Raw genomic sequence first — 57,031 nt, 5'->3', positions numbered from 1 at the left:
TGATGTCGTCGGTGTAACGCCCCTCGCCCTTGATGAAAGCCTGGTCCTCGCGCCGCAACACGGACGCGCCCATGCCGAATTTCGGTGTGACGACGGTCATGAATGCCTCGCGATGATTGGGAAACGAGTGCCTGAAATAGGCACTGGTGCAGTTTTGTCGAGTGACCGTTTCGTGTAAAGAGCGCGGACTTCGAATTTTTTGGACCAGCGGACACACTTTCCGCCACGAAAATCGACGGGAAACCCAAGGGAATGCGCACCGATACCGGCCATGTCTTCAGGCTCGAAGACTATCGCCCCAGCGACTATCTCATTTTGGAAACCAGCCTTGTTTTCCGCCTTTCCCCGGAGGCGACCCGCGTCACCGCAACCTTGACGATCGAACGCCGTGACGGCGTCGCGGCATCTGCACCGCTGGTTCTGGATGGTGACGGACTGACGCTCATCCGTGTCGCCATCGACGGCCGCGAGCTTCAGTCCACGGATTTCCTGGCGACGCCGGATCAACTGACAATTTCCCGGCCGCCGGCGGCGCCCCGCTTCCAGTTGCTGATCGAGACCGAAGTCGCGCCGGCGGGCAACGAAACTCTCATGGGCCTCTATCGCTCCAACTCTGTCTACTGCACGCAATGCGAGGCCGAGGGCTTTCGCCGCATCACCTATTTCCTCGACCGTCCCGACATCTTGTCGGTCTACACGGTGCGCATCGAGGCTAAGCTGGACGAGGCGCCGCTGCTTCTGTCCAACGGCAACCCGGCCGGCAGCGGCAACCTTGCCGACGGCTGGCACTACGCGGTCTGGCACGATCCCTTCCCCAAGCCATCCTATCTGTTCGCGCTGGTGGCCGGCGCGCTCGGCAAGGTGGCCGACAGCTTCATCACCATGTCCGGCCGCGAAGTCGAGCTCGGCATCTTTGTCGAACCCGGCAAGGAGCGGCTCGCCAGCTACGCGATGGATGCGCTGAAGCGGTCGATGACGTGGGATGAAGAAGCCTTCGGGCGCGAATACGATCTCGACGTCTTCAACATCGTCGCCGTGTCCGACTTCAACATGGGGGCGATGGAGAACAAGGGCCTCAACGTCTTCAACGACAAATATGTGCTGGCCGACGAGGAGACCGCGACCGATGCCGATTTCGCCAATATCGAGGCGATCATCGCGCATGAGTATTTCCACAATTGGACCGGCAACAGAATCACTTGCCGCGACTGGTTCCAGCTTTGCCTGAAGGAAGGGCTGACGGTCTTTCGCGACCACGAATTCTCCGCCGACCAGCGCTCGCGGGCGGTGAAGCGCATCGCCGAGGTGCGTACGCTGCGCGCGCATCAATTCCCCGAGGACCAGGGGCCGCTGGCACATCCGGTGCGGCCGCGCCGCTACCGCGAGATCAACAATTTCTACACGGCGACGGTCTACGAAAAGGGTTCGGAAGTGGTGCGCATGATCCGCACCATCCTCGGCGCTGACGCGTTCCGTGCCGGCATGGACCTCTATTTCGAACGCCATGACGGCGAGGCGGCGACGATCGAGGATTTCCTGAAAGTGTTCGAGGATGTTTCCGGGCGCGACCTGTCGCAGTTTGCGCTCTGGTACCATCAGGCCGGCACGCCGAACCTGACGGTGAGCTCGCGGCACAATCCGGCGGCGCGGGAATTCACGCTGGAGATCGAGCAGTCGGTGCCGCCGACGCCGTCGGAAAGCCGCAAGCGGCTGATGCACATTCCGTTGGCCTTCGGCCTGGTCGGCGCCGATGGCAGTCCCGTCGCCTATGAAGGCGTCGAGGGCGCCACCGTCGAGGACGGCGTCATCCACATCCGCAAGCGCCGGCAGGTCGTGCGCTTCTCGGGCGTGGCCGAGCGCCCGGCTGTGTCGCTCAACCGCGGCTTCTCAGCGCCGATCACGCTGTCGGTCGAGCAGAAGGCCGACGACCAGTTCTTCCTGGCCGGCCATGACAGCGACAGCTTCTCGCGCTGGCAAGCGTTCAACACGCTGTTGACCGACGCACTGATTGCGGCCTTCCGCCAGATCCTCGGCGGCAATGAGCCGGTCTACACGGCGCGGCTGACCGAACTCGCCGGCAAGATCGCCGGCGACGAGACGCTGGAGCCGGCCTACCGCGCGCTGGCGCTGGCGCTTCCCGGCGAGGCCGACATCGCCCGCGACATCGGCAAGGGCATCGACCCGGACGCGATCTTCACCGCCCGCGAGGCGCTGGCGATGGCGATCGCCAACGCGAACCGCGAGACCTTCACCAGTCTCTACGATCGCCTTGCCGACAAAGGGCCGTTCAGCCCGGATGCGGCGAGCGCTGGGCGGCGGTCGCTACGCAACATCCTGCTCGACTATCTCACGCTGCTGCCGGAAGGCACCGAACTCGCGGCCCGCCATTTCCGTTCCGCCACCAACATGACCGACCGCGCCGCGGCGCTGACCGTGCTTGCACACCGCCATCGCGGCTCGCCCGAGGCGGCGAGAGCCCTGGCCGATTTCGAAACGAAATATGGCAGCGACGCATTGGTGATGGACAAGTGGTTCCAGATCCAGGCCGGCGTGCCCGGTCCGCAAACCGTCGAGACGGTGCGCGCTCTGACGAAGCACGCGGGGTTCTCGATGGCCAATCCGAACCGGGTGCGCTCGCTGGTCGGCACCTTCTCCAGCGCCAACCAGACCGGCTTCCACCGCGCCGACGGCGAAGGCTACCGCTTCTTTGGCGAGACTGTGCTCGCGGTCGAAAAGCGCAACCCGCAAGTGGCGGCCAGGCTGGCGACGGCGCTGCGCTCATGGCGCTCGCTGGAGCCAATCCGCCAGGCCAAGGCCAGGGAGGCGCTGCTCAAGATCGCCAGTGCCGAAAACCTGTCGGCCGATTTGCGCGACATTGTGGAGCGCACGCTGGCGTGAGCGCCCTTCCCTCCCCCTTGTGGGGGAAGAAGGGAAGATCGCGCCTGCCGGGTCGGAAAGGCGTTATTTTAGTCGATTTTTAATCTTTTTTGGCCGCGCCTCTGGACAAGGCGAATCACCTTTGATTCCTTAGAGACGATTCGGACGTGCGCTGTTGCCGGGTCGTCAAGCACAGGGATTCGGGGAGTAGCCATTTATGGCCAAGGCGGACGCGTGGGGCGCGCCCGGAGGGACGGCTTTTGAGCGGCGTGAGGCGCGCGGCGACGGGCTTGCGGGCAACACGCGGCTGATCGCCGAACCCGCCTACCGGCGGCTCTTGGCAGCCGAGCCCTTGCTGCGCCGTTCGATCCCTGCCCTCATCATCCTGTTCCTGGTCGTTATCGCGGCACTGCGCGTCCTGTCGCTGATGAACGAGCGCGACGAAGTCGAGCGTGACACCAGGGCCATTCTCTCGCTGGCGGCGGGCCAAATGGCGAGCGCGATCGCCGCCGACCCCAATGCCGCCTCCACCGGCGCACTGGACCTTCTGGAGAATGCCGGCCGGCTGGGCGCCATGGGCCGAAGCCATGTGCTGGCGATCACCGACGACGCCTTCAAGATCATTGCCGTGTCGCCACTGTCGACCGGCTGGCAAGGACGCTCGCTCGACAGCCTCGTCCAGGGTGGCCAGCCGCTGTTCATGTTCGGCGAGCGCGCCGGAGTCATGAACGTCAGCATCGCCGGACAGAACTGGTACGCCGCGGTGAGCCTGACGGCGAGCCGCAAGAACGCGGCCGCCGTGCTGGTGCCGCAGGAAGCGGTCTTCGACAGCTGGCGCAAGACAGTCTCCCTAAACGTCACGCTGTTCGTGCTGACGGCCGGCGTGCTGATCATCATCCTCTATGCCTATTTCGGCCAGGCGGCGCGGGCTCAGGCCGCCGACCGCATCTACCTCGAAGCACACCAGCGCATCGACATGGCGCTGGTGCGCGGTCGCTGCGGCCTTTGGGACTGGGACATGGTGCGCGGCAAGATGTACTGGTCGCGCTCGATGTACGACATGCTGGGCTACGAGCCCTGCGATACGATGCTGTCGTTCGGCGAGGTCGACGAGATCATCCATCCCGAAGATGGCGACCTGTTCGATCTTGCCAACCGCATCGTCGAGCGCGAGATCGACCATATCGACCAGGTGTTCCGCATGCGGCATGCCGACGGGCAATGGGTGTGGATGCGCGCCAGGGCCCAGGTGATCGACCCCGAAGCGCCGGAGATCCAGCTGATCGGCATTGCCGTCGACGTAACCGAACAGCGGCATCTGGCGCTGCGCTCGGAAGCCGCGGATCTCAGGCTCAGGACAGCGATCGAGAATATCAACGAATCCTTCGTGCTGTGGGATGCTTCCGAGCACCTGATCATGTGCAATTCCAAGTTCCAGAAGGACAACGGCCTTTCGGACCGCGACGTGATGCCGGGCGCGGCGCGCACGGCGCTGGAAGAGCACATGCTGGCCTTCGCCTCGGAGCGCAGGCTCGCCAACAGCAACGGACCGCAGGGGGGCGTGACGCTGGAACGCCAGCTTGCCGATGGCCGCTGGCTGCAGGTCAACGAATTGCGGACCAGGGATGGCGGCACCGTTTCGGTCGGCTCCGACATCACCCAGATCAAGCTGCACCAGGAAAAGCTGGTCGACAGCGAGCGCCGGCTGATGGCGACGATCCACGATCTCAGCCTTGCCCGCCGGGCGGAGGAGGAACGGGCGCGCGAGCTCGTCGAGCTCAATCGCAAATACATGAAGGAGACCGAGCGCGCCGAGGCGGCCAACCGGGCCAAATCCGAATTCCTGGCCAACATGTCTCACGAATTGCGCACGCCGCTCAACGCCATCATCGGATTTTCCGAACTGATGGAACAGGGCCTGTTCGGGCCGCTCGGCTCGCCGCGCTACGAGGAATATGCCACCGACATCAATGGCAGCGGCAAATACCTGCTCGGTGTCATCAACGACATACTCGACATGTCGAAGATCGAGGCCGGCCAGTTCTCGGTGGATCGCGAGGAAATCGACCTCTGCCCGCTGATCAAGGAGACCGTGCGCGTCGTCTCGCTGCAGGCAGCCGAGAAATCGATCACGGTAGAAACCCGCATCGCCGATTCGATGCGGCTCTACGCCGACCGGCGCGCGATCAAGCAGATCGTCATCAACCTGCTGTCCAACGCGGTGAAGTTCACCGGACAGGGCGGCCACATTTCGGTCAGGGCGCGCAACACCTCAGGCGCGCTGGTGCTGACCATCGAGGACAATGGCTGCGGCATCCCCAAGGAAGCGCTGGGCAAGCTCGGCCGCCCGTTCGAGCAGGTGCAGAACCAGTTTTCCAAGAACCATGCCGGATCCGGCCTCGGGCTGGCCATCTCGCGCTCGCTGGCCGAGCTGCAGGGCGGCGCACTGAAGATCCGCTCGACTGAAGGCGTCGGCACAATCGTGTCGGTGCGCATCCCGGTCAAGAAGGCGACGCCGGTGAAGGTGGCAGCTTAACTTAGCTGAGCTTCGATAGCGGTCTTGTCGAGAACGGACCACACTTCCACGATCTTTCCGCCGCGAAATTCGTAGATCACGTTCTCGGAGAACGACACTCTCCTGCCGTTTACGTCCAGGCCAAGGAACCTTCCCTTTGGCGTACAGTCGAAGGCAATCCGGCTCGCTATGTAGGGCGGATCGGAAATCAGCATCCGGACGTTGAAATAAAGGTCCGGAATGTCCTCGAAGTCCCTCTCCAGCATTTCGCGATAACCCGACAAGCCGATCCGCCGGCCATTGTGGATCGCTTCGTCGTCAACGAACTGCCCGAGCTTCGACCAATCCTGGCTGTTCAGGCAGGCGATGTAGTCGCGGTAGATATTGGCGAGATCGACTTTGGTCACGGCAATCGGCCTATCTTCCCACAAGCGCCGGCGGCTTGCGCCGCCGGAGCCGGTAGCCGGGTCACTGCATGCCGTCTTCGTCGTTGCCGCCCGATGGACGGTGACGGCCAAAGCGGCCGCCCTTTGGCAGTTCGCTCTTCTCGATCTTGCCGTCATTGTTCCTGTCCAGCATGGCGAAGACCTTCTTCTGGCGGCTGGTGATGTCGTCGGTGGTCAACGTGCCGTCGCCCCTGGTGTCGTAGCGTTCGATGATGCGTTTGGCCATGCGCTCGTAACGCGCCTTCTCCAGCGCATCGGCGAGCTGGGCGACGGTGAGCTTGCCGCCATTGTCGGCGACCATCTTCTTCAACCGGGCATTCATGGCGTCGGAAAACTGGTCGAAGGTGATGGTGCCGTTCGAATCCCTCATCGTCTTGTCGAGGCGCATCATCATGTCGTCGCGCATTTTGGCGCTGGCATTGTTTTCGGCATAGGCCGTGGTGCCGACGGCGCCGGCAAGGGCTGCGAAAGCGAGGGCAAGTTTGGTTGACTTTCTCATTGGTCTTCTCCTGTTGCATCGTCACCCCCGATGCGATCGGGAACCGCCGCTCGTTGTTGCGACTGTCCCGCACGAAGCAAAAGGTCGAAATCCTTTCTGACCTTTCGCGACGTCTCCTTAAGGTGTGCTTCCAGCACACCGAAATCCGGCAGGTCGGTGACCGCCAGAAGCAGATCCGATAGGCCCGGCGGAACGTCGTCGCGTTCGAAGACGCCGGTGAGGCAGAGCCTGATCATCTGGGTCAGCGCCAGATAGAGCCGGTAGGCATCGCATAGCTCCTGCCTGATGTCGGCGCCGACGAAATCCGGCGCCAGCCGCGCCAGGATGTCGGCCGTCGCGGTAACCCTGCGGCCGGCCTCGACGTGGCCCGTGATCACCGCCACCTGGGCAAGGAATTCGAGATCGATGAGCCCGCCGGGGATCAGCTTGATGTCCCAGAGATCGCGCGGCGGCTTCTCCTTCTCGATCAGCGCCCGCATTTCCGACGCCTCGGCCATCACCTTGGCGCCATCGCGCGGCAGAGCAAGCACAGCGGCCACCTCGGCCTCGACCTCGGCGCAAAGCGCGGCATCGCCCCCGATGGCACGGGCCCTCGCCAGTGCCATGTGCTCCCAGGTCCAGGCGTCCTGGCGCTGATACTTTTTGAAGGCATCGATGTGGGTGGCGACCGGCCCCTTGTTACCGGAAGGACGCAGGCGAAGGTCGAGCTCGTAAAGCACGCCCTCGGCCGTCGGCGCTGAGACGGCGGCGATCAACCGTTGCGTCATCCTGGTATAGTAATGGGATGGGGCCAGCGGCTTGTCGCCGTCGGACTCTTCAGCATCGGCATAGTGGTCGTAGAGCAGGATGAGGTCGACGTCCGAGCCCGCCGTCACTTCGCGGCTGCCGAGCTTGCCCATGCCGAGCAGCGCCACCCTGGCCCCGGCGATGCGGCCGTGGCGCAGAGCGAACTCGGCCATGACGGCCTGCAGCGCTGCCTCGATGGTGAGATCGGCGAGGTCGGAAAAGGCGCGTCCGGCGCGGGCCGGATCGATGGCGCCGGCAAGCAGCCGCACACCGATCAGGAACTTCTGCTCGGAGGCGAAGATGCGCAAGCGGTCGAGCACATCCTCGTAGGCGCGGTCGCCTTCAATGAAAGCGGCAAGCCGCGCCGACAGATAGGCACGATTTGGCAACTCGTTGAGCAGAGCCGGGTCGAGCAGGCCGTCGAAGACATGCGGCCGCCGGGTGATGATCGCCGCTAGCCTGGGTGCCGCACCCATGATCGTCGCCATCAGTTTCAGCAGCGCAGGGTTGGACTGCAGCAGCGAAAACAGCTGGATGCCGGCCGGCAGGCCGGCGAGGAATTCGTCGAAGCGCATTACCGCCTCGTCGGCACGCCGCGTCTGGCCGAAACCCTTCAGCAGCGCCGGCGTCAGCTCCGTCAGCCGCTCGCGCGCTTCCGCCGACTGGGTGACGCGGTAGCGGCCGAAATGCCAGCCGCGGATGACGCGGCAGATGTCGCTCGGCCGCTGGAAGCCGAGGCGCTGTAGGGTCTGAAGCGTGTCGGGATCGTCGACATCGCCGGTGAAGACCAGATTGCCGACTCCGGCCGACAGTTCCGGCGCGGTTTCGAACAGTGCCGCGTAGTGGCGCTCGACCTGTTGCAGCGACGCACGAATGGCCTCGGAAAAGGTCTTGGCACTGGCAAAGCCCAGCATGCGCGCAATGCGTTCCAGCCCATCATCGCTGTCGGGCAGGATATGTGTCTGCTCGTCGGCGACCATCTGGATGGCATGCTCGACGCGGCGCAGGAACCAGTACTGCCGGGTCAAAGCATCGCGCGCGTCGGCGGTGATCCAGCCGCGCGCGGCAAGCTGGCCAAGCATCGGCACGGTTTCGCGGCCGCGCAGCTCCGGGAAGCGGCCGCCGGCGATAAGCTGCTGCGTCTGGACGAAGAACTCGATCTCGCGGATACCGCCGCGGCCGAGCTTGACGTTGTGGCCCTTCACCGCGATCTCGCCATGGCCCTTGTGGGCGTGGATCTGGCGCTTGATGGAATGGACGTCGGCGATCGCGGCGTAGTCCATGTATTTGCGCCAGACATAGGGCTGCAACTCCTTCAGGAAAGCAGCCCCGGCGGCGAGATCGCCGGCCACCGGGCGCGCCTTGATCATGGCGGCGCGCTCCCAGTTCTGGCCGCGCCCCTCGTAGTAGTGAAGCGCCGCCTGTTCGGGAATCGCCAGCGGCGTCGAACCGGGATCGGGACGGAGTCTCAGATCGGTGCGGAAAACATAGCCGTGTTCGGTGCGGTCCTGAAGGATGCGCACCAGGCGACGGGTGAGACGCGAAAACAGCTCCGTCGCATCGAGCGGATCGGTCACCGCCGGCGCCTCCGGATCGAAGAAGACGACGAGGTCGATGTCGGAGGAAAAATTCAATTCATGCGCGCCGAGCTTGCCCATGCCGAGCAGGATCCAGCCGGACTGGCGCGCCGGATTTTCGGGATCGGGCAATTCGAGCTTGCCTTGTCCATGCGCGTCGCGGAGCAAAAAATCGACGGCGGCGCGAGTGCAGGCGTCGGCGAGATCGCTGAGGCGGCGCACCGTCAGCGCGGGCTCGGCCTCGCCGGCGAGATCGGCCAGCGCGATCAGGAAATGCGCTTCGGCCTTGCACAGCCGCAGCTCCATCATCAGGCTCGTTTCCGAAACGGAATCAGCAAAGGCCGCCTTGCCGATCGCCTCGCCGATCGCGATCAGTCGGGCCTCGACATTGGCGTCGAACAGCTGATCGAGAATGCCGGGACGTCGGCGCGCTACATCACGCAGGAACGGCGACAAGTCGAAGACCGCAGCGAGGAGATCCTGAACGGTGCCCTCGGCTCCCAGGAACTTCGCCAGCCGGGGCAGGCCCTCTTCCTCGGCGGCGTCAGCGATCTCCGACAGTTCACGCCGGGCGCGGTTTTCATCCAGCGGCAAAAGCCTTGCCACCGGTTGCAGATGCCATTCGGTTTCGATCCGCTTCACAGGCTTCCTCGCCGCCATCAATGGTTCTCCCGTGAAGGAAAACCCATGACCACGGACAATCCGGGATTGGCGGGTAAAAGATCAAGCCTGCCGTTATGGAAAGTCATGATTGCCTTGGCGAGGCTGAGGCCAAGGCCCGACCCCGGCTGCGAGCGGCTCTTTTCCAGCCGCACGAAACGCTCGGTCGCGCGGGCGCGGTCTGCATCGTCGGGAATGCCCTGGCCGTTGTCGGTAACCGAAAGCCGGATTTCGCCGCCGACGCGCCCAAGCGCCACGCGCACTGCGGGCTTGCCGGTCGCGTCGGTCGAGTACTTGATCGCATTGTCGACGATGTTCGACAGCGCCTGGCCGATCAGTTCGCGATTGCCGTTGACGGCAAAATCACCCTCGACCGAACTCTCCAGCGTCACGCCCGCCTCCTCGGCCACCGGCTCATAGAGTTCGACGACATCACGCACGGCGGCGGCGAGATCGACGCGGCTGGTGCTTTCGGAGGAATAACCGGCCTCCAGCCTGGAGATCATCAGGATGGCGTTGAAGGTCTTTATCAGCTGCTCGGACTCGGCAATCGTGCCTTCCAGTGCCTGCCGGTAGTCAGTGGTCTTGTGCTTGCCGGAAAGCGTTGCTTCGGCGCGGTTGCGCAGTCTGGTCAACGGCGTCTTCAGGTCGTGGGCGATATTGTCCGAAACCTGCTTCAGCCCTTCGTTCAGCGTCGCGATCCTGGCCAGCATGGCATTGAGGTTTTCGGACAGGCGATCGAATTCGTCGCCGGCGCCGGTGACCGGCAGGCGGCCGGACAGATCGCCGCCCATGATGCGGCGGCTGGCCTCGGAGACGCTGTCGATGCGCTTCAGCGCCGCGCGCCCGACGAAGAACCAGATCAGCAGTCCGCCAAGCCCCATCATGCCCAGCGCCAGCATCAGAGAGCGGCGGATGACGGCGCGGAACCGCTCGGGTTCGCCGAGATCGCGGCCGACCAGCATGATCATCTGGTTGGGCAGGCGCAGCACCAGCGCAATCGCATTGTGGCCCTTCTCGCCCTCGGCCTGGACTTCGTTCTGGCCGGGCTGCGTCTCGTTCTGGTCGGCCGCCGTGTTGCGCTGCCGTTCGAGCTCGCCCTCGCCGAAGCGCCGGTAGGAGAACGGCTCCCTCGTCCAGCCTTCGGTCTCGATCACCCCCGGCTCCAGGCTCTGCACATTGCCGGTCAGGATCTGCCCGTTGGTATCGGCGATCAGATAGAGATTGGCGCCGGGCTGGCGGGAGCGGGCCTCGACCACGCGGACCAGCACCGGCAGCCCGCCGCGCTGATAGGCGCGGGCAAGGCCGAGCACCTCGTCATTGATGGTCTCTTGCGTCTGTGCGGTCAGCATGCGCGCCGACAGCGAGGTCATGTACAAGACCAGCAGAACTGCACAGAGCGCGAAAAGCAGGAAATAGAGCGCCGAGAGCCGCGCCGCCGTCGTTCTCATGATGGCCGGCAGGGAAAGGGCCATGCTGGGTTCAGCCGCTCTTCAGCATGTAGCCGGCGCCACGAACCGTATGCAGGATCGGCTTGTCGAAGCCTTTTTCGATCTTGCCGCGCAGCCGCGAGACATGGACGTCGATGACGTTGGTCTGCGGATCGAAATGATAGTCCCAGACATTTTCGAGCAGCATGGTGCGCGTCACAACCTGGCCGGCGTGGCGCATTAGATATTCGAGCAGGCGGAATTCGCGCGGCTGCAGCGTGATTTCGCGCGCGGCGCGGCGCACAGAATGGGAGAGACGGTCGAGCTCGAGATCGCCGACCCGGTAGACGGTTTCGGCTTCGCGGGCGCTGGCGCGACGGTTCAGCACCTCGACGCGGGCGAGCAGCTCGGAAAAAGCATATGGCTTGGTCAGATAGTCGTCGCCGCCGGCGCGCAGGCCGGTGACGCGGTCGTCGACCTCGCCCAGCGCCGACAGGATCAGCACCGGCGTGGTGTTGCCGCGCGAACGCAGGCCGGCGATGACCGACAGGCCGTCGCGGCGCGGCAGCATGCGGTCGACCACCATGACGTCATAGTCGCCGGCATCGGCAAGCGTGAAGCCGGTCTCGCCGTCGCCGGCGACATGGGCGGTGTGCCCGGCCTCGGCAAAGGCTTTCTCGAGGTAGTCCGCAGCCTCGCGATCGTCTTCTATGACAAGAATCTTCATAGAGCCGTTATACGCGATTTCGCTGGAAGAATGAGTGGTGGCCGGCATGTGCGTCTGGGCCTTTTAAGTTAGAGCGGCAGCGGGCGATGGGAAGCCCGCTGCCGCCGGGGGCGGAACACGATGACTGACTAACGCATTCAGGCCCCGTGCTTTCCCGTGCGGCGGCTCGGGGGTGTTGAAACCGCCGCACCGGAAAAGTTTCGAATGTCAGCCCTTCGCGACAGGCAGGGCGACGAAGCGGTTGGAGTCGTCGCGGGTGATCTGCATCAGCACCGCCTTGCGGCCCGACTTCACCGCGTCGGCCATTGCCTTGGTGACATCGTCGGTTCCGCTCACCTCCACCGAATTGACCGAGGTGATGATGTCGCCGGGCTGGATGCCGCGATCGGCAGCGTCGCTGTCCGGGTCGACATCGGTCACAACCAGTCCCTTGCCCTTTTCGGACTTGGTAACGGTGAGGCCAAGATCGGCCAGCGTGTCGGGCTTTGCCGGAGCGGCGGGCTGCTGCTGATCGGCCGAGGCTTGCTTGTCGCTTGCCGGCAACTTGCCGAGGTCGACCTTGATGGTCTCGCTCTTGCCGTCGCGCCACACGGTGACGTCGACCGGCTTGCCAGGCGAGTAGGCGCCGATCAGACGGGCGAGTTCCTTGGGCGAAGCAACGTCCTTGCCGTCGACCTGGGTGATGACATCGCCGGCGGTGATGCCGGCCTTCTTGCCGGGGCCGTCGTCCTGCGCACTCGACACCAGTGCGCCCTTCTCGGATTTCAGCCCGAGCGACTCGGCGATGTCGGACGTGACCGGCTGGATTTCGACGCCGAGCCAGCCGCGCTGGACGGAGCCGTTCTTCATCAGGTCCTCGACGACCTGCTTGGCCGTCGAAGCCGGGATGTCGAAGGCGATGCCGACGCTGCCGCCCGAGGGCGAGAAGATCGCGGTGTTGATGCCGACGACCTGGCCGTTGAGGTTGAAGGTCGGGCCGCCCGAATTGCCGCGGTTGACCGAGGCATCGATCTGCAGGAAGTCGTCATAAGGACCGGCGCCGATGTCGCGGCCACGGGCCGAGACGATGCCGGCGGTCACGGTGCCGCCAAGGCCGAACGGATTGCCGACGGCCACCACCCAGTCGCCGACACGGACCTTGGAATCGTCGGCGAAGTCGACATAGGTGAACTTGCCGACGCCATCGACCTTGAGTACGGCGAGATCGGTGCGCGGGTCGGTGCCGATCAGCTTGGCGTCGAGTTCCTTGCCGTCATTCATCACCACGGTGAAGGCCGAGCCTTCCTCGACGACGTGGTTGTTGGTGACGAGGTAGCCGTCATCGGAGATGAAGAAGCCGGAGCCTTGCGCCACCGGGCGCGGCTGGTCGTTGTTGTGGTCGCGGTGGTTGAAGCGGCGGTTGCCGAACTGGTTCTGGCCGTTCTGGTCGCCAAAGCCGCGGAATTCCTTGAAGAAGCGACGCAGCTGCGGATTGTCGGGCAGGTTGTTCATGCCGTCCTGGTCGTCCGACTGGTCGGAACCATCATCGGCCGCCGGCTCGATCTTGGCCTTGACCTTGACGCTGACCACCGCCGGCGAGACGCGCTCGACGATGTCGGCAAAGCCGGGAACCTGCGGCGCCTCGACACGCACGGCATCGGCCAGAACTGGAGCCGTTCCGGTGGTCACGATACCAAAGCCGACGGCGCCGGCAACGGCCAGCGAGGCAACGGCGGCCAGAAGGCGCTTGCGGGTGCGGGAATATGAATTGGGGGCAATATTCATGGGTCTCGTATCCTCTTTTGATTGGATGCGGCTTAGCCAGGACATCCTCGATCGAGAGGAATAGAGAGGCGCACATTACGGCGCCATTTCCGGTGCATGAAACTTTTGTAATGTTGGCGATCAGTCGCGCAGCATCTTTTCCAGCGCCGCCTGCTCCTCGGCGGTCAGGGACTTCGTTGCCGTCGAACGGCGCGATCGCGCCGTGAGCACGATGAAGATGCCGCCGGCCAGAAGCAAGAGCACCGGCGTGCCCCAGAGCAAGGCATTGCTCAGGCTGAAGCGCGGCTTCAGCAGCACGAACTCGCCGTAGCGCGAAACGACATAGTCCATCACCTGCTGGTCGGTGTCGCCTGCGACAAGCCGCTGGCGCACCAGGATGCGCAGGTCGCGGGCGAGATCGGCGTCGGATTCGTCGATCGACTGGTTCTGGCAGACCATGCAGCGCAGCCCTTCCGACAGGGTTCGCGCCCTCGCCTCCAGCGCGGGATCCGAGAGCACCTCGTCAGGCTTCACCGCGAAGGCGCTGCCGGCGAACAGCAGGCCCAGCAACAGCACCAGCGAAGCCAGCGAGACCCTTGCCATCATGACAGGCTCGCGGAAGGCACGAGTTTCTTGCGGCGCGACGGCGCGCCGACGCGCAGTCGGCGGTCCATCAGCGACATTGCCGCGCCCGCCATCATCACCAGGGCGCCGCCCCAGATCAGCGTCACCAGCGGCTTCCACCACAGCCTGACGACGACGGAGCCGTCATTGCCCTCATCGCCCAGCGACAGATAGAGCTGGCTGAACCAAACAGTCCTGATGCCGGATTCGGTCGTCGTCGTCTGCCGCACCGGAAAGAAGCGCTTGGCCGAGCTGATCTCGCCCTTTGCGTTGCCGTCGGCGCCGATGACGACGAAGCGGCCGCGATCCTCGCTATAGTTCGGCCCTTGGGCCGGGTAGAGCCCTTCGAAGCGCAGCGTGTTGCCCGACAGTTCGACGGTCTCGCCGGCATGCATGGACAGGATCTTCTCGGTGCCGAAGCTGAGCGTGCCGACGATGCCGAGCAGCGTCAGGCCAAGGCCGAGATGGGCGAGCGCGGTGCCGAACACCGAGCGCGGCAGGCCGGCGAAGCGCCGCAGCATGATGGCGGGCGTCACCGAGCCGAAGCCCGATTTGACGGCGAGATCGGTGAGCGCACCGCAGACCAGCCAGACGGCAAGGCCGACGCCAAGCGCCGCGAACACCGAGGCGCCATCGACGAACAGGACCGTTACCAGCATGGCGGCAAGTGCCGCGGCAAAGGCCGCCATCAGGCGCTGGGCGGCGGCGAAGACGTCGCCGCGCTTCCAAGCAAGCAGCGGACCGAACGGCACGATCGCCAGCAGCGGCAGCATCAGCGGGCCGAATGTCAGGTCGAAGAACGGCGCGCCGACCGAGATCTTGCCGCCGGTGACGGCTTCGAGCGCCAGCGGATAGAGCGTGCCGACCAGGACGGTGGCGGTTGCGGTGGTGAGGAACAGATTGTTGAGGACTAAAGCGCCTTCGCGCGAGATCGGATGGAACAGGCCGCCGGCCGTCAGCCTCGAGGCGCGCAAGGCGAACAGTGCCAGCGAGCCGCCGATGAACAGCGTCAGGATGCAGAGGATAAAGACGCCGCGCGTCGGGTCGGTGGCGAAGGCATGCACCGAGGTCAGCACGCCGGAGCGCACCAGGAAGGTGCCGAGCAGCGACAGCGAGAAGGTGAGGATGGCGAGCAGCAGCGTCCAGATCTTCAGCGCCGAGCGCTTTTCCATGACGATCGCAGAATGCAGCAGCGCCGTGCCCGCCAGCCATGGCATGAAGGAGGCGTTCTCGACCGGATCCCAGAACCAGAAGCCGCCCCAGCCGAGCTCGTAATAGGCCCAGTAGGAGCCCATGGCGATGCCGCCGGTGAGGAACATCCAGGCGACCAGCGTCCACGGCCGTACCCAACGCGCCCAGGAGGCGTCGATGCGGCCCTCGATGAGGGCGGCGACCGAGAATGAAAAGCAGATCGAGAAGCCGACATAGCCGAGATAGAGCAGCGGCGGATGAATGGCGAGGCCGAGATCCTGCAGCACCGGGTTGAGGTCGCGGCCCTCGATCGGGGCCGGGTTGAGCCGGGTGAAGGGATTGGACGTCGCCAGGATGAACAGGAAGAAGGCGGCGCCGATAGCGCCCTGCACGGCCAGCACATTGGCCTTGAGCGTTGCCGGAAGGTTGGAGCCGAAGGCGGCAACAAGAGCGCCGAAGAAGGTCAGGATCAGCACCCAGAGCAGCATCGAGCCTTCGTGATTGCCCCAGGTTCCGGTGATCTTGTAGATCAGCGGCTGCAGCGAATGCGAATTCTCCCAGACGCTCGCCACCGAGAAGTCGGAGCTTGCGTAGGCGATTGCCAACGCCGCGAAAGAGAGCGCGGTGAGCGCGAAGCCGGTCACCGCCACCGGACCGCCGACCGCCATCATCTTCTGGTTGCCGGCGCGCGCGCCATAGAGAGGCACCAGCATCTGCACCAGCGACAGCGCGAAGGCGAGGACGAGGGCGAAATGTCCGGTTTCAACCAAGGGTCACCTGTTTTGTCGCAGGTTCTGGTCGCAAAACCGCGTGGCACTTTTGCGGAACCTGCTCACTCACTCTTGCTCTCCTGCCAGACGCCCTTGGCCTTGAGGCCGTCGGCAACTTCCTTGGGCATGTAGCGCTCGTCATGCTTTGCCAGCACGCTGTCGGCGACAAAGACGCCGTCCGGGCCGAAGCTGCCCTCGGTGATGACGCCCTGCTCCTCGCGGAACAGGTCGGGCAGGATCCCGGTATAGGTGACCTTGACCGATTTCTGCTTGTCGGTCACCGAAAATGCGACGGTCGCGCCCTGCCCGCGCTCGATGGTGCCCTTTGCGACCAGACCGCCGAGCCGAATGCGCTGTCCGGGCTGGACGGTTGCGGTGGCGAGATCTCCGGGCATGTAGAAATAGGAGGCCTTCTGGCCGAGCGCGTAGAAGGTGAGACCCGTGGCGGCACCGAGGAAAGCCAACCCCGCGACGATCACCGACAATCTCTTCTGCCTGCGCGTCATCGTCTACTCCGTCGCCGTCAGGCCGAGCGAGGCGGCAAAGGCGGTGAACTTTTTCGCTTCCTCGCTGTCGGCGCCAAAGACGGCTATGCCGCGGCTCAGCGCATCGCGCGCCTGGTCGGCCTTGCCAAGCACGACATAGGAACGAATGAGCCGCATCCATCCTTCCGTGTCGCGCGGGTTTTGTTTGAGCTTCTCGTCGAGCCCGGCGACCATTGTCTCGATCATCGCCTGGCGGTCCTGCGGCGACATCGACTGCGCCGCTTCGACCGCCTGCGCATCCGGGCCGTTGGCGGGCGTTCCCGACGCGACGGTCCTCTTCGCGTTTTCGGCCAGCGCCTGCTCGACGGCGCGGCGCCAGGGCGATTCCGGCGGCAACGTGCCGAGCATGTTCTGCCAGGCCGTCGTCGCCTCCGCGGCACGGCCTTCCTGCGCCAGGCCCATCGCCAGGTAGAAGCTTGCCTTCGCATTGGCCGGATCGAGCTTCAACGCCGCCTCGAACGCGTCCTGCGCCTCGGCCGAGACGATACCGCCGGCGGCATTGGCGATCGCCTCGCCGAGACCAGACTGGCGAGTGGCGCTGACGCCGTCGAGGCGGATAGCGTTGCGATAAGCGGCCACCGCGTCGGAATAGCGCTGCAGGCGCAGATAGATTGGCGCCAGCACGTCCCAGCCGCGGCCATCGGAAGGGTTGGCGGCCAGATGCGCCTCGGCGCGAGCGACCAGCTCGTCCACCGAGGAGTCGGCAGGATTCTTGGCGAGCCGCTCGGCGAGCGGCTGCGAAGGCAAATCGGGCGAGCCGAGCTTGATGTAAAGCCCCCAGCTGATCAGCGGAACCGCCAGCACCGCCACAGTCGCCACCAGCCTTGTCGTCACCGACGGCCGCCGCGCGGCCGTGCCGGCCTGACCGGTGGTGCCAAGGCGCAGGATGCGACGGCCGATTTCGGCACGCGCCTCCTCGGCGTCGGCCGGCTGGATCAGACCGCGCGCCACATCGCGGTCAAGCTCGGCGAGCTGATCGCGATAAACCTCAAGGTCGTGGTCGCCGGGAGCCGACGCGCCCTTCGGGCCACCGGCCAGCGGCAGCAGCACCGCAAGGCTGGCGCCCAGCGTGAGGATTGCAGCTATGACCCAGAACAGCATCTTTCATCCAATACCGGCAGAGCCCTGCCCTGCCAACATGGGCATCCTGCGACGCTTTGACGGCACGTGCGCCGAAGTCCCTGACCTGTCAGCCGGGCTGGGGTTGTCAATCCGGCTAGGTCAGCGGCGTCCAGCTGCCGTCGGCGTTGCGGCAGGCGGTGCCGCGCGCGGTGGCCCCGGCGGCGCCGCTGAACACCGTATGGGTGTATTGCCGGCAATCCTGCGAGCCGACCCGATAGGGCTGGGCGGCAACGACTTCGCCGGAACGGCCCGAACTGTCGCTCTTCCACGTCACCTTCTGGCCGCTCGCCGTGTATTCGAGCGCCTTGTACTCGGCTTCCAGCGCCTTGCGCTTGTCGGCATCGCTCAGGCCGGAGCCGATCGATCCGCCGACAAGGCCACCGGCCATGGCCGAAATGATCGTCGTCGCCACCTTGCTGCCGGCCGGAGGCGTGGCGGCCGGCGCCGGCGTGACCGCCGCGCCAGGGCCGCCCTTGCCCAACGTCCCACAGCCGGAAACGGCGAGCAGTGCGGAAAGGAGCGCGACGCGAATCTTCATGCCAACAACCGGATTTCTCGAGCAGGATGAACTGGGGGCCGCGCCATCGGGAAGCTGGCAAGGCCATAGTATTGATATTTGTCGGAAATTTGGCCGCAGCCCACCATTGAAAATAGCATCACTGAAGGCTCCGCAACCGCACCGCCGCCTTCAACCCGCCCATGACGGAGCGTTCAAGCGCCAGACCGCCTCCATACTCGTTGACGAGGTCGGCGACAATGGCGAGGCCGAGCCCCGTGCCAGGTTTGGTTTCGTCGAGGCGCCGTCCGCGCTTCAGCGCCTCGCGCGCCTTGTCCTCGGGAATGCCCGGACCGTCATCCTCGATGGCGATCTCGAACAAATTGGCATCCTTGCCGGGGACACGCGAGACCGACACGGCGACCGCACCCCTGGCCCATTTCATGGCGTTGTCGAGGAGATTGCCCAACAGTTCCTCCAGGTCCTCGCGCTCGCCGCCGAAGATGATGTCGGTGGCCGGCAGTGAAAGCGTGAGGGTTGTCTCAGGGTTGAGCTTTTGCAGCACGCGCACCATGCGCTGGACCAGGGGCGCCACCGGGGTGCGGTAGACGACGCTGTCGCGCTGGGCGGCGACGCGCGCCCGCTGCAGATAATGGTCGACCTGCTTCTGCATCGAGGCGGCCTGCTCGGTGATGAGCTGGCCCTTGGCGCCGCCGAGCGCCCGGCCCTCGTTGAGCAGCACGGCCAGCGGCGTCTTCAGCGAATGGGCGAGGTTGCCGACCTGCGTGCGCGAACGCTCGACGATGCGCTTGTTGTTCTCGATCAGTGCGTTGGTCTCGTTGGCAAGCGGTTCGATCTCGGCCGGAAAACTGCCGTCGAGCCGCTGCGCCGTGCCCTCGCGCACCATGGCGAGCGCGTTGCGGACGCGGCGCAAGGGCTGCAGGCCGATCAGGATGGCGAAGGCGTTGATGGCGATCATGCCGACGCCGAACAGCGACAGATAGGTCAAGAGGCGGCGCTGGAAGCTGGCGATCTCCTGCTCCAGTTCGGTCTGGTTGCCCATGACGCGAAAGCGCGCGGCCCGGTTCTTGGCATCGAGGACGAATTCGCTTTCGAACACCTCCAACTCCTCGCCATCGATGCCTTCGCTGCCATAGCTGCGCTGGAAGCTGGCGTTGAAGGGAACCTCGGCGACGCTCGGCGAAAGAATCGCCTTGGTCATCGAAGAGGAGTGCAGTTCGCCATGCACGCCCTCGGAGGCCGGTTCAACCGACCAGTACCAGCCCGAATTCGGTTCGGAAAAGCGCAGGTCGCCGAGGTCCGGCGCGCCGGTCAGCTGGCCGCTTTCGGAAACGCCGACCGAGCCGATCAGGTTGAACAGATGAGCCGAAAGCAGGCTGTCGAAGCCGCGCTCGCTGGCCTGGCGGTAGAGCGTGGTGATGAGGGTGAAGATGACGACCAGCGTCAGGATCGCCCACAAGGTCGAGAAGGCGATGACGCGAAACGCCAGCGAGCGCGGCCAGAACCGCGCCGAAAGCGTCTTGGAGACGACCGGTTTTGAGGTGAGAGGTTCCGCCTTACGCCTCCGGCTCACGCATGCGGTAGCCCATGCCGCGCACGGTTTCGATCATGTCGATGCCCATCTTCTTGCGAAGCCGGCCGACGAAGACCTCGATGGTGTTTGAGTCGCGATCGAAATCCTGGTCATAGAGATGCTCGACCAGCTCGGTGCGCGACACGACCTCGCCCATATGGTGCATCAGATAGGCCAGCAGCCGGAATTCATGCGAGGTCAGCTTCAACGGCTGGCCGTCGACATCGGCCTTGGAGGCCTTGGTGTCGAGGCGCAGCGGCCCGCAGGTCAATTCCGACGAGGCATGGCCGGCGGCGCGGCGGATAAGCGCCCGCACCCTCGCCAGCACCTCCTCGATATGGAACGGCTTGGTGACATAGTCGTCGGCGCCGGCATCGATGCCCGACACCTTGTCGCTCCAGCGGTCGCGCGCCGTCAGGATCAGCACCGGCATCTTGCGGCCGCCGCGGCGCCAGCGCTCGACGACGCTGATGCCGTCCATCTGCGGCAGGCCGATGTCGAGCACCACCGCGTCGTAGGGTTCGGTGTCGCCGAGGAAATGCCCTTCCTCGCCGTCGAAGGCGCGGTCGACGACATAGCCGGCATCGACCAGCGCATCCGCTATCTGCCGGTTGAGATCCTTGTCATCTTCGACGACGAGCACGCGCATGACGGTTAGAACCTGTTGACGGATCCGGGGTCAGATATAGGCCGATTCCGGCGGTCTGGGAAACGGAGGCCTGTTAGATGGAAGATCGGGTCAGTTCAGCGGAACGACGATTTCGGAGCGGCGCGGACGCTGGCCGTCCTTGCCCGGCACCAGCACGACGATGACGCAGACCGGCTGGCCGCCGCGCGTCGACTGCGAGGCCTTGGCCAGCGTGCCCCCATACTGCTCGGCTACCTGTTGGCCGATCGCATAGCAGTCCGACGCAGCCAGCACGATCGGCTGGGTGTCGGCGGGCGCGACGACCGGCATTGCCGTCGCCTGCGACGCAAACAGGCCGGCCGCTGCAAGCGCCAGTGTCGCGGTTCGAAGATGGGAGCGAAGTGTGTTCATGGTCAGCGTTGTAACGCATCGGTGCTGAACGTGAAATGAACGGTGAACGCCCGAAAAACCATGCCCGCCACACCCCTGCAACCCGAGATCCACCGCCCACCCGGTGATATCAGCGAAAGTCCAGTCTAGACTCCGATTCACCGATATTGAAAGCGTGTCACGCGTTTTCCTGCGTGATGGCGCGAAAGCGCAGCATGCCATGATGGACCGCCAGATCCTCGTCATAGCGGGCCTCGGCGAATTCCAGCGACAGGCGTGTCTGGCCATGCGGGCCGATGGCCAGCGCCGCGTCGGCAAGGCGCGCCTCGATAGTGTCCATGATGACACGCGTCTCGGCTCCGCCATGGGCTTTCGACCAGACATGCAGCGTGACAAGCTGATCGGCATCGTTGTCGGCGCCGGTGTCAAGGTCGAAGGCGCTGGTGTGGCCGCAGGTTACATAGGGGAAGGCGGCGTTGTCGGTCGCTTGCTCGAGCAATCCGGCGCCGCCCAGCAGCGCCGACAGCGAGGCATCGCTCTTCAATCTCAGGAATAAGGCCTGCAGCAAATCGTCGGGCGCCGTCATCGTTTTCTCCCTCGCCCGTTACGCCTTGAACAAGCTTTGTTGCACCACCGGCAATTCGCTTGCAGCCTAGAGCATGATCCCGAAAAGTGGAATCCGGTTTTCGGAAAAGATCATGCTTGAACAAAAAGATGGAGCCATCCCAATCCATTGGGGTGGAACAGGCCCTAGCCGCGTTGGGCGCGTTCCGCCAGATGACGACCCGCATGGTGGACGGCACGAATCAGTCCGTCTTCTCCGGATCATGAACGCGCATGATCTCGGAAATACGACTCTGTCGCCGCCATGCGGGGAGATGCTCAACTGGCTGAACCGCAAAGATGTCGAGCGGCGGGCGCATAGATCGCAAGGTGTGATCCTGCTGCCAACTCAGCCGGCTGACTGCGAACAAGATTCAGTTAGCGAAAATCAGCCGCTGTCAGCACATACATGCTCTTGCGGGTGCGGTCGTAGGCCGTCCTGGCGACGTCGTATATGGCGCTGCTGGCCGTATCGAAGGCGGCGAGATAGCCGGCCTCATCGGCTGCGGTTTCGGGTCGCATCTTCGACATGGCATCCGCTGCGACCGAGAAGGAAATCTGGAACATGCCGTCATGGCCGACAAATCGGATGCGCCGACCCGCCGCGTCATAGCTGCGGCTGCGATTGGGGAATGTGAGGCTCATGACTTGACCTCCGTTGCGGCGACCTTCTTGGCCACCCGCTTCTTCTTCGGCGTCGGGTTCAGGGCCTCCGCCACGCGATCGGCCTCTTCCTTGGCCAGCCGCAATTCGCGCAGCCTTGCCGTCTTGATGATCCGGGCCTTGGCCTCGGACATATATTCGGCGGTCGCCTTGTTTCGTTCCGCTGTCTTTTTCTGCTTGTCGACAAAGCGGGCTTCAGCTTTTTCCATGATACTTTGATTGCCATCGGCCATCGACAAAATCTCCGTTGCGCTTGAAATCGTGAAAACGAACTTGTTCGATATAAATAGGCATTCGGCCGACAAAATTCAAACTTGGAAATATTTGAGATATTGCGAACATCGGAAAACGATCTGGCAAAATAATACGTTTCAATATTTCCACGCATCGCACGAATAATTCTTGGCACTCCTATCTATCGAGTGCCAATGCGCCTATGCAGGAGCAGCGACCGCCCATGCCGGCTCCAGAAAGAAATTCCATGAAATTCCGGTCGCTCCGCGACCGGCCGGGCGACCTATCTCAACCCAATCAGGAAGGAACTTGTTCCTTGTCCACACAAAGCAGCAAGCCATCTCTCGCGCGTCGCTGGGAAGACTACCAGCCGGCCAAGTCCACGCTTTTCTGGGCATGCGCGGTAACCCTCGTCGCCACGCTGATCATCGGTTTCAACTGGGGTGGATGGGTGACAGGCGGCACCTCGCGCTCACTGTCGGCAACGGCCGGCGATGTGGCGCGCGGCAAACTGGCCTCGGCCATCTGTGTCGATCGCTTCAACGCAGCGCCCGATGCGGCCGCCAAGCTTGTCGAGTTCAAGGCCCTGACCGACAGCTACAAGAAGCGGCAGTTCATTGAGACGGGCGGCTGGGCGACCATGCCCGGAGAAGCATCGCCCGACAGGCTGGGCGCCACGAGCTGTGCGGTTGCTCTCGCGGCATGAACTCTTCGACCTCTTCGAGACAAACGAACTCTGCATGAGAGCCTGAAAGACAGCCGCCGGGGGATCTTCCCCGGCGCGACCCAACGGCAAGGAGAACGACAAATGATTACGTTCGTACCGAAGCCAAATTCTGTACCGGCAACCGAACCAGCCGAGGAAAGCCGCTTCGACCGCATTCGCCGGCTTGCCGCGGACAAGCATCGGAAGGCCGACGCCGGCACGATACGCCGCGACCCCCAAAGGGCCGGCGACAAACGCCCGATGTAGCGGGCGCGTGCCCTGGTCAGGAGACGGGTGCCGCGCCGCCCTGTTCGGTGCGGCGTGCGATGAACTCATCGAGGATGTCTGACGTAGCAACGGCGGATGTCGGTGGCTGGAAGTCGGCGACCAGCCGCTTCCAGACACCCGTTGCTCGTTCGGTCGCGCTCTTCGAGCCGGCCTGCGTCCAGTTGCCGAAATTCGACCAGTCCGCCACCAGCGGCTCGTAGAAGGCGGTGCGGTAGCGCGCCATTGTGTGGCCGGCCGCGAAGAAATGCCCGCCCGGCTGCACTTCGGCTATGGCTTCGAAGCCAATCGCATCCTCGTCGCCAGGTGTTGATGCGCAGAGTTCCGCGACCGTCTGCAGCGCCTCGATGTCGGTAATCAGCTTCTCGAAGGAAACGCTCAAGCCCCCTTCGAGCCAGCCGGCGGCGTGGATGCAGACGGTGGCGCCTGCCAGCACCGAGCCCCACAGTGCGAACTGCGTCTCGTGGGCTGCCTGCGCATCAGAAATGTTGGCGGCGCTGCCACCGCCCGAACGCCAGGGCAGGCCGGTGAAGCGCGCCAGCTGGCCAGCCCCCAGCGTCGCCTTGACGTGCTCCGGCGTGCCGAAGGCCGGCGCGCCCGACTTCATGTCGACATTGGAGGAGAAGGAACCGTAGACGACCGGCGCGCCCGGCCGCACGATCTGGGCAAGGGTCAAGCCCGCCAGCGCCTCGGCATGCTGCAGCGTCAGCGCGCCGGCCACCGTGATCGGCGCCATGGCGCCCGCCAGGCAGAACGGCGTGATGATCGACACCTGGCCGGCGCGGGCGAAGTCAATGATGCCCTGCGCCATTGGAATGTCGAGCTGGCGCGGCGAGTTGGTGTTGATGACGGTGTAGCAATGAGCGCCGGCAAGGAACGCATCTTCGGAGAGGCCGCGCGCCAGCCTGATCATCGCAAAGCTGTCCTCGACCTGCGGCGTGCCGCGCGCGAAGACGAAGGGCACCTTGTCCGACAGCGTCAGCTGGGCGCGGTTGACGGCATAGTGGCGGAAGCGGTTGTCGACGTCCTGCGGCTCGATGCACGGGCAAAGCATATGCAGCACGTCGAAATGCTGGATCAGCTTGGTCAACTCCTCAAAAGCCGCAAGCGTTCCCGGCCGCCGGCCGCGTTCGAGATCAGTGACGTTGGGTGCGCCGGCGCCGGCGAGGAAGGTCATCGAGCCTAGTTCGAGCATCAGGTCGCGGCTACGGTCGCCCGCCAGTGCCCGGATGGATTTTGGCGCCGAGGCAAGTGCTGCCGCCACGATGTCGCGGCCAATGCGCACCATCTGGCTGTCCTCGTCGACAAGCGCGCCGGCGCGGGCAAAACGCTCACGCGCCTCGGGCAGCAGCACCTTGATGCCGAGTTCCTCCAGCACACGCAGTGCCGTATCGTGGATCGCCGCCACCTGGTCGTCCGAAAAGATCGGCTGCGGCAGAAAGGGATTTTTCAGCGAGCGGTAGTCCGGGCGGCGGCTCGACTCGCTGCCGGCCTCGCCGGTGCGGCCGCGCCGGCGCTCGCGCCTGGTGTCGCGTGCTGCGTCATCAACCATGGCAGTTCCTCCTCATTGCCGCATCGCCTTGCCCTCGGGGTCGTAGGGCGAGGCCGGAATGACGCGCGCCGGCCGCTCGACGCCGACGATATGCACCGACAAGGCGGTGCCTTCCCGAGCAAAATCGCGATCAACAAGCGCCAGCGCCAGGCTCTTGCCGACCGTGTAGCCATAACCTCCCGAGGTGACGAAGCCAACGCGTCGGCCCTGATGCCAGACCGGTTCGAAGCCGCTGGCGTCGGCGTCGACAGCATCGACCTCCAGCATCGCCAGGCATTGCCTAGCGCCGCCGCCATCGCGCTCCGTCAGCGCCGCATCGCGGCCGATGAAATTGCCCTTGCCGAAGGCGATGAATCGGTCGAGCCCGGTCTGGGCAGGCGTGTAGGCTTGCGTGAACTCGCGCGACCAGATGCCGAAGCTCTTTTCCAGCCTGAGCGCGTTCAGCGCATAGAAGCCGACTTCCGCTAGGCCGAGATCCTCGCCGGCGGCAAGCAACGTTTCGCGCAATGTGGCATGCATGGTGGCCGGACAATTGATCTCGAAGCCGACCTCACCGGCGATCGACAGCCGCGCAACACGTGCTTGCGCCATGCCGATGTCGAACGCGCCGCAGGCCATGAACGGCAGGGCGTTCGCCGAGGCATCCTGATGCGTGGTGCGCGCCACGATTTCCCGGGCATGCGGCCCGGTGACGAGGAAGCCTGATGTCGTGTCGGAAATGTCGGCGACAGAGATGCCGTCGGCCCCATGCGCCTCGAACCAGCGCATGTGGAATTCCCTGAGATAGTAGGAGCCCATGATCCAGTACTCACCACCGCCCCAGTTAAAGATTGTGAGATCGCCCTTCAGCCTTCCGTCATGGCCGAGCATCGGCGCCAGCCTCGCCTGCCCCGGCTTCGGCAGCCTGCAGGCCAGCAGCTGGTCGAGCCAGGCCTCCGCACCCGGCCCGGAAACCGCATAGCGCGAGAAGGCGGAGGTGTCGACGAGGCCGGCGGCGCGGCGTACCTGCAGCGCCTCGTCGCCGACGATGTCGAAGGCGTTGGAGCGCTTCAGCGTGGTGTTTTCGCGAAACCCCATCGGCGCGAAATAGGCGGGTATTTCCAGGCCCCAGGACGACGTCCACTCGCATCCGGCAGCGCTCATGCCGTCATAGGCGCCGGGGCGTTTCAGCGGTCGGCCGGCCGGCAGGCGCTCGTTGGGGAAGGTCATGACGAAGCGGCGGGCATAGAACTGCCGTGTCGTCTGTTTCAGATATTCGCGGTTGGCGGCAAAGGCGCCGTAGCGGGCGATATCCATGCCGAAGATGTCGGCCTCAGGCTCGCCATGGATCATCCATTCGGCCAGCGATTTGCCGACGCCGCCGCCCTGGCTGAAGCCGGCCATGACACCGCAGGCGACCCAGTAGTTGCGCAAGCCGCGCACCGGCCCGACGATCGGGTTGCCGTCGGGCGTGAAGGTAAAGGCGCCGTTGACCCATTTGCGGATGCCGGCGGTGGCGAGGCAGGGAAAGCGCTCATAGGCTTTGGCGAGTTCCGGGCTGATGCGGTCGATGTCTTCCGGGATCAGCTCGATGCCGTAATCCCAGGGCGCGCCGTCCATGTTCCAATGCTTCGGGTTCTGCTCGTAGACGCCGAGCAGCACGCCCTTGCGCTCCTGGCGGAGATAGGCAAAGCCGTCGAGATCGACGGCGAGGCCGAGTTCCTTGTCGAGGGCGGCGACCTCGGGAATGTCCTCGGTGATGAAATAGTGATGCTCCATTGGCGTCACCGGCAGCTCGACGCCGGCCACGCGGCCAAGCTGCTTTGCCCAGAGACCGCCGGCGTTGACGACATGCTCGGCGACGATCATGCCCTGTTCGGTGAAGACGTCCCAGCCGCCGTCGGCGCGCTGCTTGAGGTCGAGCACCCGGTTGCGCAGGATGATTTCGGCGCCGCGCTTCTTCGCTGCTCCAGCATAGGCATGGGTGGTGCCGTAGGGGTCGAGATGGCCCTCGTTGGAATCGTAGAGGCCGCCCAGCACATCGCTAACGTCGACGATCGGGCAGATCGCCTTGATTTCTTCCGGGCTCACCAGCCGCGCCGTTTCGATGCCCACCGACTGGAACACCGCCCAGGCCGATTTCAGCCATTCCCAGCGGACGGGGTCGCTGGCCATGTTGACGCCGCCGGTCATGTGCAGGCCGGCATTCTGGCCGGACTCGGCCTCGATCTCGCGATAGAGTTTTATCGTGTAGTCCTGCAACGCCGCGACGTTCGGGTCGGCGTTCAGCGCATGGAAACCGGCAGCCGCATGCCAGGTCGAACCAGCGGTCAGTTCGGCGCGCTCGATCAGCGCCACATCGGTCCAGCCGAAGCGCGCCAGATGGTAGAGCACCGAGGCGCCGACCACCCCACCCCCGATGACGACTGCGCGATAGTGCGACTTCACGAGCCTCTCCCTCTCGTTGGAAGCTCTCACCATACAGGCACTGTACATATGTGTCTAGACACTTGTGTACAGATCGCTTGCACGCCGCTGTGCGCCATGGCACTTGTGCGGTCATGATCATGATTGCACCCCAGGACGAGCCGGCGACCGGCAACATCAAGGTGACGCGCTGGGACTGGATCAATCTGGCGCTGCAGACGCTGATTTCGGACGGCATCGAGAGCGTCCGCGTGCTGCCGCTCGGCCAGAAGCTCGGCGTCTCGCGCTCGAGCTTCTACTGGTATTTCCAGAGCCGCCAGGACCTGCTCGACCAGTTGCTCGCACATTGGCACGACACCAACACCAAGGCGATCGTCGAACGCGCCCGGCGCCCGGCCGAAAGCATCATCATGGGCGTCATGAACGTCTTCGAATGCTGGGCCGACGAACGCCTGTTCGATCCCCGGCTGGACTTTGCCATCCGCGAATGGGCGCGCCGCTCCGACGATGTGCGGCGCATGATCGACCAGGCCGACGACGAGCGCCTCGTCGCCATCCGCGACATGTACCGCCGGCACGGCTACGACGAGGAAGACGCCTTCATCCGCGCCCGCGTCCTCTACTACATGCAGATCGGCTATTACGTGCTCGACCTCAAGGAGCCGGTCGAGGCCCGGGTCAGCCATCTCGCCGCCTATCTGCGCAGCTTCACCGGCCAGGAGCCGAGCGAGGCCGACGTGGCGCATTTCATGCGCTTCATTGCGGCGCGCTGACATCGGCCGAGCACTATCCGCCTCGAAGCCTTCTCTACCCAGTCAACAAACCGCGAGGTGTGGCTTCGCTGCCCTTGTGAGCAGTGCTAAAATGGACGAATAGTCTTCTCGGGGGCGCCGTCCTGAAATCAGGTCACGGCGTGGGGCGGAATTCTGGAATGACCAGTCCTTTGATGCCACGCAAGAGAAGAGGTCCGATCGCCGCGGCGCTGCTGGCGGTGGATGCGTGGCTCGATTCCTCGCTCTACGAGATCGGCTTCAAGGCACGCCAGTTCTGGGAAGCAGCGACCATCTTTTCCCGGCGTTTCCGTGTCAAAGGCTGGCGGCGCGGCATCGTCGAAGTGCTGAGCGAAGGGTTTACGCTGGGCGCCGGCGGCATCGTGGTGCTCTTTGCGCTGGCCTTGCCGGCCTTCCAGATCACCACCGGCGACTGGCGCAGCCAGGGCGACTTCGCCGTCACTTTCCTCGACCGTTACGGCAACGAGATCGGCCAGCGCGGCATCATCCAGCGCGATTCCGTGCCGGTCGACGAGATGCCCGACCATGTCATCAAGGCGGTGCTGGCGACCGAAGACCGGCGTTTCTTCGACCATTACGGCATCGACGTGCTTGGCCTGTCGCGCGCGATCTTCGAGAATGTGCGCGCCAATTCCGTCGTTCAGGGCGGTTCCAGCATCACCCAGCAGCTGGCCAAGAACCTGTTCCTCTCGAATGAGCGCACCTTGCAGCGCAAGATCAAGGAAGCCTTCCTGTCGCTGTGGCTGGAGGCCAATCTGTCGAAAAAGGAGATCCTGCAGCTCTATCTCGACCGCGCCTATATGGGTGGCGGCACGTTCGGCATCGAGGCGGCGGCGGACTTCTATTTCGGCAAGAGCGTCAAGGACCTCAACCTCGCCGAGGCGGCGATGCTGGCCGGCCTGTTCAAGGCGCCGACCAAATACGCACCGCATATCAACCTGCCCGCCGCTCGCGCGCGGGCCAATGTGGTGCTGTCGAACCTTGTCGATTCCGGGTTCATGACCGAAGGCCAGGTGCTGCAGGCGAGGCTGCATCCGGCCGACGTCGTCGATCGCGGCGAACAGAAGAGCCCGGACTATTTCCTCGACTGGGCCTTCGACGAGGTCAAGAAGATCGCTGCCAAGTCCGGCCAGCACTCGCTCGTCGCCCACACCACGTTCGACGCCAACATCCAGAAGGCGGCCGAAGAGTCCGTCGAATTCCACCTGCGCCAGTTCGGCAAGGAATACAACGTCACCGAAGGGGCGGTGGTGGTCATCGAAACCAATGGCGCGGTCAGGGCGATCGTCGGTGGCCGCGACTATGGCGCCAGCCAGTTCAACCGCGCCACCAAGGCGCTGCGCCAGACTGGCTCCTCCTTCAAGCCCTATGTCTATGCCACCGCCATGGAGCATGGTTTCACGCCGGATTCCGTCGTTTCCGGCGGCGCGATCAGCTGGGGCGGCTGGTCGCCGCACAATTACAATGGCGGCTCGGCCGGCAACGTGACGCTGATCACGGCGATCGCCAAATCGATCAACACCGTGCCGGTGCGACTGGCCAAGGACTATCTCGGCATCGGCCCCATCAAGGCGATGGCCGAAGCGATGGGCGTGGAGTCGCCGCTCGAAGGGCACAAGACCATGGTGCTCGGCACGTCGGGCATGACCGTCATGGACCAGGCGACCGGCTACAGCGTGTTCGCGCAGAACGGCTTCGTCGGCTCGCGGCACGGGATCACGCAGCTCGTCACCCGTACTGGCGAGGTGGTCTACGACTGGGCCAAGGACGCGCCGCCGCCGCACCGCGTGCTGTCGGAACAGGCGCTGAAATACATGAACACCATGCTGGCGGCAGTGCCGGTGATCGGCACGGCACGGCGCGCCCTGCTTCCGAATATCGTCGTCGCCGGCAAGACCGGTACGACGCAATCCTACCGCGATGCCTGGTTTGTCGGTTTCACCGGCAATTACACGGCCGCTGTCTGGCTCGGCAATGACGACTTCACCCCGACCAAGAACATGACCGGCGGCACGCTGCCGGCGATGGTGTGGCAGCGGCTGATGGTCTACGCGCACCAGAACATCGACTTGAAGCCGATCCCCGGCCTCGATCATCCCTTCGTCGATCCGGAAGTCGCGGCGAAGGCCGAGGAGGCTGCAAAGAAGAACGCCGAGCAGGCGGAGGCCGAAGCCGCCGCCGAGCGCCCGCCGGTGCTGTCCAGCCGCACCACGCAGACGCTGCGGGAGATGACCAAGATGTTCCAGGCAGCGCCCGTGCTCGAGCCGCCCAAGGCGCCGGAGACGCTGTCGGCGCTATAGGTTTTGATCCCACGCACGTCTTTGTCTCGAAACCGGTTCCCACTTCGGGAGACATGCTTTAGTGGAGACTAGGCAATCTGAGACGGCCCCATTCGCCGGGTGGGATCTCATCGCCGACACGGAAGTTGAACGACAAGACCCTTGTCGCATCGGCGTCGACCTCGCACCGGAAGCGTAAACGGTACCATGTGGTTGTCGTGCTGAAGGCGGCCTCCGGAGGGTTAAGAACATTGCCCGCCTTCAGCGGAATGGATGGCAGCCATTTGGGAGAATAAGAGGCGTCCCGCAATTCCTGGTTCAAAACGCTGCCGCAAGGGTTGGCGACCCGCTGATCGCGAGGCACGCCGGTCATCGAGCTTGCGGCCAACGCATCGCCGGTGGCGCCCTGCGAGTACAGCTTTCGAACACCCGGAAGGCCCGAATAGATCGGCGATCCGGCAGCGGCGTTGGTGGAGCCTGGCGTCCCGGCGCTGTTGCTTCGGGGCTTCGATACCTTTGCAGGCCTGAACTTCATGGCATTTGCGGGTTTGGGCTTCGGTTTTTCGGCCGCAGCCGGAAACTCGACTTTATCGCCGCTCTCAGCACCCAACGGCGTCGGAGCCGCGGCTGTTTGCTTGTCGGCGGTCTGCGCTCCTGCCTTCTGTTTGTCTGCCTGCTTTTTATTGGTGGCCTCGGTTGCCTGCTTCTCCTCGCTTTGCGTGGGCTTGGCGTAGCACCGCGATCGGCGGTGGCTTCGGCGGCTGCTTTTCGGGCGGTTTTTCAACTTTCTGCTCGGGCGGTTTTTCAGGCTTCGGTTCCGGCGGCTTTTCGGCCTTGGGTTCCTTTGGCTGCGGCGGGGGCTTCGGTTTCGGCTGCTCGGGCGGAGGCACAAGCGCGACATTGACCGGCTGTTCCTGATCCGGCTGTTGGGCAGGCCTCGGCAGGCTGTAGACCAGCAATGCTGCGATGAGCGCATGCAGGATCAGCGATGCGGGCAAGGCCCACACCAAATTCCAACGCCGCTCTTCAGTCTCGCCCTTCATCCCCTATCGATGTGGAACGAAATGGCGGCGGCTTCAAGCACAGGCATCGGACCGGCGCGAACTAGCAGCCTGACAAGTCAGTGATTGGATGGCCACGTGCAGCGCCGCAGGAGGCATCGAAGATCAGAGGGCGCAGTGCCGGAGAGCTCGTCCATGACAAGCCGGTCGTCAACACGGGGAATGCCACTCTCCTTGTTCGGTAAAAACGACTTGAAGGCAGTATGCCATTTACATGAGCGGGAAGCGCAAGAAGCCACCATTTGCAGGCCGGCATCAGCTGAATATCGCCACGCCTTTAGAGCAAGCCGGCTTGCCACGAGGCCCCGCGCCGCGATATCCCGAGCAACCTCCTCTGTTTCCGGCCCTTCATGCTCAAGAATGCATTCCTCACGCTGCTTTCGCTTGCCATCGCCATCGGCGGCGGCGGTGGCAGCGTCTGGTATGCGCTGAAGGCACAGGACGGCGTCGGCGCGATCAGGATCGGCCAGTGGACCGCCTTCCCCGAGATCGGCACGCAAGCGGCCGACCCCTATTCGAAGGCACGCGTGGCACGCGAGGGCGTGCTGGCGCTCGGCCGGGCCGAGGGGCTCTCCTTCATCGCCGAACGCGATGCCGGCGGCGACCAGCTCAGGCGCGAATGCGCCTACATGATCGAAGGCCGCTTCCCAACCGCCCGTTTCTGGACCCTCTATGCCGCCGACCAGTCGCTCGGTGTGGTCGACACCGACAGGCCGAGGCTTGCGGCACTGCAGTCCTATCAGGTGCTGCGCCAGCCCGACAATTCGGTGATCATCACCGTCGGCAACCGCCCGGCCCCCGGCAATTGGCTTCTGACCGAGGGCTTCGGACGGATGTATTTCGTGCTCACCTTCTACGACACGCCGATCGCCAGCAGCACCGGCCTTTCCGATGTGACGCTGCCCAGGATCGTGAAAGCCGGCTGCAATGCGTAAGTTGCTGCACACCGTCCTGCTCGGTCTGCTCGGTGCCGGCATCGTGCATATCGTCGTCTTGATGCTGGTGCCGGAATTTTCCGAACGCGACGCCTGGTCGCGATTGGCGATGGCCTCGGACCTCTACAAGATGACAAGGCTCGACGCCGAGGCCGGCGGTGCGCCGGTGGTGAAATCCGTCGATCCGCTGTTTTACGCGGCGGCCTGCCGCTTCGACCTTGCCGAGGGCATGGTGCGGATCAAGGCGCCCGGCAACGTGCCGTTCTGGTCGGTCTCGGTCTATGACCGCAGCGGCCACAACCTCTATTCCTTCAACGACCACAGCGCCACCGGCGGCGTGCTCGATACCGTGGTGCTGACGCCGGCTCAGATGATCGATGTGCGCAGGGAACTTCCCGAGGAGCTGCAGGGCGCGATCTTCGTCGAAGCGCCGATCGAGGAAGGCATATTCGTCATCCGCTCCTTCGTGCCCGACGACAGCTGGAAACCTGTCGTCTCACAGTTCCTGGAGCAGAGTTCCTGCGAGCTGCAGGACTACTGATTTCGACCGCGGCGCCCTAATGATGCGGGACCGGCGTCCTCGGCGCACCCGGCTTGTCCGGACCGCTTGGCCTCGCATCGCCGGTTAGCGGCGAAGGTTCGTAGCGGACGCCGGGGAAAATGATCACCGCCGCCGGCGTACCGGTGTTTTGACTTGCTCGATTGGTTGGTGCCGTTCGCGGCACGAAAGACAGTACCATGCCCATGGTTCGCGCATTCCTCTCGGTTGCCCCGGAGCACAACGCAACGCCTCCAAATATGATTAAGGCGGGCAGAGGGTTAACGGAGCGCTAACGGATCGTCGCTAACTTGATCTTTGTTCTTGGTAATCGCGAAACCGACACAGTCCCGGTCGAGCGTGGTCCAAGTCGTGTCGAGTGTCGGGCGTATCCTCCGTGTCATCTTCGGATTTCAGGCAAATCGCTATTCGGGCTGAAGCGGGAAAGGCCGAAAGGTTGTTCCGCGCCGTGGTGTCGGCATTCTGCTCACTCACCCGGCCCTCGCGCCGCGAGGTCGCCCAGCTCGAAGATCTGACGCTGCCGCTGTTCGACGAGGTGTCGGTCGAATCGCGCCGCTATGTCGCGGCGGCACTTTCCGAATGCGAGTATGCGCCTAACGCCCTGGTGCGGCGCCTGGCCGAGGAGCCGGTCGATACCGCCGCTCCCCTGCTGATCCGCTCGCGGGCGCTGAGCGACATCGACCTCATCGCGCTGATCGGACGGCACGGCCTGCCGCATGCGCGCGCTATTGCGCGGCGCAAGGACCTGAACCCGACCATATCGGATCTGATCAAGGCGCTTGAAAAGCCGACGCTGGTCAGGATGCGGCCGCCGCAGACGATCGTGACGGCAATGCCGGCGAAAACCGAGGCAGCGCCGGGCAACGCAGAAGCGGTGTCGGCGAAGGAAGCGGCCGCCGCTGCAGCCGACGCGGAAACGCGGGAGCCCCGCGGCAATGCCGCCGAGAACGCAAGGCGCCGGCTGCGCGCGATGATGCGCCCCGATACGGCCGGCGAGGATGTCAGCGTCAATCCGTTCCTCGGCCAGGCGAGCTACGTCAAGCTGCGCGAGACGGCGCTGACCGGCAATGCCGGCTTCTTCCAGACCGCGCTCGCCGATGCGCTCGACATCTATTTCCAGACGGCGCGGTCGCTGATCGAACAGTCGAGCCATGCCGCGCTGCTTACCGCGCTCAGGGCACTCGACCTCAGCGAGGACCGAGCCTTTCTGATCGCGGTCGCCGTCTTCCCCAGGGAGTTTCCGCATCCGCAGGCAATCCGGCTGTTCCTCGACCGTTACCGGCTGCTGCATCGCGAGGCGGCGCTGGACAGGGTGCGCGGCTGGAAGGCAGAGGCATTGTCGCGGGCGATCCGTGGCAATGGCCCCGAAGTGGTGAATGCCGAGAGCCGCCAGTCGTCGAACGGCGACGATCCGGCCGCCAGCCGCAAGGCATCCTAGAGATCGATCCAAGCCTTAGTCCGTCTTGACCGAAAGCAGTTCCTCGACCGGAACGGCGCCGGCCTCGATCTCGATCACCCAGATATCAGGATCGAATTTCTTCTCCCGCTCCAGCCTGGCGTCGAGCATTGCAGCATCGTCGCCCGAACCGAGCAAGGTGAAGAAGCGGTCGTCGGGCTTCGCCGAATCGTAGCTTGTCTGCGGCGCCGGCCCGAACAAGGCGACCTCCCCCAGCCTGCTCCGCGCAAGCACGAAGATGGCGCCGGCCTCGGCCGCACCGCGCTTGACCACGGCGGCAAAACCGCCAGCGGCAAACACCCGGCGCAACAGGGCCGACACCCACAGATCAGTGGTTACACGCATGAAAGGTTTCCGGTCGACATGCGCGGCTCCTTACAGCATCGCGCCGGAAACAGGAACGGTTCGGTCAGCCACTGCCCCAGGGTCAGTTGGTCAGGCCGATCTCGCGCATCTTGACGTAGACGACCTCGTCGGGCTCGCCGGTTTCGGGCAGGCCGAACAGCGACTGGAATTCCTTGATCGCCGCCTTGGTGCGCGCGCCGACAACGCCATCGAGCTGCATGTCGTCATTGCCGAAGGCCTTGAGCCCGGCCTGGATCTTGACGATTCGGGCATCGGGCGCCTGCGCCTCTGCATTGGCCGGCGCGGAGGCCGGGATGGGTGCGGGCGTCGGATCGGCGTCGGCCGGGGCGGCAGCGGTGTCCACGGGCCGCGGCACCGGATGCGGAATGCCCGCTGTCGTCTGCCTGGCGCCAAGCTGGTCGAGGAGCACGGCGTCGATTTCGCCCGAGGCCGGCAGACCGACTTTCTGCTGGTAGGCCTGGATGGCTTTGCGCGTGTTGGGACCGGAAATGCCGTCGACGGTGCCGGAGTAGAAATCGAGGTCCTTCAATATGCCCTGGACCTCTTCGACGGCCGGGTCGCTCTTGACTGGCGCCGGACGCACGATGTTGATGGTGGTTTCGGGCTCGTCTGAGCCTGTGCGCGGAAAGTCTTCGATGCTCCTGGTGGCAAAGAACGCGCCGGCATGCGGGAACGGCTGGTACCAGAGCGCATTGGCCGAGACGTAGAACAATGTCACCAGGAAGGCGGTCGAGCCGCCGACCAGGACAGGGTTGCGCGTGATCATGCCGCCGACGGCCATCGCGCCGTCCTCGAAGGCGCTGCCGCGGCGCTTGACCGCCTTAGCCTGTTTTGCGGAGCGAGCCATTCCTGTCCCCCTTCGTCATCACCGCGGGCATCGCCAGCACGCCGCCATCCTTGCCCTTCGAACGTCCCTTCGGCCCGTTCACCGGCAGGCTGATCGTCACCGTGGTGCCCTCGCCCAGCATGCTCTCGATCGATATCGTGCCGTCGTGCAGCGCCACCAGGCCCTTGACCAGCGACAGGCCGAGACCGGTTCCCTCGAAGCGGCGCGTATAGTCGCTCTGTATCTGCATGAACGGCTTGCCGAGATTTTCAAAATCCTCCTCGGCAATGCCGATGCCGGTGTCGCTGACCCAGAAATGCAGCCGCGAGCCAACCCGCTTGGCGCCGACCACGACATCGCCGCCGTCGGGCGTGAACTTGATGGCGTTGGAGACGAGGTTGATCAGGATCTGCTGCACGGCGCGGCGATCGGCATTGATCTCGCCAGAGTCGGGGGCGATCTGCGTCGTAAGGCGGATGCTCTTGGCCTCGGCCTGCAACTGCATCATCGACCGGCACATGTCGACCGCTTCGACGAAACGGAACGGTTCCGGCTCGGTCGCGTAGGCGCCGGCCTCGATCCTGGAGACATCGAGAATCGAGGTGACGACGCCGAGCAGATGCTGGCCGGAGTCCCTGACCAAGCCGACATATTCCTTCTGGCGCGGATCCTTGAAGGCGCCGAACATCTCATGCAGCAGCATGTCGGAAAAGCCGATGATGGCATTCAAAGGCGTGCGAAGCTCGTGGCTGACCACCGCCAGGAAGCGGCCCTTGGCCACTTCGGCAGCCGCGGTCGCCTCTTTTGCCGCGGCAAGCTCTTCGCGCAGCCCGGCGACGTCGTCGTTTTCGCGCAGCAGCAGCGTGAACGCATCCTGCTGATGCTCGGCCCGCATCAGGTCGAGGCGGAACGGCCTGAAATTGTCGGACGAAGCGCCGTCGCGCGGCAGCCGGACGCGCAGGTCGACCCGCCGCGCCACGGCCCCGTCGCGCATGTCGGCGAGCGCGCTGAGGTAGGCGACGCGGTCGGAAAGATGGACGCGCTCGAACAGGCCGGCGCCGAACAGAAGCTCCGGCGGCAGCTTCAGAATGCTGCGCGCCCTGGCCGAGGCATCCAGCACCTCGCCATGCCTGGCAACGCGCAGGACGACCGCATCGATCATATCCTCGAGATGGTCGCCGGCAGGGGTCGCGTGCCCAGCGTTAGCCGGGTTGCGCAGCGCCGTCAGCCGCACAGCCAGCGTCAACGCCCAGGCCAGCGGCAGAAGCCAGTGCCAGGCGGCGATTTGCGACGGCCCGAGCGGCAGGATGGGACCGGCAAACGGCTGCAGCAGGATCGCTGCGAGAGCGCATAGCGCACCCCACAGGCCAGCGCGCCTCGATCCGCCGATCCACCAGGCTTCGAACGGCAATGCCACGGCAAACAGAGCAATCGGTGAGGCCAGGCCGCCTGCCGCAAAGATCGCGCCGGTAAGCGCGAGGCCGCCCATCGCGAGCGCCGCCTGGCCGGCCAAGGCCACCCGCCCCGTCGCAGCGACCAGCAAGGCGGCGAACCAGCACAGGCCGAAGGCAGCGAAGATGGCAGCCATGGTGACGGCCGCGCCGAGGCTGGAGGTGACCAGCGTCACCGCGGCGCCTGCGGCAAGGAAGGGGGCTGCCAGCATGACGCCGATGAACCGGCGCTGGCGCAAGCGCTCATCCGGCACGGTGATGGTCGGATGAACCATACGTTCGCAGCCGGCCGCTATCGCGCCAGGCAATTCGACGTATCTGGCCGTAATCGAACTCAACGCACTCGCACCCGGTCGTGAATTGCCCTGCTTTTTGCAGGTCGCTCTTATTGATCTGAAACTCGCATTGAGCGTTTAAGGAATGGATAAGGCAGGACCCGACCGACGCCAGGCCCGCGGCAAATATCGGGACGCCGGCGCAGCAAAGCCCGGCGATCTGCCGTCATGGTAAATGGAGCGTTATGCGGATCGGGCGCCGCCGTGCCTTCGGCCCAGGCTGGCAGCGTCACTCCGTGCCCGAGAATATCCATAAAAATCAAACAGATGGATGGTTACTGCTTGATGAAAAAAATCCACAACTTTCAAGTCAAATCGATTGCAAAACCAATCGTTTCGAATTTGCCTAAAATTTGAGGAAAATCCTCGGTATCAGCGCAAGCCGTCCTTTGCGCGGGTGTGCCACCATACTGCCCATAAAAGAGGTCATGCCGACGGATGCATGATCCGGTCACGGACGAGAGGGCATTGCGATGGGCTTTCTTATAAGGGCGGCTTTCTGGTTCTCGCTGGTGCTGCTGGCGCTGCCGCTGAATGTCGGCACCGACGAGGCCGGTCACGAGAGCGTCGGACCGATCCAGGCGCTGTTTGCGGCGCGCGAAGCGGTCGGCGACATCGCCGGCATTTGCGAGCGCAAACCCGATGTCTGCGAGACCGGCAAATCCGCCATGCATACGATTACCGCCCGGGCCAAGGAGACCGCCAAGATCGCGGCAGCCATGCTGGACGACCAGCAGGCAAGCGATCAGCAGGCTGCCGGGCCCGACACCACGGTTGCCACCGGCAGCGTGGCCGAGACTATCGTCCTGCCGGCGACAGTCGAGATACCGGTAAGACTGCCGACGACCAACTGAGACCTTTTCCAGCCGCAGATCTTGGCGACACCGCAGGCGCGTCCGACCTCTCGACGCCTGCGGTGTTTTTCTTCTTTTTCCGTGACGCGACAGTGCCGGATGACTATATCCGGTATGATGACGACGACGATCCAGACGATCCGCGACGACTTTTCCCTGCTCGACGAGTGGGAAGACCGTTATCGCTATGTGATCGAACTGGGCGAAGCGCTGCCGCCATTTCCCGATGCCGAGCGTACCCCCGCCAACAAGGTGCCGGGCTGCGTCAGCCAGGTCTGGCTGACCACCGAACAGGGACCGGGCGCCGATCCGGTCATCTCTTTCAAGGGCGATTCCGACGCGCATATCGTGCGCGGCCTGGTCGCCATCATGCTGGCGCTGTTTTCGGGACGGCCGGCGAGCGAAATCCGGGAGACCGACGCGGAAGCGACGCTGAAGGGCCTGGGCCTCGACGAGCACCTATCGCCGCAGCGCGCCAACGGCCTCCGCTCGATGGTCAAGCGCATCAGGCGCGACGCCGATGCGGCGCTGAAGCTGACCGCCTAACCGGACAAATCGGATTTTCGGGAAGGCTAACCGTCGCAGAGTTGGGCGATTGAGCTGCACATCAGCGCCGGCCTTCAAAGCAAAACGGCGCCCACAGGCGCCGTCTGTCGTCGAAACGAAATCAGCAAAGTGCCAATATCAGCGGCCCTTGCGCTTGCGGCCAAGACCCATCTTCTTGGCAAGCTGCGAGCGGGCTGCGGCATAGTTGGGAGCAACCATCGGATAACTTGCGTCCAGGCCCCACTTCTCGCGGTATTCATCGGGCGTCAGATTGTAGTGGGTCATCAGGTGGCGCTTCAGCGACTTGAATTTCTTGCCGTCCTCAAGACAGACGATGTAGTCGTCGTGGACGGAGCGCTTCGGGTTCACCGCAGGCTTCTGCTTGTCGGCGACAGGTGCCTCGGCGGTTCCGCCCACGCGCCCGAGAGCGGCATGGACATCGGCGATAAGATTCGGCAGTTCGCCGACCGGCACGGGATTGTTGCTGACATAAGCGGCCACCACATCGGCGGTCAGCTCGATCAGCGCATCGCTGTTTCTGGAAGGTGTTTCGACGATATCCATCATATTCAGACCCCAACGAGAGTTGTTTCTAACTGCGCCCTTTTTTGGCAGGGCATCGCGCGAATTTTCGTGCAGGTGAGACACCTGCGATTCGCGTCGGGGAATCTTAATGAGCCTATGAACCAAGTAAGTCAATTCGTATATTGCGTTATATTCAGCGATAATAATCAAATATTCGGCGTTCAGCTTCAAACTTTCGTGCGATGTGTAACTTAGCGAGATTTTTCTGGCAAGGCCAGCGCCGGCTGACGCGGCGTCAGGTCCCCGTTACATCAGCAGCAACAGCTAAAAGAAGCGTAATGCTTCGGCTTTGCTTGACCGGAAACAGGTCGAAAGGTTTCCCGATCCTAATGAAATCATGGGTTGCAGTGCGTTACTGGTGCGCGTGACCTGTGCAGCAGGGAACCAGGGCCGGTCAACGGGGCGTGATGTACTTCCCATAGACCCAGCCAGTGACGAAATGGCCGTTCTGCGCCGGGTCATCCCAGATTTCGCACCAGCGATAGCGGATCTTCTGTTCCTGCTTCCAGTGCGGCTGGCCGGCAATATCAAGCAGGTTTATGCCGCCGGCGCATTTGCCGGTCATCTGCAAGACTGTCCCGTTGGGATAGGCAGCCTGCTTCTGCGATTCACCTGATGGATATTTGCGCGCGTTGAGCGTGTCGCCGAACGGCACGTTGGCCACTTGCCAAGCCGCGAAGACGGTTGCATGAGACTGACCGGTGAAGGCCAGAACAGTCGAAGCGACGGCAAGAGCCGCAGCGGTGCGAACATAGAACTTCATCATCTCTCCTCCGGCCCATCTCCTGAGAGCCACCCTCATCCTGCCGTCCTGCCCTTGAACCGGTGCTGATCGGCGTGTTCATTTGCCATTCAAACAACTTCCCAGCGAGACGCAATGACCAGGACACCAGCCTTTCCGACCGCCAGCCCGCCGCAGCCCGAGAAACGGCCTGTCTTCGACACGCATCACGGCTTCACCCGCACCGACGACTATGGCTGGGTGCGCGCCGACAACTGGCAGGCGATGTTCAGGGATCCTTCCCTGCTCGACGGCGACATCCGCGCTCACCTCGAAGCCGAGAACGCCTACCAGGCAACGCTGACGGCCGATATGGCCCCGCTGCGGAAGCGGCTCTTCGCCGAGATGAAGGGACGCATCAAGGAAGACGACTCCACCGTGCCGATGAAGGATGGCGCTTACGCCTACGGCTCGTCCTTCAAGCTCGGCGGCGAGCAGCCGCGCTATTTCCGCACGCCGCGCGATGGCGGCGACGAGCAGATCCTGCTCGATGGCGACGCCGAAGCCGAGGGCAAGGCCTATTTCAGACTCGGCGGCGTCGACCATTCGGCCGACCACGGGAAGCTGCTATGGGCGTACGACGACAAGGGCTCTGAAATCTTCACGCTTCGCGTACGCGATCTCGCCAGTGGCAAGGAACTGACGGACCAGATCCCCGACACGGGGGGCAGCGGTGTCTGGGATGCCGGCGACGGCGGCTTCTTCTACACCCGCCTCGATTCCAACCATCGCCCGTCGAAGGTGATGTTCCATGCGCTTGGCGACGGAACCGAAAACGACCGGCTGGTCTATGAGGAAACCGATCCCGGCTTCTTCATGGATGTCGGCGGCACGCGCTCCAATGAATGGATCCTGATCGGCATCAACGATCACGAGACATCCGAATACCGGCTGATGCGCGCCGGCGATCCGCTTGCCGAGCCGAAGCTGGTGGCGCCGCGCGAGAGCGGGCTGCAATACGATCTCGAGGAAGGCGGCGACCTCTTCTTCATCCTGACCAACGCCGACGGCGCCAAGGACTTCAAGATCATGACGGCGCCGGCTAACGATCCGGTGCGCGCCAACTGGCAGGAGCTGGTGCCGCACGAAGCCGGCCGGCTGATCCTGTCGGTGATCGGCTTCAAGGACCATATGGTCCGTCTCGAGCGCAAGGAGGGCTTGCCGCGCATCGTCGTGCGCGATCGCAAGAGCGGCGAGGAACATCTCATCTCGTTCGACGAGGAGGCCTTTTCGCTTGGCCTGTCCGGATCCTATGAATACGACACCGAGTTCATGCGCTTTACCTATTCGTCGATGACGACGCCGGCGCAGGTCTTCGACTACAACATGCGCACACGCGAGCGGGTGCTGCTGAAGACCCAGGAAGTACCGTCCGGCCACGACCCGGACCACTATGTCACGCGCCGGCTGATGGCGCCCGCCGCCGACGGCGAACTGGTGCCGATCTCGCTGATCCATCACCGCGACACGCCGCTCGACGGCACAGCACCTTGCCTGCTCTACGGCTACGGCTCCTACGGCATCACCGTGCCGGCTGCCTTCAACACCAATTGCCTGTCACTTGTCGATCGCGGCTTCGTCTATGCGATTGCCCATGTCCGCGGCGGCAAGGACAAGGGCTATGGCTGGTACGACGACGGCAAGCGGCAGCACAAGATGAACACCTTCACGGATTTCATCGCCTGCGCCCGCCATCTCGTGGCCGAGCGCTACACCGCGCATGACCGTATCGTCGCGCAAGGCGGCTCGGCCGGCGGCATGCTGATGGGGGCGATCGCCAACATGGCGCCGGAGTGTTTTGGCGGCATCGTCGCCGAGGTTCCGTTCGTCGATGTGCTCACCACCATGCTCGACGCAACGCTGCCGCTGACGCCGCCGGAATGGCCGGAATGGGGCAATCCGATCGCATCGGCGGAGGACTACCGGACGATCTCTGCCTATTCGCCCTATGACAATGTCGGCGCGCTCGACTATCCGCCGATCCTGGCGCTCGCTGGGCTCACCGACCCGCGCGTTACCTATTGGGAGCCGGCCAAATGGGTGGCGCGGCTGCGCGAGCGCAAGAGCGGCGACAATCCGGTGCTGTTCAAGATCAACATGGACTCAGGCCATGCCGGCGCCTCCGGGCGGTTTTCCAGGCTGGAGGAAATCGCCTACACCTATGCCTTTGCGCTCAAGGTGACAGGCAAGGCCGGTCTGGCCGGGTGAATGCGATGCGCCCCCGCCTTGGGTAATGATTTTTTGATTTGCGCATGACCTTTTTCGAAGCTTTGAATCAACGGCAAGCGCCGCTGATTTTCCGCTCGCAATTGGCATCGCCGCGCGCTACCCAATGCCCGGCTTTTTCAGAGCCGCACCTGCCCGTCACAACCTCGCAAGGGTCCGCCATGCTGCTCGTCGACGTCTATCTCGACAAATCGTCCATCCAGGGCATCGGCGTCTTCGCCAAGAAACACATTCCACGCGGCACGCTGGTCTGGAAGCTCGACCCGCGGTTTGACCGGCTGATCGAGGTCGACACCTATGAGGGTGAGACCGGGCCGGTGAAGGGTTATCTCGACCGCTACTCCTATCCTGATCGGCGCAACCCCGGATACATCGTCTTCGAAGCCGATGACGCGCGTTACATGAACCATGCCGACGAACCGAACTGCGACGTCTCCTCGCCCGAGGAGACTTACGCGTTGCGCGACATCGCGGCCGGCGAGGAATTGACCTGCGACTACAATCACTTCTTCGACAGCGGCTTCGATTTCCTCGGCGACCGCCACCCGTAGCCGGGCGGAAAACCGCTGCGCATTTTTCCCGGAGTTGCTCCAGTCGAAAACTAGTTCTCCGGCTTCTTTCGAGCCGGATAGCCGTTGGGATGCGGCGGGGCCGCCTTGAGATAGGCGGCGACGGCCGCGCGGTCCTCGGGCGTCAGTTGGGCTATGTTCCTTTGCACGTCGACCATTGCGCCGCCAACAGAATCGAAGTCCGGTGTGAAGCCGGTTTCGAGATAGTTGGCGATGTCGGCCTCCGACCAGTCACCGATGCCGCCCTCGCCCGGGGTGATGTTGGGCACGATACCGCTGCCTTCGGCGGCGGTCGCGCCCGCCAGCCACTCGGCCTTCTTCGTTCCCCCTGCCAGGTCGCGCGGCGTGTGGCATTCGCCGCAATGGCCTGGCCCCTCGACCAGATAGCGGCCCTCCATCACCTTGTCCGGCGTGCCTTCAGCCAATGCGATCACCGGCTGCGGGCTGAGATAGAGCAGCTTCCACAGGCCGATGCCGCGGCGGATGTTGAAGGGGAAGCCGAGCGTATGGCCCGGCGCCTTGCCGGCCACCGCCGGAAGCGTCTTCAGGAAGGCGTAGAGGTCGGCAATATCAGATGGTTTCATGCGGGCGTAAGACGCGTAGGGAAACGCCGGATAGAAGTGCTCGCCGCCCGGCGACACGCCTTTCAGCATGGCGTTGGCCAGGTCTTCCTCCGACCAGGCGCCAATGCCGTCCTTGGCATCCTGCGAAATATTCGGTGGCACGAAAATGCCGAACGGCGTCTTGAGCTGGAGACCGCCGGCCAGTTGCAGACGCGCCTCGCCCTGCGAACCGGGCTTGGCATGACAGGAGGTGCAGCCTCCGGCATAGAAGATGCGTTTGCCCCTGGCCACATCGCCGGGGCCGAGCTGCGCCACGGTTTCAGCGTCGAGCCTGACCGGCGCCGACAGAAACCACGCGGCAACAGCGCCGACGCCGCCCAGAACGAGGGCGGCGCCGATGAGCTTTTTCAGCAAGGGCATTGCCCGCCGTCAGCCCTTTTTGATCCTGAAGCTCTCGTGGCAGGTGCCGCAATCACCGCCGATGGTGTTGAACTGCGCCTTCAGCGCATCGACATCGGCGGGGGCGGCCGCGACCGCCGCCTTGACGTCGGCGACATATTTATCGTTGGCCGCCTTGAAGCCGGCCGTGTCTTCCCAGATCTTCGGCGACGCCTTGGTGTCACCCTTGTCGCTGCCGGCCGGGAAGAGGGCATCGACGTCAAGTTTCTCGGCATTCGCCTGCAGCGACTGCAACGCAGTGAGCACGGCGGCAGCGTCGAAAGCCTCCTCACCCTTGACCACTTTCGACAATCCGCCGGCAATCTTTCCACGTTCCTTCATCAGGGCCTGCCGATCCGTGATCGGGTCGGCAAACGCCGCCGAACCGGCAAAGGCGAGCATAGAGATGGCGATGACAAGCTTTCTCATTCAATTGGCTCCATGGTGAAGATAGTTCGAGACAGAACGATAACGGCGTGGATGACCTGAATATTCCCCTTCCGTGGCTGCTGTTTTGTCGGAGGCTGTTTCAAACGCCGAAAAAGAAAAAGCCCCGGACGTCCGGGGCTTTTCAAAAGTGCGATCAGGCTTTTTCGTAGAGTTCGAGGACGTGGTCCCAGTTGATGAGACTGTCGACGAAGGCCTCGAGGTACTTCGGCCGGGCATTGCGGTAGTCGATGTAATAGGAGTGCTCCCAGACGTCGACGCCGAGGATCGGCGTGGCGCCATGGACCAGCGGGTTCTCGCCATTCGGCGTCTTCGAGATCGCCAGCTTGCCGTCCTTGACCGAAACCCAGGCCCAGCCCGAGCCGAACTGGGTGGTGCCGGCGGCGATGAAGTCCGCCTTGAACTTGTCGTAGCCGCCAAGGTCGCTGTCGAAGGCCTTCTGCAGCGCGCCCGGCAGCTTGTTGCCGCCGCCACCCTTCTTCATCCATTTCCAGAAATGGATGTGGTTGTAGTGCTGGGCGGCGTTGTTGAAGAGCCCGGCATTCTTGCCGAAGGACTGCTTCACCACGTCCTCGACCGACAGGTCGCCCATCCCGGCCTCGGCGGCCAGCTTGTTGCCGTTGTCGACATAGGCCTTGTGGTGCTTGTCGTGGTGGTATTCCAGCGTCTCCTTCGACATGTAAGGCTGGAGCGCCTCGTAGTCGTACGGCAGAGCGGGCAATTCGAAAGCCATGGATGGTACTCCCTCATGGAAAAATCCGGTGTCGATACCGGACTAACATAGGTCTGGAATGATTAGGGACAACTCCGGAATGAAGCGCCGGTTCCCTTTCTAGAGAGGTTCCGGAAAACTGTCACACGGTTTTGCGAACGGACCCTGCGTCAAAACAAACGGCGGACAAGCGAAGCGGCCGGTGGCGCCGTAAGTCGGCTGGCGGCTCAGGCGGCGGACGTCGAATGCGCCCAGTCCCAATAGAGTTCACGCGCCTTCTTGGCCACCGGCCCCGGCTGCAGGTTGCGCTCCTCGATACGGGTGATCGGCACGACCTTGGAATGGTTACCGGTCGAGAATATCTCGTCCGCCTCGAGGAAGTCGCGCACCGACAGCGTCTTTTCAGTGGTCTTGAAACCGTAGTCGCCGAGCAGGTTTATCGTGCGCGAACGGGTGATGCCGGACAGGAACGTGCCGTTCGCGGCCGGCGTCAGCACATGACCGTCCTTGACCAGGAAAATGTTCGAGGTTCCGGTCTCGGCGACATTGCCCAGCATGTCCAGCACCAGCGCATTGTCGAAGCCGCGCATCTTGGCTTCGAGGATGGCGCGGCCGTTGTTGGGATAAAGGCAGCCGGCCTTGGCGTTGGTCGGCATGGTCTCGATGGTCGGCCGCCGGAAGGGCGACACCGAGACCGAAAAACCCGCCGGCGAAATCATGGGCGATTCGTAGAGGCAGAGGCAGAAACGGGTCGAGGCCGGGTCGGCCGGCACGCCCATATAGCCGCCATGCTCGGCCCAGTACATCGGCCTGATGTAGACCGCCGTCTTGCCGTCGAACTTCTTCAGCCCGTCCCAGGTCAGCCCGACGATCTTGGCGGCGGTCATGGTTGGCTTCAGGCCAAGCGCGATTGCCGACGCATTCACCCGCGCTGCATGAAGCTCGAGATCGGGCGCGACGCCTTCGAACCAGCGGGCGCCGTCGAACACGCTCGTGCCAAGCCACATGGCGTGGCTGCGCGGTCCCAGAATGGCGACATTGCCCTCATGCCAGTCGCCGTCGACGAAGGTCCATGTCGCGGATTGCGCCGCTGCCGCCAGTGTCATCGCTTGCTTCCCTGGATGATATTCCGGGGCAGCATAGGAAGATGCTTTGACGGCTGCCGTCAACCGGCATCGCCGAGAATCGTTCAGGCCAGCATGAGTGCCTTGCAATCAACGCTTGCGCCTTTTGCCTGCTCGCCTCAAAACTGTCGCCATGCATCACGCAGCCTATGTTTTCGACGCCTACGGCACGTTGTTCGACGTGCATGCCGCCGTGCGCCGCCATGCCGACCAGATCGGGCCGGACGGCCAGCTGCTGTCCGAAATCTGGCGCGCCAAGCAGCTCGAATATTCCTGGGTCAGGACGCTGATGGGCGCCTATGCCGATTTCTGGGAGCTGACCGAGCAGGCGCTTGATTTCGCATTTCGCAAGGTGCCCTCGGCGGACAAAGGGCTGCGGACCAAGCTGCTCGACGCCTATTGGCGTCTCGACTGCTACCCAGAGGTGCCGGCCGTGCTCAAGGCGCTCAAGGCGTCGGGCTCAAAGCTCGCCATCCTCTCCAACGGCTCGCCGGAGATGCTGGAGGCGGCGGTCAAGTCGGCGGCGCTCGACCAGGTGCTGGACGACGTCTTTTCCGTCGATACTGTCAGGCGCTTCAAGACCGATCCGTCGGTCTACGACATGGTGAGCACCGGATGGCGTCTCTACCCGGCTGCGGTGTCGTTCCAGTCCTCCAACCGCTGGGACGTCGCCGGCGCCACCAAATTCGGCTTCCGCACGGTGTGGATCAACCGCGCCGACCAGCCCGACGAATACCGGGACTATCCACCATCACTGATCCTGCCGTCGCTAGAAGGTCTGCTGACCGGTGGATGAAACCGCTCCCGCCCATGGTTCAAGGCCTGTGACGTGGCCTGTTGCTGTTGGGCAACAGATGCATGGCAGTCACAGCTTTGCCTTTGTTTGTCCACCGTCAGGCCAGAATCGGAACCGCCTATCGCCGTCGACTGTTGAGAGCAAAAGGATGCTCCCCCGGCCAGATCCCGCTTGGTGCATTCACGCTTTCTTGCAAACTAAGACCTAGAAAAGGCAACCATGTTCACACCCGATTCGTCCTCCCTTCGCCTGAGCCGCCGCGGCTTTCTTAATGCCGCCGCGCTCGGCGCAGCTTCGGTTGCAGTCACCGCCTGTGGCACAATCGGGCAGCAGCCGGTCGAGCCGCCACCGCCGGCCTATGTCGATCCGCCCCTGTCCGATTATGCGATGATGTACGGTCCGATCAGCGATGGAGGCTTCGAGGTTCCCGCCATACCGTACCAGAAGATCGACCCACAGTTCCTGCGCCAGATCGTTCCCGATCCGACCGGCCAGAAGCCGGGCACCATCATCGTCGATACGACCGGCCACCACCTCTATCTCGTGCGTGAAGGCGGCCAGGCGATCCGCTACGGCGTCGGCCTCGGCCGCGCCGGCTTCGAATGGGCGGGGGACGCCGTCGTCCAGTGGAAGCAGAAATGGCCGAAATGGACGCCGCCGGACGAAATGGTCGCTCGCCAGCCTGAACTGGAGCAATACAGTGCCGACAATGGTGGCATGCCCGGCGGGCTCAAGAACCCGCTCGGCGCACGCGCGCTCTATCTGTTCCACGACAATGTCGACACGCTTTACCGCCTGCACGGCTCGCCGGAATGGAACTCGATCGGCAAGTCGGTATCATCGGGCTGCGTTCGCCTGATCAATCAGGACATCATCGATCTCTACGACCGAGTGCCTTCGAAGACGCCGGTGATCGTTACCGCCAATATCGGTCAGCCGATGGTGGCTACGGCGAACCGCAGGGCGATTCCGATCGACGCCGGCGTGCCTGACGGATCGATCCTGCTCGGGCCGGTGGACTGAACAGCGACCAGATTTTCCGACCTGTTTGTACAGGGCGGTGGATGTCGCCGCCTCGGGGGCTAGCGTGAACATCGAATGTGGATCGGTGCGCAGCGCGCATTCGCGGTGCGGCTGACGAACTACCCCATCAATAGCTCTTCCAGCCGCAGACCAGCATTGGTGTTGAGATCAGGCAACGTCCTCGATGACGGCGATGAATTCGGATTGCACCAGAGATGGGCTGTCCGGCGGCAATGGCCGAACGTGCCGGGCCGGACGCGACTGCGGATCGGGAAACATCCGCAGCCATTCTTCGTTCACGGCATTCCTGTCGCTGCTGTCGCGGAGGTAGATTTCCACCTTGATAATGTCCTCCACGCTGCCGCCGGCGGCCTCGATGATGGCAAGCATATTGGCAAACACATTGGCGGACTGATCGGCCATGCCGGACGGCAGCTCGTGCGTGATCGGGCTCACCCCGTGAACCGCGCCTGAGAACACCATATTGCCGATCCGACAGGCGTTGGGCACCGGATGCCTGTGGCTCAGTCCTTTCACCGAAATGCTCTTGCGCATGGTCTGATGATCCTCCGAGAGATCTGGTTCGTCGGGTGCTGGTGCCGAGCGTAGAAATCAAGGTTGCGGCAAGAGCAAAACCGAAGCCGGCTATCGTCTCGCGCGCACAACGGCGGCCTCGGCAGGCGGGGAAGAAACGCCGCTGTCGGGACGCGGCGCGAGAGGCTCATAACCGGGCGTGAGTTGAATTCCACGCGTCTCGGGCAGCATGAGCGTCGCGACAAAGGCGATGCTGTAGCCCAGCAACGCAACCAGGCCGATCGCCTCCGCCAGGGTGATGTATTGCGCCAGTATTCCAATGGTGGACACGGCTACCGCGCCTGCCGCCTTGCCGAAATTGTAGGCGAAACTCTGGCCGCTGGCGCGAATGGCGGAGGGGAACAACTCGGTGAAGAACGGCCCCAGCGCCGCATAGTTTCCGATCGTGAAGAAGCCGAACGGCGCTCCCAGGACAACCAGCGGCCAGCCGGAGAGCGGCAAAAACATGTAGGCGATGGTGATCAGCCAGGAACACAGGAGAAACAGCTGGAAGGTGCGGCGCCGTCCCAGACGATCGGACAGGTATGCGCTCGCCAGAAATCCGAAAAACGAGCCGCCGGTCACCACGAACACGTAGTACCCCGAAGTGCTCGGCGACAGTTCGCGCACGGTCTTCATGAAGGTGGGCAGCCAGTTGACGATCGCACCGCCAACGCCAATCACGCCGAAGGCAAGCAATGAGGAGAGGATCGTTATCCGCAAGGTTTCCGGCTGGAATATCGCGCCCAATCCCGGACGAGTCCCGGTCTTCTCGACATGCGCGCGCGTTTTGACGAAAATCTCAGGCTCCTCGATCTTGCGGCGCAAATAGAGAACCAGAACGCCAGGCAGTACACCGATCATCAAGAGAACGCGCCATCCATACTCTTGGGGCAGATGCGCCAGAACCAGGCCTGCCAATATGGCGGCAGCGCTCCATCCAACGCCGAAGCCGCTCTGGACGGTGCCCACGGCCTTGCCGCGATGTTCGGCACGAATGATCTCGCCCATGAGAACCGCCCCGGCGGCCCACTCGCCGCCAAAGCCCAGTCCTTGCATGATGCGCAGGACCATCAGCTGCTGGAAGTCCTGCGCGAAACCGGCAAGGAAGGTGAAGGCGCAGAACCACAGGATCGTGAACTGCATGATGCGGGCACGGCCGAAACGGTCGGCGAGGTACCCGCAGGCCCATCCTCCGATCGCCGCGGAGAGCAGCGTTGCCGTGGCCAGATAGCCGGCCTGCGCCGTCTTCATCCCCCAGGCAACGATGAGAACTGGCAGCACGAAGCTGAAAAGTTGCGCGTCCATCGCATCGACGGCCCAGCCGGCGAAGCAGCCCCAAAAGGTGTTGCGCTCCCGTTCCGTCAAATCCCTGTACCAAGCAAACATATCTTCCTCCCGTAAGTTTTCTTTGCAGTGGAGCCGGGTCAAACGACCAATGGGGTGAGACCTCCGTCCATGGTCAGCGACGCCCCTGTCACGTAGGAGGATCTCGCGCTGGCGAAAAAAAGTGCGGCGTCGGCGACTTCTTCAGGAGTTGCGTAGCGTCGTAGCGGAATGCGCTGCTCGTTCAATCGCAGCAGTTCCTCCGGCGTCTTGCCCGTCATTTTGGATTCGACCTCCAGCGACAACTGCAGACGCTCGGTCATTGTGGCGGCGGGATTGATGACGTTGACCCTTACCCCTGCGTGCCCCCAGGCAGCCGCCAGTCCCGCCGAGGCGAGCATCAGCGCTGCGTTGGCGGCGCCTCCCGGCAAATGCATAGGTGATGCGATCTTGCCGCCGGTGCCAACGATGTTGACGATCGTGCCAGCGCGCCGTGCCACCATCAGGGGCAGGACGTAGTCCGTGACGTTCATGTAGGTGAAGAATTTCGCGTCCATCGCAATACGCCACTTGTCTGGCGTCAGTTCGTCCGGAGGAACTCTCCGGGCGCCGCCGGCTGAATTGACCAGGGACGCGATCGGACCCACCTGATCCTCGAGTGCTGCGACCATCTCCTTTGCCGCAAGCTCGTCCGACAGGTCGGCGGCGAAACTCGCTACCGACAGGCCGTCGGCAGCGAGTGCTGTTTTCGCGGCATCCAGGTTCTGCTGGCTGCGCGAGACAATCACCACGCGAGCTCCTTCGTTGCCGAAGGCCCGGGCGCAAGCCAGTCCTATCCCTTTGCTGCCGCCAGTTATCAGGACGACTTTGCCGTCGAGTTCGAGGTTCATATCAGTGATCCTGTTTTAAGCCGTCGGCGTTGTGCAAATTGATCGGACTTCCCTCAGCGAACGCGACGATCTGGTCGAACGCATTGCCGTAGGCGAACTCGTAATTGTCGCGTTCGACGTAGCCGAGATGCGGCGTGCATAGTGCGTTGGGGAGCTTGAGCAAGGCGTCGTCCGGATTGGTGAGCGGCTCGCGTTCGAACACGTCGACGGCCGCCTTGCCGGGTCGGCCATTCTTTAGCGCCGCCACCAGAGTCCCCGGCTCAATCAACTCGGCACGGCTGGTGTTCACAAGCAGGGCCGTTGGCTTCATCAAGGCCAGGTCATCAGGACCAATCACACCGGTTGTCTCGGCATTCAGCCGCAGATGCAAACTGAGGACATCCGACAGGCTGAACAGCGAGTCCTTGTCCGCGGCAGTGTCAAACCCCTCGGACCTGGCACGAGCCAGCGAGCCCTCGCGGCCCCAAACCAGAACATCCATACCGAAGGCTTTGCCGATGCGGGCCACCATCGAGCCCAGCCGGCCGAAGCCATAGATGCCCAGGACACGGCCTCTCAAGCCGAGCCCGATGGTCGTCTGCCAATGGCCTTGCCGCAGCGAGGCGCTCTCGAAAGGAATGTTGCGCATCGCTGCAAGGATCAACCCCCAGGTAAACTCCACCGTCGAATAGGACGGGCGCGTCGTGAGAGCGGACGAAACGACGACGCCATGCCGGTCGCACGCCGCCAGGTCGATATGGGGGATGTGGCCGTTCTGGCTGATGAGCTTCAAATTGGGCAGGCGGCTGAGCAGATCTTCATCGATCCTGGTGCGCTCGCGCATCAGCACAAGCACATCCGCATCGGACAGACGATTTGCCAGCAGCTCGATGTCGTCAACGATATCGGTCCAGATGGTAATTTCATGGCCTTCCAGCCTGGAAAAACAGTCCAGAGTCCGCACCACGTCCTGGTAATCGTTGATGATGGCGACGCGGAGCTTTTTCACTGGATGATCCATCGCTTCATGCATTGCCCGGCAGGTCCGCGACGGCGGTGCCTGCGTCGATTGCATCGCACTTCGCCCACTCAAAAGCTGACTTCTTCAGCGCCTTTGCGAGGACCTCGGCTGCCCGGGCGATCGGAATGAAGCAGACGCCGGTTTCGTCCGCGACCACAATATCGCCGGGAGCAACCCGGACGCCGGCGATCTGGACGTCGCCATTGATTTCCACGGTTTCGATCCGCCATTTGCCGGTGACCGGCGTGATCTCGGTGGCCCAAAGCGGGTAGCCGACCCGTCGCGAATGTCCGAGGTCGCGAATGCCTCCGGAGACGATAGCACCTGCCTCCCCCTGTCTTTTTCCCGTCTGGGCTGAGATTCCGCCCATGTTCGAAACACCCGCGACGCCATCGATGACCACCACGTCGCCCGGCAGTGCCAAATTGTGGGCTTCGAACTCCGCCATCCGGTTGACGTGGTTTCGCGCCGTCTCGTAGACATGCTCGCGTTGCAGGATGTTGCGTACCGTCAGCGCTGGACCGACAATAGACGTTGAAGGCAGGGTCGGCTTTAGAAGCGATGCGCCGATCGCGCCGGTGATGCCGAGCTCATCCAAAATATCCGAAACAACGCTGGTGGCGTCGCCGATCCTCTTGAACCCGTCGATCAGCTCCTTCGGCGGACGCGGCGTCCGCATCAACCGGATGCGGTCGGCGCTGATCTTGCCGGTAAGTTTCGGCAGCACGTCCGCGAAAGCGAGATCATTCATGGCGTATCCTCTATTTTGGACGGAGCTTTTATCACCGGTTGCGAGGCGCGCGCATTCACTCGCACGTGTTCGGTGGCTCGTTCGAAACAGGATTGCTTGCCGCGGCCAGCGCGTCCAATTTAGAATTAGACACAAGCGTCATTTCCTGGGTGAATAACGTGCGCCTCGATCTCAATCTAATCGCCGTCCTCGAGGCCATCATGCTGGAAAGGAACGTGACACGTGCGGCCGCGAGCCTGGCGATGAGCCAGCCGGCGGTCAGCAATGCGTTGCGTCGCGCCCGCACGCTGACGAAGGATCAACTCTTCCTCAAGACGGCGACGGGGGTCCAACCGACGTCACGTATGGTCGCGATGTGGCCCGAACTGCATCGCTCGCTTACGGCAATCCGCGCCTCTTTCGCGCCCGACGACTTCGACCCCGCATCGGATGCGACCAGTTTTCGAATTGCCGTCACCGACAGTCTTGCCATGGAAGGCGTCAGCGCAATCACGCTGAAGCTACAGGCTGCGTCCCCACGCGCGCGTGTTTCCTTTGCGGTTCATACCCATGAAAGCTCCCTGGAAGGGATCGACCGCGGTACGCTTGACTGCGCCGTAGGCATGTTTGCCTCGCTGCCAAGAGACGTTCATGTGCAAAGCCTGCGGACGGATCGCTATGTCTGCGCAATGCGCAGCGGGCACGAATTTGCTGGCGGCCTGACGCTGGATCAGTTCACCGCCGCGACGCATGTTCTGGTAACCCCGTCCGGCCTGGAACTGGGACTGGTGGATGGCTGGCTCGGCCTGACGGGACGGACAAGGACGATCGCCGTCGTCGCCAATCACTTTGTCGACGCGCTGAGGATCGTCTCACGCAGCGACCTTCTGACCTGCGTGCCGCTTGGCTTCTTCAGCGGACCGTGGCGTGCCGTTGCCGACGAGCACGAGTTGGTGGTGCGCGACTTGCCGTTCGAAACGGAGAAACTGCTCTACAAGCTGATCTGGCACGAACGATTGCACACACACCCTGCCCACCAATGGTTTCGATCGCTGGTGGGAGATGTCTGCGGATCGACGTTCGACGGCCCGCCGATTGGAGAAACGGCCTCCGCCAGGCAGGCATAAGCTGTCTTGTGAGCGGGATGGACCTCTAGGAGGTCTTTTGCGCGAATGCGCTTCCGGTTTGAGGTGATAGACCACCGTAGGTTTTTTCGGCGTCGCGTCGCACATGGCCCAGCCCAGGAAACGATATGTGCGCACCGCCCACGATGTAGCCGTTTTCGGCCGCATCCGCGAATGCGAGCTCGTGCACGCGTTCGGCCTCGGATGCGTCCCCGTCGTACTGGATTGTGACGGAAGGGTCTTTGAACTGCACTGCGGCGACATGCACGACATCGCCCCACAGCACTACTTTCTCGCCCCTGCTCTCGACCACGTACATGGTGTGTCCGGGCGTGTGGCCATAGGCTGTTTGCGCGCGCACACCCGGCACGAGATCGGTGTCGCCTTCGAAAACGGCGAGCTTGCCGGCTCGCATATATGGCGTGATCGACGCTATCGCCGCCTGAAAGAACCGCTTCGCCTCGGCCGGAGCAGCGCGCATATTGTCCTCGCTTAGCCAGTAATCGGTGTCCCGCTTCTCAACTCGCACGATGGCATTGGGAAAGGCCCTCTGACCCTCGACCATGAGACCGCCAACGTGATCCGTGTGCAGATGTGTAAGGTAAAGCTCGTCGACCTGCTCAGGCCGATAGCCCGAGGCGCGCAGATTGCCGAGCAGATAGCCCGTCGTTGGCCCCAACAGCGAGCCTGCACCGGCGTCGATCAAGACCAGTTTGGCTCCGGTATTGACGAGAAAGGAATTGTGCGAGGTTTCGACGAGGTCGCCGAGATAGTTGCGTTTCAGGGCTTCTTCGATCCGAGCCTGGTCGCCCTGCAGCAACTTCGTAGCGGGCAGCATATTGCTGCCGTCGGATAACGCCGTTAGCTCAAAATCACCGACCGCCAGCCGATAGAACCCGGGCGCCTGGCTTTTCACCATGGGCGCATCTGCGAGCAGAGGCGTCGCAAAACCGCAGGCCAGGCAAAGACAGCCAGCTGCCAAAAAGGCGCGGCGGGTAGGATTGACGGCGTCGCCGCTGGGCAGTTGGACAGAGCCTTTGGTGTCGTCGAACAAGCGATCGAGCGGTATCCGGGGAGCGACCATTTTCGGACCTCTGTTTGCGTTTGTCGGGGCACTGCAGCTGGACTTCCGCCTCGCTGCTCACTCGCCGAAGGTCTGCACGCCTCGGCCGGGCTGTTGCGGCCGTACCGTTGCCGAGATGGCCAACCCCGTCCAATTCAGAGTTTAGGGGCAGCATCATAACTCGGTTGAATAACGGCGGCTTAACCGTCGCACACCAGGCGGCTTGCGTTGGGCGCAATTCATCGCGTTCGGTGCCGCCTATCGGCCGCGTCATTGTCCGTGCAACCCATTCTTTCACATCCCCAAATACTCCATTTCGGAATTCGTCATTCATTCGCGGGACGGCCAAGAATATCCATGTCCAGTGACCAACGGCATTCACTCTCAAATCTACCAATGATTGATGAGCGCCCGTCAGGTCTTCTCGTGAAGCGGCAACGACCTTCGCTTCGTCTCGACGAAACAAGGTCGCATGACCAACGAAAGGTTTCAAACATGTCTATGTCAAAATGGGCCGCCACCGCCGCAGCCATTGGCTTTCTCTCGGTTACCACCTCCGCATTTGCCGGCGACGCCGATGTTTATGGTCCCGACATCACTCTGTCGGAGGCCAAGCAGGTTGCGGCCGGCGCTGTAAAGGAATGCGCAGCCAACAAGTGGCTCATGGCCATCGCCGTCGTCGATACGCACGGCGCCCTGGTCTACTACGAAAAGGCGGATAACACCGAGGTGGCGAGCGCCCAGATCGCCTTGGACAAAGCAACTTCGGCAGCCGTCTACAAGCGTCCGACACGCGACTTCTTCGACGTCACGGCCAAGATGGGCCCATTCATGCTGAACATGGATCACGTCATCGCGGCGCCTGGCGGCATTCCGGTCATGAAGGACGGCAAGATCATCGGTGCGATCTCGGCTAGTGGCGGCACGGGCGTGCAGGACGAGCAGTGCGCCAAGGCCGGCCTCGCCGGCTTTTGATCATCTTTTTAGCGACGGCTCCGGACGGAGCTGCCGTACTTCCAAAGGAATCATTCAAATGACGAATCTCAAATCACTGGGCAGCCGGCTTGCCGCGGCCGCCGCGCTCACCGTTGCGCTTGCATTGCCTTCCCTCGCAAACGCCGCCGAGCTTTACAGCGGAAGCAATGCCGATGTCCGCACGGTTCTCTACTACAAGGCTTCGACGGCTGCGCTCTCCAGATTCCTGCCAGCAGGCTGGGAACTCAGCCCGTTTACAACAGCACCTTCCGCCGGCGCCAACCTCCAGGTGGAATTTGTGGACCAGCTCTATGCGGTGGATCCCAAGGGTACAGTCGGAGCTCCGTACCGCTACGTGCTTTTCGGCATCCCTGTTCACAAGACGGGAAGCAGTGAGAACGTGCTGATGTTGTTCGATGGCCTTTCGCGCGGTGGAGCCGGTCCTTACGGCATTGCCGAAACGGCCAAAGACGACGTCAATCGTGGGGTTCACTATAACTCGAGCCCGACGACGGTGAGCGAGAACTGGAACTTCGAAGGCGGCAGTGAGAAGGTTTCATTGCAAACGGAATTCGAACGTGGCCCGATGACCCTGGAGAAGGGCGACAGTCACGTCTACTCGCAGCTCAAGCCAGAATTCTCGCGCATCTATCGCTACAAGGAGGCTACTGACGTTGTGAAGTCCGGCGACGCAAACCATCTCCGCAGCCTGTCCTTGAAGGCCGAAGGCGGAAAGTTGACCGCGATCTTCGACGGCAGCGAGAGCCTTGTCTCGGTCGTATCGTTGCCTGTCTATTCCCGCGACATCCTTGTTCCGCAACCCTGAACTCCGCTTTCTTGGGGGGCGGCGGCCACCCAACAGGTTGCCGCTGCCCTCCACGGTTTCTACTGCGCCTGCGGCTTTCTCTTTGCCGGCACATGTAGCGCGGGTCGATTCTGCTTCATGAACGTTATGAAGGCAGCAAGGGCTGCAGGTATCTGTCGGCGGCTGGGATAGTACAAGTAGATCCCGGAGATCGGGGAACCCCACCCCTCGAGGACAGTCACGACGCGTCCCGATCGCAGCTGTTCCTGCAGAAGAACGGCTGGCACCAGGCCGATTCCGGCGCCTCCGGCAATTGCGCTGGCAACCGCACGAAGATCGTTGGCCACGACATGCGTGCCGGTGACGGGTTCGGCCTTCTCATCCCCCTTGTGGAGGGTCCAGGGCTGGATCGTGCCGTCCCACGGGGATCGAAGGCGAACGCACCGGTGATCCACGAGCGCGCCGGGCACGCTGGGCTCGCCATGAGCCAGCAGGTAGTCTTTCGCAGCAAAAAGAAGTTCGTTGAAAGGTTCGGCGATCCGGACGGCGATCATATCCTTCTCGATGCGTTCTCCGACCTGAATGCCCGCGTCGATGCGGTGTTCCACCAGATCAAGGTGAAGATCCTCGACAAGGATTTCGAACTCAATTTCGGGGTGCCTTGCAAGGAAGCGGCCGATAAGAGGGGGCGGGTTCAACCGGTCAACGCAACACCGCTCGCAATCTATCAGCCGGCGTTTCGAAGCCCAAGGT

General features: G+C 63.4%; 56 protein-coding genes (1 of these 56 cut by a window edge). 18 read left to right on the top strand and 38 right to left on the bottom strand.

The features are described from left to right. Positions 1-100 carry the 5' end (the start) of a xanthine dehydrogenase family protein molybdopterin-binding subunit gene (locus DH08_RS33385; RefSeq protein WP_192183461.1) on the bottom strand. It extends 2,207 nt beyond the left edge of the window, so the window shows 100 of its 2,307 coding nt (coding positions 1-100); it begins with the start codon at positions 98-100; its stop codon lies beyond the left edge, outside the window. A 152-nt stretch (positions 101-252) separates the two neighbouring features. Here DH08_RS33385 and pepN point away from each other — a divergent pair, with 152 nt between their 5' ends. Together pepN and DH08_RS33375 are read left to right on the top strand one after the other, a co-directional pair. After that, the gene (gene pepN, locus DH08_RS33380; RefSeq protein WP_192183460.1) at positions 253-2,898 is read left to right on the top strand and encodes an aminopeptidase N; all 2,646 of its coding nucleotides are present in this window, start codon (positions 253-255) and stop codon (positions 2,896-2,898) included. A gap of 196 nt (positions 2,899-3,094) precedes the next feature. Next, positions 3,095-5,413, top strand: a complete 2,319-nt coding sequence (locus tag DH08_RS33375; protein ID WP_192183459.1) for a PAS domain-containing sensor histidine kinase — start codon at positions 3,095-3,097, stop codon at positions 5,411-5,413. Here the strand turns inward: DH08_RS33375 and DH08_RS33370 are convergent. The 17 genes from DH08_RS33370 to DH08_RS33290 form a co-directional block, all read right to left on the bottom strand. Next, positions 5,410-5,799: an ester cyclase gene (locus DH08_RS33370; RefSeq protein WP_192183500.1), complete on the bottom strand. Its 390-nt coding sequence runs from the start codon at positions 5,797-5,799 to the stop codon at positions 5,410-5,412. The two genes, DH08_RS33375 and DH08_RS33370, sit on opposite strands and share 4 nt — an antisense overlap. A gap of 61 nt (positions 5,800-5,860) precedes the next feature. Continuing rightward, positions 5,861-6,337, bottom strand: a complete 477-nt coding sequence (locus DH08_RS33365) for an EF-hand domain-containing protein (RefSeq protein ID WP_192183458.1) — start codon at positions 6,335-6,337, stop codon at positions 5,861-5,863. After that, positions 6,334-9,360, bottom strand: coding sequence for a bifunctional [glutamine synthetase] adenylyltransferase/[glutamine synthetase]-adenylyl-L-tyrosine phosphorylase (locus DH08_RS33360; protein WP_192183457.1), 3,027 nt, complete (start codon positions 9,358-9,360; stop codon positions 6,334-6,336). The genes DH08_RS33365 and DH08_RS33360 overlap by 4 nt, the downstream gene beginning before the upstream one ends. Continuing rightward, on the bottom strand, positions 9,360-10,835 hold the full coding sequence (locus tag DH08_RS33355; RefSeq protein WP_192183456.1) for a sensor histidine kinase: 1,476 nt from the start codon (positions 10,833-10,835) through the stop codon (positions 9,360-9,362). Before DH08_RS33355 ends, DH08_RS33360 begins: the two co-directional genes overlap by 1 nt. 7 nt (positions 10,836-10,842) lie before the next feature. Continuing rightward, a complete protein-coding gene (locus DH08_RS33350) occupies positions 10,843-11,517 on the bottom strand; it encodes a response regulator transcription factor (RefSeq protein ID WP_006199726.1) in 675 nt (224 codons plus the stop codon). A gap of 207 nt (positions 11,518-11,724) precedes the next feature. Beyond that, complete coding sequence (locus tag DH08_RS33345) at positions 11,725-13,281, bottom strand: Do family serine endopeptidase (RefSeq protein ID WP_192183455.1); 1,557 nt, start codon at positions 13,279-13,281, stop codon at positions 11,725-11,727. Between the two features lie 120 nt (positions 13,282-13,401). Then, positions 13,402-13,866 carry a cytochrome c-type biogenesis protein gene (locus tag DH08_RS33340; protein ID WP_192183454.1) on the bottom strand — a complete coding sequence of 155 codons (465 nt, stop codon included), beginning with the start codon at positions 13,864-13,866 and terminating at the stop codon, positions 13,402-13,404. Next, the gene (locus DH08_RS33335; protein ID WP_192183453.1) at positions 13,863-15,845 is read right to left on the bottom strand and encodes a heme lyase CcmF/NrfE family subunit; all 1,983 of its coding nucleotides are present in this window, start codon (positions 15,843-15,845) and stop codon (positions 13,863-13,865) included. The genes DH08_RS33340 and DH08_RS33335 overlap by 4 nt, the downstream gene beginning before the upstream one ends. A gap of 62 nt (positions 15,846-15,907) precedes the next feature. After that, entirely contained in the window at positions 15,908-16,351 is a 444-nt protein-coding gene (gene ccmE, locus DH08_RS33330) for a cytochrome c maturation protein CcmE (RefSeq protein WP_192183452.1), read from the bottom strand. A gap of 3 nt (positions 16,352-16,354) precedes the next feature. After that, positions 16,355-17,491, bottom strand: a complete 1,137-nt coding sequence (ccmI, locus tag DH08_RS33325) for a c-type cytochrome biogenesis protein CcmI (RefSeq protein ID WP_192183451.1) — start codon at positions 17,489-17,491, stop codon at positions 16,355-16,357. 115 nt (positions 17,492-17,606) lie between these two features. After that, entirely contained in the window at positions 17,607-18,050 is a 444-nt protein-coding gene (locus tag DH08_RS33320) for a hypothetical protein (RefSeq protein ID WP_006199720.1), read from the bottom strand. A 118-nt stretch (positions 18,051-18,168) separates the two neighbouring features. Then, complete coding sequence (locus tag DH08_RS33315) at positions 18,169-19,602, bottom strand: ATP-binding protein (protein WP_192183450.1); 1,434 nt, start codon at positions 19,600-19,602, stop codon at positions 18,169-18,171. Beyond that, positions 19,586-20,251, bottom strand: coding sequence for a response regulator transcription factor (locus DH08_RS33310; protein WP_006199718.1), 666 nt, complete (start codon positions 20,249-20,251; stop codon positions 19,586-19,588). Before DH08_RS33310 ends, DH08_RS33315 begins: the two co-directional genes overlap by 17 nt. Before the next feature lie 90 nt (positions 20,252-20,341). Then, complete coding sequence (locus DH08_RS33305; RefSeq protein WP_192183449.1) at positions 20,342-20,641, bottom strand: hypothetical protein; 300 nt, start codon at positions 20,639-20,641, stop codon at positions 20,342-20,344. Between the two features lie 157 nt (positions 20,642-20,798). After that, on the bottom strand, positions 20,799-21,206 hold the full coding sequence (locus tag DH08_RS33300; protein WP_192183448.1) for a DUF3168 domain-containing protein: 408 nt from the start codon (positions 21,204-21,206) through the stop codon (positions 20,799-20,801). 395 nt (positions 21,207-21,601) lie between these two features. After that, complete coding sequence (locus DH08_RS33295; protein WP_192183447.1) at positions 21,602-21,868, bottom strand: DUF1488 family protein; 267 nt, start codon at positions 21,866-21,868, stop codon at positions 21,602-21,604. After that, positions 21,865-22,119, bottom strand: a complete 255-nt coding sequence (locus DH08_RS33290; protein WP_192183446.1) for a hypothetical protein — start codon at positions 22,117-22,119, stop codon at positions 21,865-21,867. The genes DH08_RS33295 and DH08_RS33290 overlap by 4 nt, the downstream gene beginning before the upstream one ends. A 317-nt stretch (positions 22,120-22,436) precedes the next feature. On the opposite strand from DH08_RS33290, the gene DH08_RS33285 reads away from it, so the two are divergent. Both DH08_RS33285 and DH08_RS33280 read left to right on the top strand, forming a co-directional pair. Then, complete coding sequence (locus DH08_RS33285; protein WP_006199711.1) at positions 22,437-22,826, top strand: hypothetical protein; 390 nt, start codon at positions 22,437-22,439, stop codon at positions 22,824-22,826. A 102-nt stretch (positions 22,827-22,928) separates the two neighbouring features. After that, complete coding sequence (locus tag DH08_RS33280) at positions 22,929-23,093, top strand: hypothetical protein (protein WP_192183445.1); 165 nt, start codon at positions 22,929-22,931, stop codon at positions 23,091-23,093. Between the two features lie 16 nt (positions 23,094-23,109). On the opposite strand, the gene DH08_RS33275 is transcribed toward DH08_RS33280, so the two are convergent. Further along, entirely contained in the window at positions 23,110-24,663 is a 1,554-nt protein-coding gene (locus tag DH08_RS33275; RefSeq protein WP_192183444.1) for a trimethylamine methyltransferase family protein, read from the bottom strand. 12 nt (positions 24,664-24,675) lie between these two features. After that, positions 24,676-27,090, bottom strand: coding sequence for an FAD-dependent oxidoreductase (locus DH08_RS33270; RefSeq protein WP_192183443.1), 2,415 nt, complete (start codon positions 27,088-27,090; stop codon positions 24,676-24,678). Between the two features lie 113 nt (positions 27,091-27,203). On the opposite strand from DH08_RS33270, the gene DH08_RS33265 reads away from it, so the two are divergent. Together DH08_RS33265 and DH08_RS33260 are read left to right on the top strand one after the other, a co-directional pair. Next, positions 27,204-27,842, top strand: a complete 639-nt coding sequence (locus DH08_RS33265; protein WP_192183442.1) for a TetR/AcrR family transcriptional regulator — start codon at positions 27,204-27,206, stop codon at positions 27,840-27,842. Positions 27,843-28,000: 158 nt separating this feature from the next. Continuing rightward, positions 28,001-30,160 carry a transglycosylase domain-containing protein gene (locus DH08_RS33260; protein ID WP_192183441.1) on the top strand — a complete coding sequence of 720 codons (2,160 nt, stop codon included), beginning with the start codon at positions 28,001-28,003 and terminating at the stop codon, positions 30,158-30,160. A 58-nt stretch (positions 30,161-30,218) separates the two neighbouring features. Here DH08_RS33260 and DH08_RS33255 read toward each other — a convergent pair whose 3' ends face one another. Then, a complete protein-coding gene (locus tag DH08_RS33255; RefSeq protein ID WP_428339722.1) occupies positions 30,219-30,923 on the bottom strand; it encodes a DUF930 domain-containing protein in 705 nt (234 codons plus the stop codon). After that, on the bottom strand, positions 30,820-31,182 hold the full coding sequence (locus tag DH08_RS37560) for a hypothetical protein (protein WP_428339720.1): 363 nt from the start codon (positions 31,180-31,182) through the stop codon (positions 30,820-30,822). The genes DH08_RS33255 and DH08_RS37560 overlap by 104 nt, the downstream gene beginning before the upstream one ends. A gap of 368 nt (positions 31,183-31,550) precedes the next feature. On the opposite strand from DH08_RS37560, the gene DH08_RS33250 reads away from it, so the two are divergent. The 3 genes from DH08_RS33250 (at position 31,551) to DH08_RS33240 (ending at position 34,132) form a co-directional block, all read left to right on the top strand. Next, positions 31,551-32,135 carry a DUF1214 domain-containing protein gene (locus DH08_RS33250; RefSeq protein ID WP_192183440.1) on the top strand — a complete coding sequence of 195 codons (585 nt, stop codon included), beginning with the start codon at positions 31,551-31,553 and terminating at the stop codon, positions 32,133-32,135. Further along, positions 32,128-32,676 (top strand): DUF1254 domain-containing protein, encoded by a 549-nt coding sequence (locus tag DH08_RS33245; RefSeq protein ID WP_006199703.1) that lies wholly within the window; start codon positions 32,128-32,130, stop codon positions 32,674-32,676. The genes DH08_RS33250 and DH08_RS33245 overlap by 8 nt, the downstream gene beginning before the upstream one ends. Positions 32,677-33,070: 394 nt before the next feature. Further along, a complete protein-coding gene (locus tag DH08_RS33240; protein WP_192183439.1) occupies positions 33,071-34,132 on the top strand; it encodes a hypothetical protein in 1,062 nt (353 codons plus the stop codon). Between the two features lie 15 nt (positions 34,133-34,147). Here the strand turns inward: DH08_RS33240 and DH08_RS33235 are convergent, their stop codons facing one another. The 3 genes from DH08_RS33235 to DH08_RS33225 all read right to left on the bottom strand — a co-directional run bounded on the left by DH08_RS33235 (position 34,148) and on the right by DH08_RS33225 (position 37,068). Beyond that, positions 34,148-34,495 (bottom strand): DUF1491 family protein, encoded by a 348-nt coding sequence (locus DH08_RS33235; protein ID WP_192183438.1) that lies wholly within the window; start codon positions 34,493-34,495, stop codon positions 34,148-34,150. An 82-nt stretch (positions 34,496-34,577) separates the two neighbouring features. Further along, positions 34,578-35,363: a peptidoglycan-binding domain-containing protein gene (locus DH08_RS33230; protein ID WP_192183437.1), complete on the bottom strand. Its 786-nt coding sequence runs from the start codon at positions 35,361-35,363 to the stop codon at positions 34,578-34,580. Further along, positions 35,338-37,068, bottom strand: coding sequence for an ATP-binding protein (locus tag DH08_RS33225; protein ID WP_192183436.1), 1,731 nt, complete (start codon positions 37,066-37,068; stop codon positions 35,338-35,340). The genes DH08_RS33230 and DH08_RS33225 overlap by 26 nt, the downstream gene beginning before the upstream one ends. A gap of 533 nt (positions 37,069-37,601) precedes the next feature. Between DH08_RS33225 and DH08_RS33220 the strand changes: the two genes are divergently transcribed. Both DH08_RS33220 and DH08_RS33215 read left to right on the top strand, forming a co-directional pair. Beyond that, positions 37,602-37,982: a DUF5330 domain-containing protein gene (locus tag DH08_RS33220; RefSeq protein WP_192183435.1), complete on the top strand. Its 381-nt coding sequence runs from the start codon at positions 37,602-37,604 to the stop codon at positions 37,980-37,982. A 117-nt stretch (positions 37,983-38,099) separates the two neighbouring features. Next, a complete protein-coding gene (locus DH08_RS33215) occupies positions 38,100-38,528 on the top strand; it encodes a SufE family protein (RefSeq protein WP_192183499.1) in 429 nt (142 codons plus the stop codon). 138 nt (positions 38,529-38,666) lie between these two features. Here the strand turns inward: DH08_RS33215 and DH08_RS33210 are convergent, their stop codons facing one another. Further along, on the bottom strand, positions 38,667-39,092 hold the full coding sequence (locus DH08_RS33210) for a Ros/MucR family transcriptional regulator (protein ID WP_040581861.1): 426 nt from the start codon (positions 39,090-39,092) through the stop codon (positions 38,667-38,669). 415 nt (positions 39,093-39,507) lie between these two features. After that, on the bottom strand, positions 39,508-39,879 hold the full coding sequence (locus DH08_RS33205; RefSeq protein WP_428339716.1) for an SH3 domain-containing protein: 372 nt from the start codon (positions 39,877-39,879) through the stop codon (positions 39,508-39,510). A gap of 111 nt (positions 39,880-39,990) precedes the next feature. Here DH08_RS33205 and DH08_RS33200 point away from each other — a divergent pair, with 111 nt between their 5' ends. Both DH08_RS33200 and DH08_RS33195 read left to right on the top strand, forming a co-directional pair. Beyond that, a complete protein-coding gene (locus tag DH08_RS33200; RefSeq protein WP_192183433.1) occupies positions 39,991-42,102 on the top strand; it encodes a S9 family peptidase in 2,112 nt (703 codons plus the stop codon). 179 nt (positions 42,103-42,281) lie between these two features. After that, complete coding sequence (locus DH08_RS33195; RefSeq protein ID WP_192183432.1) at positions 42,282-42,671, top strand: SET domain-containing protein; 390 nt, start codon at positions 42,282-42,284, stop codon at positions 42,669-42,671. A 50-nt stretch (positions 42,672-42,721) separates the two neighbouring features. Here DH08_RS33195 and DH08_RS33190 read toward each other — a convergent pair whose 3' ends face one another. The 4 genes from DH08_RS33190 to DH08_RS33175 form a co-directional block, all read right to left on the bottom strand. Further along, a complete protein-coding gene (locus DH08_RS33190; protein WP_192183431.1) occupies positions 42,722-43,672 on the bottom strand; it encodes a c-type cytochrome in 951 nt (316 codons plus the stop codon). A 9-nt stretch (positions 43,673-43,681) separates the two neighbouring features. Then, positions 43,682-44,119 (bottom strand): c-type cytochrome, encoded by a 438-nt coding sequence (locus DH08_RS33185; RefSeq protein ID WP_192183430.1) that lies wholly within the window; start codon positions 44,117-44,119, stop codon positions 43,682-43,684. Positions 44,120-44,273: 154 nt separating this feature from the next. Further along, positions 44,274-44,870, bottom strand: a complete 597-nt coding sequence (locus DH08_RS33180; RefSeq protein WP_006199690.1) for a superoxide dismutase — start codon at positions 44,868-44,870, stop codon at positions 44,274-44,276. 206 nt (positions 44,871-45,076) lie between these two features. Continuing rightward, on the bottom strand, positions 45,077-45,955 hold the full coding sequence (locus DH08_RS33175; protein ID WP_192183429.1) for a branched-chain amino acid aminotransferase: 879 nt from the start codon (positions 45,953-45,955) through the stop codon (positions 45,077-45,079). 151 nt (positions 45,956-46,106) lie between these two features. Here DH08_RS33175 and DH08_RS33170 point away from each other — a divergent pair, with 151 nt between their 5' ends. Beyond that, positions 46,107-46,769, top strand: coding sequence for a haloacid dehalogenase type II (locus tag DH08_RS33170; RefSeq protein ID WP_192183428.1), 663 nt, complete (start codon positions 46,107-46,109; stop codon positions 46,767-46,769). A gap of 219 nt (positions 46,770-46,988) precedes the next feature. Further along, positions 46,989-47,792, top strand: coding sequence for a L,D-transpeptidase (locus DH08_RS33165; RefSeq protein WP_192183427.1), 804 nt, complete (start codon positions 46,989-46,991; stop codon positions 47,790-47,792). 168 nt (positions 47,793-47,960) lie between these two features. Here DH08_RS33165 and DH08_RS33160 read toward each other — a convergent pair whose 3' ends face one another. From DH08_RS33160 to DH08_RS33140, 5 genes are all read right to left on the bottom strand, one after another. Further along, the gene (locus tag DH08_RS33160; RefSeq protein WP_192183426.1) at positions 47,961-48,347 is read right to left on the bottom strand and encodes a RidA family protein; all 387 of its coding nucleotides are present in this window, start codon (positions 48,345-48,347) and stop codon (positions 47,961-47,963) included. Between the two features lie 90 nt (positions 48,348-48,437). Beyond that, entirely contained in the window at positions 48,438-49,796 is a 1,359-nt protein-coding gene (locus DH08_RS33155) for an MFS transporter (RefSeq protein WP_246801183.1), read from the bottom strand. Next, positions 49,793-50,581 (bottom strand): SDR family oxidoreductase, encoded by a 789-nt coding sequence (locus DH08_RS33150; protein WP_192183425.1) that lies wholly within the window; start codon positions 50,579-50,581, stop codon positions 49,793-49,795. The genes DH08_RS33155 and DH08_RS33150 overlap by 4 nt, the downstream gene beginning before the upstream one ends. A gap of 1 nt (position 50,582) precedes the next feature. Continuing rightward, on the bottom strand, positions 50,583-51,569 hold the full coding sequence (locus DH08_RS33145) for a D-2-hydroxyacid dehydrogenase family protein (protein ID WP_345892487.1): 987 nt from the start codon (positions 51,567-51,569) through the stop codon (positions 50,583-50,585). Between the two features lie 16 nt (positions 51,570-51,585). Next, entirely contained in the window at positions 51,586-52,308 is a 723-nt protein-coding gene (locus tag DH08_RS33140) for an RraA family protein (protein ID WP_345892486.1), read from the bottom strand. Between the two features lie 182 nt (positions 52,309-52,490). Here DH08_RS33140 and DH08_RS33135 point away from each other — a divergent pair, with 182 nt between their 5' ends. Beyond that, positions 52,491-53,438 (top strand): LysR substrate-binding domain-containing protein, encoded by a 948-nt coding sequence (locus DH08_RS33135; RefSeq protein WP_192183423.1) that lies wholly within the window; start codon positions 52,491-52,493, stop codon positions 53,436-53,438. A 25-nt stretch (positions 53,439-53,463) separates the two neighbouring features. Here the strand turns inward: DH08_RS33135 and DH08_RS33130 are convergent, their stop codons facing one another. Beyond that, positions 53,464-54,489 carry an MBL fold metallo-hydrolase gene (locus DH08_RS33130; protein WP_246801181.1) on the bottom strand — a complete coding sequence of 342 codons (1,026 nt, stop codon included), beginning with the start codon at positions 54,487-54,489 and terminating at the stop codon, positions 53,464-53,466. A gap of 405 nt (positions 54,490-54,894) precedes the next feature. On the opposite strand from DH08_RS33130, the gene DH08_RS33125 reads away from it, so the two are divergent. After that, positions 54,895-55,473: a GlcG/HbpS family heme-binding protein gene (locus tag DH08_RS33125; RefSeq protein ID WP_246801179.1), complete on the top strand. Its 579-nt coding sequence runs from the start codon at positions 54,895-54,897 to the stop codon at positions 55,471-55,473. 58 nt (positions 55,474-55,531) lie between these two features. Next, positions 55,532-56,299 carry a hypothetical protein gene (locus DH08_RS33120; RefSeq protein ID WP_192183421.1) on the top strand — a complete coding sequence of 256 codons (768 nt, stop codon included), beginning with the start codon at positions 55,532-55,534 and terminating at the stop codon, positions 56,297-56,299. A gap of 59 nt (positions 56,300-56,358) precedes the next feature. On the opposite strand, the gene DH08_RS33115 is transcribed toward DH08_RS33120, so the two are convergent. Next, a partial coding sequence (locus DH08_RS33115) for a LysR substrate-binding domain-containing protein (RefSeq protein WP_246801178.1) occupies positions 56,359-57,031 on the bottom strand: 673 nt, incomplete at its 5' end.

Origin of the sequence: Mesorhizobium amorphae (genome assembly GCF_014843845.1) — a bacterium.
Classification (GTDB): domain Bacteria; phylum Pseudomonadota; class Alphaproteobacteria; order Rhizobiales; family Rhizobiaceae; genus Mesorhizobium; species Mesorhizobium amorphae_A.
This window is presented reverse-complemented; position numbering and strand designations above follow the sequence as displayed.

Coding starts and splice junctions, on each gene's coding strand:
- DH08_RS33350 (WP_006199726.1), bottom strand. CDS start 11,517: ATGAAGATTCTTGTCATAGAAGACGATCGCGAGGCTGCGGACTACCTC.
- DH08_RS33195 (WP_192183432.1), top strand. CDS start 42,282: ATGCTGCTCGTCGACGTCTATCTCGACAAATCGTCCATCCAGGGCATC.
- DH08_RS33220 (WP_192183435.1), top strand. CDS start 37,602: ATGGGCTTTCTTATAAGGGCGGCTTTCTGGTTCTCGCTGGTGCTGCTG.
- DH08_RS33360 (WP_192183457.1), bottom strand. CDS start 9,360: ATGGCGGCGAGGAAGCCTGTGAAGCGGATCGAAACCGAATGGCATCTG.
- DH08_RS33120 (WP_192183421.1), top strand. CDS start 55,532: ATGACGAATCTCAAATCACTGGGCAGCCGGCTTGCCGCGGCCGCCGCG.
- DH08_RS33125 (WP_246801179.1), top strand. CDS start 54,895: ATGATTGATGAGCGCCCGTCAGGTCTTCTCGTGAAGCGGCAACGACCT.
- DH08_RS33340 (WP_192183454.1), bottom strand. CDS start 13,866: ATGATGGCAAGGGTCTCGCTGGCTTCGCTGGTGCTGTTGCTGGGCCTG.
- ccmI (WP_192183451.1), bottom strand. CDS start 17,491: ATGCTGTTCTGGGTCATAGCTGCAATCCTCACGCTGGGCGCCAGCCTT.
- DH08_RS33200 (WP_192183433.1), top strand. CDS start 39,991: ATGACCAGGACACCAGCCTTTCCGACCGCCAGCCCGCCGCAGCCCGAG.
- DH08_RS33300 (WP_192183448.1), bottom strand. CDS start 21,206: ATGACGGCGCCCGACGATTTGCTGCAGGCCTTATTCCTGAGATTGAAG.
- DH08_RS33260 (WP_192183441.1), top strand. CDS start 28,001: ATGACCAGTCCTTTGATGCCACGCAAGAGAAGAGGTCCGATCGCCGCG.
- DH08_RS33305 (WP_192183449.1), bottom strand. CDS start 20,641: ATGAACACACTTCGCTCCCATCTTCGAACCGCGACACTGGCGCTTGCA.
- DH08_RS33290 (WP_192183446.1), bottom strand. CDS start 22,119: ATGGCCGATGGCAATCAAAGTATCATGGAAAAAGCTGAAGCCCGCTTT.
- DH08_RS33365 (WP_192183458.1), bottom strand. CDS start 6,337: ATGAGAAAGTCAACCAAACTTGCCCTCGCTTTCGCAGCCCTTGCCGGC.
- DH08_RS33170 (WP_192183428.1), top strand. CDS start 46,107: ATGCATCACGCAGCCTATGTTTTCGACGCCTACGGCACGTTGTTCGAC.
- DH08_RS33175 (WP_192183429.1), bottom strand. CDS start 45,955: ATGACACTGGCGGCAGCGGCGCAATCCGCGACATGGACCTTCGTCGAC.
- DH08_RS33320 (WP_006199720.1), bottom strand. CDS start 18,050: ATGAAGATTCGCGTCGCGCTCCTTTCCGCACTGCTCGCCGTTTCCGGC.
- DH08_RS37560 (WP_428339720.1), bottom strand. CDS start 31,182: ATGAAGGGCGAGACTGAAGAGCGGCGTTGGAATTTGGTGTGGGCCTTG.
- DH08_RS33280 (WP_192183445.1), top strand. CDS start 22,929: ATGATTACGTTCGTACCGAAGCCAAATTCTGTACCGGCAACCGAACCA.
- DH08_RS33235 (WP_192183438.1), bottom strand. CDS start 34,495: ATGCGTGTAACCACTGATCTGTGGGTGTCGGCCCTGTTGCGCCGGGTG.
- DH08_RS33295 (WP_192183447.1), bottom strand. CDS start 21,868: ATGAGCCTCACATTCCCCAATCGCAGCCGCAGCTATGACGCGGCGGGT.
- DH08_RS33225 (WP_192183436.1), bottom strand. CDS start 37,068: ATGGTTCATCCGACCATCACCGTGCCGGATGAGCGCTTGCGCCAGCGC.
- DH08_RS33230 (WP_192183437.1), bottom strand. CDS start 35,363: ATGGCTCGCTCCGCAAAACAGGCTAAGGCGGTCAAGCGCCGCGGCAGC.
- DH08_RS33215 (WP_192183499.1), top strand. CDS start 38,100: ATGACGACGACGATCCAGACGATCCGCGACGACTTTTCCCTGCTCGAC.
- DH08_RS33275 (WP_192183444.1), bottom strand. CDS start 24,663: ATGGTTGATGACGCAGCACGCGACACCAGGCGCGAGCGCCGGCGCGGC.
- DH08_RS33185 (WP_192183430.1), bottom strand. CDS start 44,119: ATGAGAAAGCTTGTCATCGCCATCTCTATGCTCGCCTTTGCCGGTTCG.
- DH08_RS33245 (WP_006199703.1), top strand. CDS start 32,128: ATGCGTAAGTTGCTGCACACCGTCCTGCTCGGTCTGCTCGGTGCCGGC.
- DH08_RS33205 (WP_428339716.1), bottom strand. CDS start 39,879: ATGATGAAGTTCTATGTTCGCACCGCTGCGGCTCTTGCCGTCGCTTCG.
- DH08_RS33375 (WP_192183459.1), top strand. CDS start 3,095: ATGGCCAAGGCGGACGCGTGGGGCGCGCCCGGAGGGACGGCTTTTGAG.
- DH08_RS33345 (WP_192183455.1), bottom strand. CDS start 13,281: ATGAATATTGCCCCCAATTCATATTCCCGCACCCGCAAGCGCCTTCTG.
- pepN (WP_192183460.1), top strand. CDS start 253: ATGCGCACCGATACCGGCCATGTCTTCAGGCTCGAAGACTATCGCCCC.
- DH08_RS33310 (WP_006199718.1), bottom strand. CDS start 20,251: ATGCGCGTGCTCGTCGTCGAAGATGACAAGGATCTCAACCGGCAGATA.
- DH08_RS33165 (WP_192183427.1), top strand. CDS start 46,989: ATGTTCACACCCGATTCGTCCTCCCTTCGCCTGAGCCGCCGCGGCTTT.
- DH08_RS33355 (WP_192183456.1), bottom strand. CDS start 10,835: ATGGCCCTTTCCCTGCCGGCCATCATGAGAACGACGGCGGCGCGGCTC.
- DH08_RS33160 (WP_192183426.1), bottom strand. CDS start 48,347: ATGCGCAAGAGCATTTCGGTGAAAGGACTGAGCCACAGGCATCCGGTG.
- DH08_RS33250 (WP_192183440.1), top strand. CDS start 31,551: ATGCTCAAGAATGCATTCCTCACGCTGCTTTCGCTTGCCATCGCCATC.
- ccmE (WP_192183452.1), bottom strand. CDS start 16,351: ATGACGCGCAGGCAGAAGAGATTGTCGGTGATCGTCGCGGGGTTGGCT.
- DH08_RS33150 (WP_192183425.1), bottom strand. CDS start 50,581: ATGAACCTCGAACTCGACGGCAAAGTCGTCCTGATAACTGGCGGCAGC.
- DH08_RS33265 (WP_192183442.1), top strand. CDS start 27,204: ATGATCATGATTGCACCCCAGGACGAGCCGGCGACCGGCAACATCAAG.
- DH08_RS33180 (WP_006199690.1), bottom strand. CDS start 44,870: ATGGCTTTCGAATTGCCCGCTCTGCCGTACGACTACGAGGCGCTCCAG.
- DH08_RS33210 (WP_040581861.1), bottom strand. CDS start 39,092: ATGGATATCGTCGAAACACCTTCCAGAAACAGCGATGCGCTGATCGAG.
- DH08_RS33190 (WP_192183431.1), bottom strand. CDS start 43,672: ATGCCCTTGCTGAAAAAGCTCATCGGCGCCGCCCTCGTTCTGGGCGGC.